The sequence below is a fragment of the Halolactibacillus sp. JCM 19043 genome (assembly GCF_001310395.1).
In the GTDB taxonomy this organism is placed as follows: domain Bacteria; phylum Bacillota; class Bacilli; order Bacillales; family Amphibacillaceae; genus Halolactibacillus; species Halolactibacillus miurensis.
In genome coordinates, this window is record NZ_BAXD01000018.1 from 1 (window position 1) to 57265 (window position 57265).

The following is a 57265-nucleotide window of genomic DNA, read 5'->3' on the forward strand; positions in this document are numbered from 1 at the left end:
ATTCTATTGATATCGTTTGTCTTGGCGTTGGTTGTTGGATTTATTTGTAAAAAGAAAAGTTCACGACTGACGTTTCTAGCTGTTGTTCTTGTCTACATCGTCATTATTGGCCTTTATCTAGGTATTTTACCTATAATTAATAAGGAAGTGCGTGTCTTTGGCTATACAGATACGTCTGTGCCGGTGATGCTTGGACTTATACCCATCAGCATCTGGTTAAATATTGTGTTGATTCGAATAAAATATAAGCGTTAAAAAATAATCAATAGTGTCTTTGAAATCTTTTTTCATGTACACTGATTCCAAACGATATTTGATTCCAAAAAAATAAAGCAAGGAGTATGTTATATGACACAAACAAGCGTATATTTGGAGATTGTGATGGAAAAGGAGGATGTAACAAACTAATCCTTACACCCTCCTTCCCTCGAAGTGAATAAGAGGAGGCTATCACTTAACATGAATAAATTAACGATGTATGGTTTAACCGAACAATTTACGCAGGAAGCACGTTTATATGAAGATTTGGCTTTAGCACGCGTGATTTCCCAGTATCAAGGTATGTATAAAGTTGCTACAGCGATGGGAGAGAGAATGGCAGAAGTATCAGGCAAGTTTCGTTATGCCGTGACTGACCGCGCCGAATACCCAGCTGTTGGTGACTTTGTCATGGTCGATCATGAGAGTCAGGCATCAGATATTGTGAGGATTCATCATATTTTAACACGGAAAAGTCTGTTGCTGCGCCGAGCCGTCGGTGTCAGTCATCAAGCACAAGTCATCGCAAGTAACCTTGATTACTTATTTATCGCGATGTCTTTAAATGAAAATTATAATTTAAACCGGCTTGAACGCTATTTAACGGTTGGATGGGATAGTGGCGCAACTCCGGTGATTGTACTCACAAAAGCAGATTTATCGAACCGTGTCGAAGAGGCTCTCGGTGAGGTAGAAGCTATGTCATTCTATTCCGATGTTATTGTGACGTCGAGTAAGGAAGATAATAGAGAAAAGTTTCACCCGTATTTAACAACGGGTAAAACCGCTGCTTTCATTGGTTCTTCTGGTGTTGGGAAAACAACATTGATCAATATGTTGCTTCGTGACCGTCGATTAGAAACGAAAGCGGTCGGTAAAGAAGCGAAGGGACGTCATACAACAACTAGTCGTGATAGCTACCCGACTATCTTTGGTGGTGTGGTGATAGATACTCCTGGTATGCGGGAGCTTGGTATTGATCAAGCAGACCTAGCAACGTCCTTTCAAGATATTGATATGTTAAGTAAGATGTGTAAATTTAAGGATTGTTCCCATACAAATGAGCCTGGTTGTGCCGTCCAACAAGCGATACAATCAGGTGAGCTTGATGAAAGACGGCTAGACAGTTATGTCAAGCTTAAACACGAAGCAGACTATGCCGGTTTAACAAGTAAAGCGATTGAACAAAAGAAAACGGAACGCATGTTTAAAGACGTCGGTGGCATGAAGCAGGCGCGCAAATTCGCAAAACAAAAACGAAAACAATGATGAGGGGGATACGCTTGAAGGTAACTGTTAGACAAGAACAACCTGAAGATTTCGACCGAGTGGAGACCGTCTGTCGCGACGCATTTTGGAATCTTTATATACCAGGAGCAGAAGAACATGCGGTGGTGCATAAACTTCATCATCATAAAGATAGCATTCGTGACTTGACCTCTGTCATAGAAGTTGATGGTGAGATTGAAGGGGCGATATTTTATACACCGTCACAAATTGTCACACCAGCCAATCATGTGATCGAGACCATTAGTTTTGGTCCAGTATTTATCTCGCCAAAGTATCAACGCCAAGGGTTAGGAAAAGTCCTCATCACAACAACAATCAAAGAAGCACAATCCTTAGGCTACCGGGCGATTATTACGCTCGGCTATCCGCATCATTATCAACCTTATGGCTTTAAAGGTGGAGAACATTATCACCTGTCAATGCCAGATGGTCTGTATTATCAAGGCTTATTAGTTCTGCCACTATATGAAAAGGCGTTAAATGGAATAGAGGGACATGTTGTGTTTTCTGATGCGTTAGAAGTTACATCAGAGGAAGTGGATCAATTTGATCAACGTTTCCCTCAAAAAGAGAAAGAATATCAGCCGAGTCAAGATGATTATGCGGAAGCGATTATGCTGTTGGATGAGTAAAACTTTGTGTTAATGAATATATTCAAAGAAAAAAGTTGATGGAAGGATAAAACCTCCCATCAACTTTTTTACTGCGCAATTGTCTGTGATAATCCATGATAGCCCCCCATGACGTGAGTGAAAAGGACGCTACGTTTGGATCAGAACAAGTGACAAAACGACATAAGTCAGGGGAGGTACTTGAAAACATGTCAGCGTCAAAACCCTTATACTTCATGTGTTACAAGACATTATTCGCAGTTGTCATATCGGTTATTTTAATCTTGTCAACAATTAGAGTGACAAATATGCGTTTACAATGTCTTGTATATCCCTATGTAAACGCTTTATTATTAAGGTGTACTTACTATTACTTTTATAATTTGAAAGGGGAATTTTATTATGGCTAAAAAGGGAGCAAGAGCAAAGATTCAACAGTTCGGTAGTTATTTAAGCGGCATGATTATGCCGAATATTGCAGCATTTATCGCATGGGGGCTAATCACGGCCTTTTTCATTCCAGATGCTGGTGGCCAAATGAAACAATGGCCGAACTCGTTAGTCCAATGATCACGTATCTGTTACCATTACTCATTGGTTATACAGGTGGTAAGATGGTGTACGGTGCCCGTGGTGGTGTCGTTGGTGCCATTGCTACAATGGGGGTGGTTGTCGGTGCGGGAGGCACGCCAATGTTCTTAGGTGCGATGCTTATGGGACCACTTGCGGCATTCCTACTGAAAACAATTGACAAACCATTTTTACCAAAAATCCGTTCCGGATTTGAAATGCTTTACAACAATTTCTCAGCGGGTATTTTAGCCGCTATTCTAGCTGGTGTTGGTGTTGTCGGTATGGGACCAATCGTCAGTGCTTTAAACGAAGCGTTAGGTTCAGGTGTAGAGGCGATTGTTGATGCTGGGTTATTACCACTTGCAAGTTTACTCGTAGAACCAGCTAAGATTTTATTCTTAAATAACGTTATTAACCACGGGGTGTTTACGCCACTTGGTACAGAAGCAGCACTTGAAGCAGGTAAGTCTATTCTCTTCTTAATTGAAACAAACCCTGGACCAGGTTTAGGTATTCTGTTAGCCTTTGCGGTATTTGGTAAAGGGGCATCTAAATCTTCTTCATATGGTGCGATGTTGATTCACTTTGTCGGTGGTATTCATGAAATTTACTTCCCGTATGTGTTAATGAAGCCAAGCTTAATTATTGCAGCGATCGCCGGTGGTATGAGTGGTGTATTCACCTTCTCATTACTTGATGCAGGTCTGGTTGCTTCTCCATCACCAGGTAGTATCATTGCCTTACTTACAATGACACCACGTGGTAACTATATTGGCGTTCTTGCCGGTGTGCTTGTTGCTACAGCGGTATCGTTCTTAGTTGCGTCAGTTATCTTGAAGCGTGATAAGAGTGAAGATGACGGTGATCTTTCAGGTGCGGCAGAACAAATGCAAGCAATGAAAGGTAAAAAGAGTAGTGTATCTGACTCATTTACACCATCTGCTTCAAAAGAAATTAACCAAAACAATGTACAAAAGATTGTCTTTGCGTGTGATGCTGGGATGGGATCAAGCGCTATGGGAGCGTCTCTATTAAGAGATAAATTCAAAAAAGCGAATGTCGATGTCGAAGTAACGAATACAGCCATCAACCAATTACCGGAAGATGCTGATTTAATCATTACACATAAAGATCTAACGGATCGTGCGAAGAATAAACGACCAGATGCGATTCATGTATCGGTTGAAAACTTCCTAAACAGTCCGAAATATCAAGAATTAATTGATCAGCTTTCTAAATAGATAACACGTTCAACCTTACCTTCTGGTGATAAAGCTAAAGTATCAAGATACTGATAGCGCCAGAAGGTAAGGTTTCTTTTGACGTTTGAGGGGAATAAGGAAGTAGCGTATATATGTAGGCGGTCGGTAGAAACATTTAAACTTTGTCACAAAATATGTTTATAAAGGTAAGTCTTCATCACGTTTGTGACAAAACTTATTAAATCTTGTCATCTTGTCGCGCGACAAAATTGAAACTTCAATACATTGTAATCGCTTTATTTCTGTCTTATCATAAAAGTAAGGTAAGACTAAAAGCAAACAATGACTTGAGGTGAGGAGGTACACGGTGTATATATCAGGCAGAGAAAGAAGAATACTAGAAGAGTTATTAGCACATCCAGACGGTTTAACGGTTGAATCGATGGCGCAAACGTTAGATGTTAGTACACGTACGATTCACCGAGATTTAAAAATTGTCGAAGACATTTTGACGAGTTATGACTTAGCGCTAGATAAAAAATCAGGCGTAGGCATTCATATTACTGGAGCAAAAGAAGCGAAAGCTAAGTTGGATTTAGCCCTTACTCAAGTCGCCTTTACGGATTATACACCAGAGGAGCGACAAGCAATTATTTTAACGACGTTACTCGAAACGAATGGATCGACAAAATTAATCGTTCTGGCGAACGAATTGAATGTAACCGTCGCAACCGTTAGTAATGATTTAGACAAAGTCGAAGACGTGTTAACGGAACATAATCTGGAACTCGTAAGAAAAAGAGGCTACGGGGTTGAATTGATTGGAAAAGAGTCAGATAAACGTGCCACATTGAGTTATCTTATCTTTAAATATGTTGATGAACTTGATTTTCTCACCCATATTAAAAGCAAGATGAAAACACAATCGTCAACGATTGATACGGTATCTGAACGCTTGTTAGGTCTTGTGGATCAATCGAAACTGATCACGATTGAAAAAAGTATCAATTATATTAAAAGTGATTTACCTTATGAATTCGCGGATAGTTCTTATATTGGCTTAGTGGTTCACTTAGCCTGGCGATTGAACGCCTTCAAAAGGGTGAACAAATTTATTTTGATCATGCTTATTTAGAAGAACTTAAACGGTCTAAAGAATACGCTGTTGCAGAAAAAATCATCTTGAGCTTAAGTGAAGCTTTTGAACTAGAGATACCAAAAGATGAAATCGGCTATATCACGATGCATTTATTAGGGGCGAAACTTCGTTCTGATAAAGGCATTATTATTGAAGAGTCCGCTGTCAATGTGTTGTATTTAACAAAACAACTAATCGTAGCGGTAGGAGAAAAAATAAATGCGACATTTGTCAGCGAAGACCGTTTATTAAAAGATCTTTTAACGCACTTGAAACCAACATTGTACCGGATTCAAAAAGGGATGTATATCGGAAATCCATTAAAGGATGATATTAAACGGGATTATCCAGATATATTTGAAGCGATTAAAGACAGCTGTGCTGCGATTTTCGATGCGGATTTCCCGGACGAAGAGATCGCCTATCTTGTTTTACATTTCGCCGCCGCAACAATTGAACGAGCTTCACCGCAGCACTTAAGTGTTCTCGTGATTTGTTCGAGTGGCCTTGGGACATCGAAAATGGTGTCATCCCAATTGACAAATAAAATAAGTGGCATTAGTCGCATTGATCAAGCGTCGTTATTTGAATTAGAATCAAGAGATTTAGCAGACTATGACTTGATTTTATCAACCATCCCGTTAAAAGATTATGTAGAAAAGTATACGTTGATTTCGACGATTTTAACTGAAGAGGATATTGAAAAAATCAATGTCTTAATCAAAGGGAAACAGTTAAGGCAAGATTTGTTGAAGCGGAATTATATTGAACCGAAAAAAGATGACGCGTTTAGTCTTGATCGTCTAGAGAAAATGCAGCTGTATTCAAATATTATCTTGAACATATTAGGTACGTTTTATATTGGAAAGATTGAAGTCACGGATAAAAAAGCGATACTAAGTAGGATTAGTCAGCGACTAAAGATGGAGCAACTGATTCATGATGACGCGGCGCTGACGCACGCGTTACTGGAAAGGGAAAAGCATGGAGGACTTGGCATACCAGGCACGTCACTTGCCCTTTATCATACCCGGTTAGCGAGTATTCAAAAACCATTGTTTCAACTATATGACTTGAGACACCCGTTAACACTCACATCAATGAATCAAGAAGAGATGACCGTCACGCGTCTAGTGATGATGCTCTCACCCATTGAGGTCAGTGATCATGTCTTAGAAGTGTTGAGCTTCTTAAGTACATTGATTATTCGAGATGAAGCGAGTAGTCGAGCATTCGAAATACTAGATGAGCAGGGGCTCAAACGCTATTTATCGCAAGAACTAAACAGTTTTATTAATGACAAACTATCATAAATACAAAAAATAAGAAAATGGAGTGATTCACATGGAAAAAGAAATTTTAACAACAGCCAACATTGAAATTGGTGTAAGTTTAAACACAAAAGAAGAAGCGATTCGTTATGCGGGGAAAGTCTTATTAGATAATGGCTATATTGAGGCAGCGTATATTGACAAGATGATTGAACGCGATAAAGTATCAACAACTTATATCGCAACAAAGTTGCCATTCCTCACGGAACAGAAGATGCGAAAGAATCAGTAGAAGACACAGGCTTATCTATTGTGATCACAAAAGATAGTGTCTCGTTCGATGGTAATGATGTAAATATCTTAATTGGTATTGCGGCCAAGGGAAATGAACACTTAGAAATTTTATCTAAGATCGCGATTGTGTGTTCAGAAGATGAAAACATTGAAAGAATCATTCATGCGCAGAGTAAACAGGAAATTATTGATATTTTCGGAGAGGTGAATTAAATGAAAGCTGTCCATTTTGGTGCTGGTAACATTGGTCGCGGATTTATTGGCTTACTTCTATCACAAGCGGGTTATCATGTCAGTTTTGTTGATGTAAATGAACAAGTGATTGATGCAATTAACGATAAACAACAGTACAACGTCTTACTAGCTGATGAATCACAAGAAAAAATTCCTGTGTCAAATATCTCGGGAATCAACAGTATGAAAGAACCGGAAGCTGTTATAGAAGTCATCGTAGAAGCCGATATTATTACAACAGCAGTGGGGGCATCTATTTTACCAATCATTGCGGATCTTCTCGCAAAAGGTTTAACGAAGCGATTAGAAACAGCTAATGCTCCTTTAAATGTCATTGCTTGTGAGAACATGATTGGTGGTAGTGCATTATTAAAAGACGAAGTGATGAAAAAAGTGACAACTGAGGCCGCGAATGTATTACTGACGCATGTAGGTTTCCCTAATGCAGCCGTTGACAGAATTGTGCCTAATCAATCACACGAAGATATCTTAACCGTCTCAGTAGAACCGTACTCTGAATGGGTTGTCGATCAATCGATGATGGTGGGAGACTTGCCTGACATTAATGGATGACACGTGTCCCATCACTTGATCCCTTTATTGAACGCAAACTATTTACGGTTAATACCGGTCATGCCGTCACCGCTTATTTTGGCTATCACTTCGGTTATCACACTATTAAAGAAACATTAGAAGATGAAGCTGTATTAGCTTTAGTAAAAGGTGCACTCAAAGAATCAGGTCAAGTGATTACTTCTAAATTTGATTTCTCTGAAGCAGAACATGAGAAATATATTGATAAAATTTTAGGGCGTTTCTTAAATCCGTATCTATCAGATGAAGTGACGCGTGTAGCGCGAGGACCGCTTCGTAAATTAGGGCAACATGATCGTCTCGTTCGTCCGGCTCGTCTTTATTATGAGTTAGTTCATGAAGAGCCAACACATTTAGCGAAAGCTATCGCAGCGGCTTTGTTGTATGATTACAAGGAAGATGAAGAGGCGGTTAAACTTCAAGCAATGATTGAAGCAGACGGTTATGAAAAGACACTTGAAGTGGTCAGTCACTTACATGATTCTGATTCACTGACCAAAAGCGTATTAAGTCAAGTGGACGCTTTAAAAAAATAAAAGTTAGTAACGCTCTATCACTTACAGTAATCTCTAATGTTGAGTATAAACACCCTGCCCGGTGTGAACCGTCTAATGCTTGTTATGGTTAGGCGGTTCTTTTTATTATTTTCTTTATGCTATACTAAAAAAGTCATCAACAGAGGAGGCTTAATATGAATCCAGTAGTAGATATGGTCATAACAGTTGTTTTAGGGTTTATTTTCTTTATCGTCATCTCTTCTATTTTCGGAGGAGAACCTCAAGCGGAGTCGTTTTTCTTAGCCGTTATCGTGGGGCATCTTTTTAATGATAAGTATCAACTAGCGACACGTTTCACAAACTTTTGGACGTGATTTACATTGATTTAAAACAGAACGGTGTGACATGAAGCATGTTGCGTTGTTCGGTTTTTTTTCACCTAAAATTAAACAGTAAGAAAAGAATAACCGTGATGAATGGTGAAATAATAAGGAGATGATAGAATGGATGTATTAAAAACAAGCCAGTGGATGAAACGACACGCCAGACCCTTAGAGTATGCACGGTGGAAGTATCTCTTTGAAGGTGGGGAAAGAGAATCGGTGAGAGACTGTTTACAAGCTTATCAAAATGATGATGGTGGATTTGGACATGGCTTAGAGCCTGATTATACGATGCCGTACTCTTCGGCGATTCAAACATGGTCGGCGTGTCGTATTATCAACGAATTAAACTTACCAAAAGAAGATCCGGTTGTTGAAGCGGTCGTTCAATATTTGATCAATACATTTGATGAAAAAACAGGTCTGTATCAAACAGTGGTACCTGATATGAATCAGTATCCACATGCGATGCATTGGCATTATGAAGACGGTGTTCAGGCGAACTGGGGGTATAATCCGACCGTTGAATTGGCAGCTTATCTAAAGCTATGGTCCGCTGATGAGCGCAGTGACATAATTGTTGACCAAATCCTCACAGGTGCTATTGAGCACTTATTGACTATTGAAACAATGAATTTTCACGAGTTAAACAATTACCAACAGCTGCTTATGTTATTAAAAGGACAGTTACCTAAAGAACAACAGCTACATGAGAAGGTAACGCATTTGAAAGAATCAGCCTTCAGCAAAGATCCATCGACTTTTGGTAAAACCTATCAAGGCCTACCAATGGATGTGATTGAAGACCAAAAAGATGAGCTTTATCCGAAATATGAAAGCCTCATTCAAGCCCATTGTGACTACTTAAGCGAGAGCATCACAGAAGAAGGGATATGCCTATCACATGGGAGTGGGGAAGGGATCAAGAAGCTTTTTTAATCGCTAAAAGATACTGGCAAGGCATTCTTGCGATTAAGCATGTTCAGTATCTAAAGCGATTTAAGTGAAAGAAGGACAAGAAAGAACAAGGCAATCGCTTGACAGTTTAAGATTACAGTTGTAAACTAAAGGTATTGAAAAAAGATTACAACTGTAAACAGTCAGAGGTATAGGCTATTCTTGTTCCTAAGATGAATAGATTGCCTGATGCTGTTTAACACTTAACATAGGGGTGAGAAGGATGGAAAAAACATTACCAGTGGAAGGCATGACGTGTGCATCTTGTTCGCAAACAGTAGAAAAAGTCATCAGTCAATTAGATGGTGTAAGTGAGGCGTCGGTTAACTTAGCGACAGAAAAATTAACCGTTCATTATAATGAAGCTAAAGTCACGCTAGAAGATTTAGCTGATACAGTAAAGGATGCTGGTTATGAACTGAAATTACCACGTGATGAGACGACGTTTATTGTCAGTGGGATGACGTGTGCGTCCTGTTCACAGACGGTTGAAAAAGCGGTGAATCAGCTAGCTGGTGTCGAAAAAGCACAGGTTAATCTTCCGACCGAAAAGCTTAACGTCGCATTTAATCAACAAGTACTGACAGAAGCAGATATTATCAAGACAGTCCAAGAAGCGGGTTATGATGCCAAAGTAGCTTCAGGCGCTTTAGAGCGAGAAGATACAAAAGTAAAAAAACAAGCCGAAATGACACGGATGTGGCAGCGGTTCTTTTATTCAACTATTTTTACCGTGCCACTGTTATATGTATCGATGGGCCATATGGTCGGTTTACCGTTACCATCCATTATTGACCCAATGATGCATCCGGTTATCTTTTCATTTCTGCAACTTATCTTAACCATACCTGTTATGGTACTCGGCTGGCCATTCTTCCATGTTGGGTTTAAAACGCTCGTGAAACGCCATCCCAATATGGATTCTTTAGTGGCACTTGGGACAAGTGCAGCCTTTCTTTATAGTTTAGGAGCAACTGTTGCGGTCGCATTAGGTGAGAGTCACTATGCGATGGACCTTTACTATGAATCAGCAGCGGTCATTTTAACGCTCATTACGTTAGGTAAATATCTTGAAGCACGTTCCAAAGGAAAGACATCTGAAGCCATTGAAAAGTTGATGGGTCTCCAGCCGAAAACGGCTAGAGTGACACGTGATGGCGAAGAAATGAAAATTCCGATTGAATCCGTTCGAGTAGGAGATACGATTATTGTTAAACCAGGTGAAAAGTTACCGGTTGACGGGATTGTCACTGAAGGAAAAACATCGATTGATGAAGCGATGCTAACAGGTGAAAGTATTCCGGTTGAAAAAACAGCGGGAGATCCTGTGATTGGTGCGAGTATGAACAAAAACGGCACGATACAATATGAGGCAACAAAAGTCGGTGAAGATACCGCCTTATCACAAATCATTAAGCTTGTGGAAGATGCGCAAGGGTCAAAAGCACCGATTGCAAAGCTGGCTGACATTATTTCAGGATACTTTGTGCCAATTGTGATTGTGATTAGTATTCTCTCAGGCCTAAGTTGGTTTATTGCCGGTGAGACAGGACTATTTAGTTTAACGATTGCGATTTCTGTCTTAGTCATCGCTTGTCCATGTGCGCTAGGCCTCGCAACACCAACGGCGATTATGGTAGGTACGGGTAAAGGCGCAGAAAATGGTGTGCTCATTAAGAGTGGTGTCGCACTTGAAACAACGCATAAACTCGACACACTCGTCTTTGATAAAACAGGTACCATCACAGAAGGTAAGCCTGTCGTCACCGATATTTTAACGGTAAATAGTACGGCAGAAGAAGAACTGTTACAACTAACAGCGTCAAGTGAGAAGGGCTCAGAACACCCACTTGGTGAAGCTATTGTGCGTGCCGCAGAAGATAGACAGCTGACGTTTTTAACAGTGGATCAATTTGAAGCGATACCAGGTCGTGGTATTGACGTCTCGATTAATCAGCGTACATTACTAGCAGGGAACAAAAAGCTCATGACAGAGCGCGGCATATCATTAACAGCTGTCGAAGAAGCTTCCGATCGCCTAGCAGGTGAAGGTAAGACACCGATGTATATTGCGATTGATGGTGAAATGGCCGGTATTATTGCGGTGGCAGATACGGTGAAGCAACATAGTAAACAAGCGATTGAAAAACTCCACCAGATGGGTATTGAAGTCGTGATGATCACCGGGGATAATTTACGCACCGCCGAAGCAATTGCTAAAAGTGTTGGCATTGACCGGGTGCTAAGTGAAGTCTTACCTGAGGACAAAGCTAATGAAGTAAAAAAACTGCAAGCCGAAGGCAAGAAGGTCGGGATGGTTGGTGATGGCATTAATGATGCGCCGGCACTTGCCCAGTCTGATATTGGTCTTGCGATTGGTTCTGGTACGGATGTCGCGATGGAGTCAGCGGATATTGTCTTGATGCGTAGTGACTTAATGGACGTGCCGACGGCACTTGAACTGAGTCATGCGACGATTAGAAATATTAAACAAAATCTTTTCTGGGCTTTTGCCTATAACGTGATTGGTATTCCGATAGCGATGGGACTCCTTCACATCTTTGGTGGCCCTTTGCTTAACCCGATGCTCGCAGGGGCCGCGATGAGTTTTAGTTCAGTCTCTGTTTTAGTCAATGCGTTAAGACTGAAACGGTTTAAACCAACCCGCACAAAGGCGGTGTAACGATGAGTAAAGCAGATAAACTCGTTCTCTACACCCGTCCTCTGTGCGGGGACTGTCAACAAGCGAAAGCTTATCTCAATGATCAACGCATCGTTTATGAGCATAAAAATGTTGAAGACAATCCAACGGTTGAAGCTGAATTGGTTAGCCTGACCGGCTCAAAGATTGTCCCAGCGTTTATCTTCTTAAAGCGGAATCTTTTGGGTAAGCAAAAAGTCGAAAAGACTTTTATCGGCTTTGAAAACAAAAGACAAGCCATTGAATCTTTACTTTTACAATTTAAATAATGGTAACAAACATATATTAACACCAGTTATTCTTACGTATAAGGAGCTGGTGTTATTTTTTAGGTTTACAAATCAATGGATGTCCGCTATACTATCGTTAACTAATTAATAACGGAGGTTAACAATGAATTTAAAAAAATTGATGTACATATCGATCTTTGTTGCTGTGATGGGCGTGCTCGGTTTACTTCCGCCGATTCCTCTTGCTTTTTCACCTGTTCCGATGACACTGCAAACACTTGGAGTTATGCTGTCTGGTAGTATTTTAGGGTATCACCTTGGGAGTAAATATGCAGGTATGAGTCTCGTTGTATTCTTACTTCTCGTCGCTATTGGGCTGCCACTTCTTGCGGGAGGGCGTGGTGGATTAGGGGTGTTTGTTGTTCCATCTTCGGGTTATCTCATTGGCTATCTGTTTGGTAGTTACTTTATCGGCCTGATCGTTGAACGGTTTAAAGGCCCTTCGTTTTTCAAGTTTTTTATGGCTAACTTTATTGGTGGCGTATTGGGCGTGTACCTTTTCGGTATCCCGGTACAAGCCTTTATGATGGAGATATCACTATTTGAGGCGCTTGTATTAAGCGTGGTTTATTTACCAGGTGATATCTTAAAAGTTATCATTGCCTCACTTGTCGCTTTGAAAATGTCGAAAGTACCGCTAGTGAGTAAAGAGAAGACCCGAAGCCTCTAAGTGCACAGCACGTTATGACGATTCACTTTTCGGAGTTTCAAAGACTTAATCATGAAGACAAGAAAAAGTCCCAAGTAAGCGATAGTTACTTGGGACGTGATTTAGTCATGTTAGCGAAAGTTAAAGGTTATAGCGCTTTTTTCACTCGGAATAGGATCATGATGAGCGTCACTGCTAACACGATGTGCCCGATGCCTGATATGCCAGAAATCGACGCGTTTAGTGCACTTGACATAGTCGTGCCCAGTACCTCGGTTACACCACGGATCAAAAATCCGATAATACTAATGTTCAGTCCTATGTGATAACCAATCACAAGGCCTTTGGTCTTTGGAAAACGTGACCAAGCGAATTGCTTTTCTAGAATCAATAGAAACAAGAAGAAAAATAGACCTAAGCTGATATAATGCCCATGGATTAAAGATAGGCGAGTACTTTCTGTATAGCCCGATAACTTAGTAAACTCACGATAAAAAACACCTGATGTGAGTCCTAAAATAGTATAAACGATAGCGGCATTAAGATAATGTTTCATTGGATGGTATCCTCCTTAAATGAATGGTTATTTTTAGTCCGCCAAGCGGACTTTTTTCTGCTTTTATACGCCCTTCATGAGCCTCCACAATGTCTTTTGCAATGGCCATTCCCAGTCCACTGCCCTCACTTTTGGCCTGTGTATGTGTTCCTCTGTAATAGCGTGTGAATATATGGTCTAGTTCCTGATCACTTACCCCTACGCCATTGTCATCAATATGAATGGTTACCCAATGCTCATCACGACTGTCCACATGGACATTCACCGAAACAGGCGCTTCATTGTGTACAAAACTATTGTAAACTAAATTGAGCAACGCGCGTTTAAATAGTGACTTATCTAGTTTAACTGAGACGACATCATGCGTGTGTGTAAAGGCCACTGTATGGTCTTGGTTTAAAAGACGCGGACTGTTGAGTACGTCAATTAAATCACGCTTAATCTCCTGTATAAGATTAACGGGTTCGCACTGCAAAAAATGATCAGAGTGTTTCAAGCGCGTCGTTAAATTTAAGTCTGCAAGCAATGTTTCAATATACGTGCCTTTTTTTACTATCACTTCTTTATAATGTTGCCGTTCTTCTTCGCTCATGTCATCACAAGCTTCACCTAACAGTTCTCCGTACCCCATCATAGATGTTAACGGCGTCTTGATATCATGAGACAGGTTTGAAATCCATTCCTCACGCATGGCATCAGCTTCTTCACTTGCTTTTCTAGACGCAGCGAGTTGTATGCTCAGCTGATTCATTGCCTTCTCAACAACGGCATAAATGCCACGTCCTGGCTCTTTGGTTTGATAATCGCCTTCTGAAAGCAGGACAATTCGGTTGGTGATTCTATGAATAGGTCGGCTTATGCTATACGTATAAATATAACTGATCATCAACAAGACCATGACATTCATCCCTAACAGCCAATACATATTGTAAGCTGCGCTAACTTTTTTTGTATCTGAGGTGTACAGTGTTCGCTTAACTTGATCAGGATGGTAAAATAGCAGCGCCGTGTAGGGCGTTTCTACGATTGAAATCGTTTCAACAAACGTTGTAACAGCATCATTCTCATAAAGTTCAATAATGGTATTAGGACTGTACACAGTTGCGGTGTCTGTAGGAACATTATAACGAAGCACTTCTTTAAACTGAGGATTTAGCAATTGTAAACCTACAGTTGTTTGATCTAAATGCTCAGCCAGTTCGGGAGTGAGGCTAAACGTGTGTCCTTCTTCATGCAAAATACCTTGATCAATCTGAGTCAGCGTTGTCGATGGGGTAAAGTGGTATAAATCAGCTTCTTTATAGACATAGCTCCGCATGTAAAAAATATTGATGATGACGATAAACAAGCAAGCGATAAAAAAAGAACCGGCATAATGCATCATAATTCTAACCCTCATGCATCCCCACCTCTTAAGACAAACTTGTAGCCAAGCCCTATCACCGTTTGAATCCATTTAGGACGAGAAGGTTCCTCTTCTATTTTGAGTCGCAATTTTCTCATATGCACAGAGATGGTGTTATCAAATCCAATGAAGTCTTCGCCCCATACGGCATCACAGATCATTTCTTTGCTTAGAATTCGATTGGGATTCTGTACGAGATAAAGGAGTAACGTGAGCTCTTTTGCCGTAAAATCTAATATTTCGCCATTCTTATACACTATTCGCGCTTTAGAATCGACGGTTATGTTGCCAAAGGTGATGTTTGAATGCGGGTCTTCTTTTTTTTCATTAGGTGTGACCCTCAACCGAGCTTTCACCCGAAAGGCGACTTCTTTTGCGCTGAAAGGTTTGGTGATGTAATCGTCTGCCCCCATAGCAAATCCAAGTAGACGATCCATTTCCTCGTCTTTTGCGGAAATAAATAAAATAGATACGGGTTTGATTGCTTGCAGTTTTGAAAACAAATCATAGCCGTTGCCATCAGGCAACATGATATCTAGTAGCACCAAGTCAGGCATGATGCTCTTAAAACTTTCTAGTCCATCTTTTGCGGTATGAGCAGTATGAATATGACTAAACCCCTCACGCGTTAGCACTGTTTTAAGCAAATCGGCAATGTCTTGTTCGTCATCTATGATGAGAATGGTCGAACGATACGTTTTTTCATTCATGACATCGACCTCCAATTTTTTTCATTATACCATAGCCAGTCATTTTAAATGGTGAACCTTAACCGATTTAAGATGAAATTAAGATGCGCTTAAAGCAGGTTTTAATCGGCTTCTCTATACTAAGATTATCACTACACTTACCTCAAAAAGGAGCGTTTTTATGCAAGCAATTATGGAACCAATTTTTCATGTCCCGTATCTTACCACTGTCGTCCTTATCGGACTCACAATGATAAGAACATCTAATGGCAACAACTATTTTAAATGGTTTGGCATTATGTCTGTCACATTGGGTTTAGGTGATGCTTTTCATCTGATTCCTAGAATCATTGCCTTAGTAACGACAGGTTTTGAAGATCATGCTGTCTCGCTTGGTTTTGGCAAGTTTGTTACGTCAATAACCATGACCATTTTTTATTTAATCCTCTATACGCTTTGGAAAAAACGTTACGCTATTTCAAACGTTCCAAAACTGGATAGTGCAATGTGGCTTCTTGCCACAATCCGCATTGCTCTTTGCTTCTTTCCGCAAAATCAATGGTTTATTCATGAACCAGCTGTCACATGGGCGATTCACCGCAATATCCCTTTTGCGATTATGGGTCTTATCATCATCGTTCTTTTTTATAAAAGTGGGGTCCGACACAACGATAAAAACGTTAAAAAAATAGCGCTTGCTGTCGTTTTATCTTTTGGTTTTTACATACCTGTTGTCCTTTGGGCGCACGTTCATATGCTCATTGGTATGCTGATGATTCCAAAGACGCTCGCCTATGTATGGATCATATTCATTGGATTTGGAGAGTTTCGACAATCGCGTCAATAAACATATGCTGAATTTTAAATGTGACCCGTTCATTTAAAGCAAACAGATGGAATTAAAAAGATTGGGTCTATCAAAAAAATCTTAGACAATATGAATAGCGTCACATCAAAGGGAAAGTTTTGATGTGACGCTATTATGTTTGCGCCTCTATTTCGAGTGTTCTTCAGAAGATTAGTTATGTGGAAAAGCAATTAAATCATACGTTATCGCAATAGCCGCCCCGCCAACAGCGCCGTTAAAAGAGTTATAGGGTTCTACCAGAACGTCTTGTCGTTGTTCAAATCCTTTTAGTAAAGGTTTAAAAGATAATTGTTCATGCAGTAGGTCAATTAAAGGTGCATATTTAAACAATTTCCCATGAACATATACTTTTTCTGCATCAATCATCATATTTAAATTTGTTAACGATACAGCTAAGTATTTAATCGCTTGATGCAGTAAAGTCGTCATTGTTCGGTCACCGAGCTTAGCCGCCGTAAGCAAATCATCCATTGTTAAAGCTTCTTTATTATTACTTAACTCTCTAAGAAAGGTTGTTTGGTTAGCGTCATAAACGAGTCGCGCTTTTCTCATTAACCACGTTTCACTCGCGTAAGTTTGGAGACAACCGTATTTACCGCATTCACATAATTCACCTTCTGGATTTACGATCGTGTGTCCCATCTCTCCAATTAAAAAATTATCTTTTCGATATAACTTATTTTCAAACATATAAGAATAATGCATGCCATGTCCAACATGGAAATAAATAAAGTTTTCTGATTGTATGTCTGTTGTAAATAATCTCTTAGCTATAGTCATCGCGTTTACATTATTATCAAAATACATCGGTTGTGAAAAAGCCGCCTGTAACGTCTTTAAATTAAAGTGTTCCCAGCGCTTATTATTCGTGAGGATCTCATCCGGCTTTTGTTGATTATAATGTCCAGGTAAACTAACACCTATGGCTCTGACTTGTTGATTAAATGGAGATAAGAACGCCTTTAATGTCTGAATGTAATCAGTCACGGAGTGCATAGATAACTGATCAGAAGGATAGTGTTTTTCTCTTGTTATAACGTCACCTGTATTATCCGTTAGCACAAAACTAAATCGAGATTCTGATATTTCTGATCCAACAAAATAAAAACGTTCTTTAGGAATATCTAATAGAATCTTTTTTCTTCCAGCTGTTGGTTGATTATTCATTTGTCCTGTTTCTACAATGCTTTCTTCTTCTAATAGATCAGCTGTTATTGTACTGACTGTTGCTGGAGTGATGCCAGTATCTTTAGCGATATCTATTCGAGATATCGGTCGCTCAGCATAAATCTTTTCTAATATCGTTGCGCGTATGAGTTGTTGTTTTTTTGTTAAAGACATCGTGTCCGCCCCTTTAATCGTGCTATTTCTAGATTATAGCATAAATTAATTATAAATAATAATTAATTGACCAAAAACTATTGACAACGGTTTCAGTCTAGTTCTATAATAACAAGGTAATTAATTATAAAAAGTAATTAATTATATCTTTAATATTAATAAAGTCATTTATTTGATTATAAAAAATAAATAAATGACAAGAAGAGGAGGATTTTGATGAAAAATATTAATCAGGTGTTACAAGAAAAATTAATGCCGTTTGCGGGTAAGTTAGGAAACAACAAATTTTTAATTGCGATCCGCGATGGGATTACCATGGCTATGCCACTCATCATCATTGGTTCGCTATTAATGGTCATTGCCAGTTTTCCTGTTCCCGGTTGGGAAGATTTCTTAGGTACGATCGGCGTGTCTGGTTACTTATGGAAAGGTGTAGACAGTAGTTTTGGGTTGATTGGTTTAATTGCTAGTTTTGGTATTGCTTATAGTCTTACTAAACAGTATAAAGTTGATGGTGTCGCCTCAGGTATTATCTCACTGGCAGCCTTTATAACGGTTACCCCCTTTGTTACATCAGATATGGGCGCAGGGATGCCAACGACGTTTATGGCTGCGCGTGGGTTGTTTGTTGCTATTATTTTAGGTCTTACCAATGGTTATGTCTATCAATGGTTTATAAATAAAAACATACGAATTAAATTACCGGACAGTGTGCCACCAGCTGTCGCAAAAAGCTTTAGTGCCATTATTCCAGGCGCCGTCATTATAGTTTTTTGGTTATTTGTCTACGGTCTAATTGATACCTTTAACTGGCCACATATACACGAGCTAGCCCAAGTCGTGTTAGGTAAACCGTTAGGTCTACTCGGTAATAATGTATTTGGCGTCTCCATTTTAGTCGGTTTAAATAGTTTGTTTTGGTTTGTAGGTATTCACGGTGGAAATATTGTGAACTCGGTTATGCAACCCCTTTGGTTGTCCAACCTTGATCAAAACCGTGCGGCATACCAAGCGGGAGAAGAACTCCAACATATTTTCACAACGGTTTTCATGGACAATTTTGTTTACATTGGTGGTGGAGGAGCAACGATTGGTTTAGTTTTAGCTTTAGCCTATTTAGCAAAGAAAAAGAATGCCAGCCGTCAATCTCGTGTCTTAACCCCGTTAACAGTTGTCCCGGGCTTGTTTAATATTAATGAGCCAACAATGTTTGGTGTACCGGTTGTCCTCAATGTGCTATTGATTGTGCCGTTTATTTTAGCGCCTATCTTTAACTTAGTGATCGCTTATATAACGATGTTATCAGGGTTGGTACCACTTACGTATACCGCACCATCATGGACGATGCCGCCAATTATCAGTGGTGTTTTAGCAACGGGTAGTGTGAGTGCATCCATCTTACAATTGGTGTTAATTGTTATCGATATTTTACTATATTTACCGTTTGTGTTAGCGGTTGAAAAAAGGTTTAAAGCGGATGAATTATCTAGTAACTAAAAGTATATTTTAAGGAGAGAACAACATGGTTAAGCGTCTCATAAGTGCAAATGCTTCTGACATTTTAGCATTATCGAAAGAAGAACTAAAGTTAAGTATAAAAGCAAGTGAGGGTCGGGTTATTTGTTCAGAAAATGTCGCCCCAAGGGAATCGTTCATTGGTGATATAACAAATGCAGAAATGGCGCGTGCTTTCGGGGCAGATCTTATATTATTAAATGGTGTCGATGTATTTGAACCTGTTATTTTTGGTTTAGAGCATAGTGCATGTGACTTTGTTGAAAAGCTTCATCACTTAACAGGAGCACCAATCGGTGTGAACTTAGAGCCCGTTGATACAGAGGCAGAAATGAACGAAGACACGCTAGTGATTTCTAAAGGTCGACAGGCTTCAAAAGCATCTTTTGAACAAATTGAAACATTAGGGATGGATTTTGTCTGTCTAACAGGGAATCCGGGAACAGGTGTCAGTAACAAAGAAATTGAAAAAGCGATTGAATTAGCCAAAGAACATTTTTCAGGATTAATTATTGCTGGAAAAATGCATGGTGCTGGTGTGAATGAGCCGGTTGTTTCAACAGCACAAGTTAAAAGCTTTATCGATAAAGGTGCAGACATTATTTTAGTCCCAGCCGTTGGGACGGTACCCGGTTTTGATGCGGCAACATTAACAGAAATTGTTCAACATGTTCATGCGCATGATGGTTTAGTGATGACGGCAATAGGCACCAGTCAGGAAAGTTCTGATGAAGATACGATTAAACAGATAGCGATTCAGAATAAAATTTGTGGGGTTGATATTCAACATATCGGTGATGCGGGTTATGGCGGTCTCGCGCCCGTTGAAAATATCTTTGCTATGAGTAAAGCCATTAGAGGTATGCGTCATACGGTCTCTCGTGTAGCAAGATCAATCAATAGATAAGGGGTGTTAAATGTGGAAAATAAACAGATCATGTTAGTGTGTGCAGCAGGAATGAGTACAAGCTTGTTGGTCGGAAAAATGCAAACTTTTTCTAAAGAAACGGCACGTCATCATAATATCTTTGCGCTATCTTCTTCAGAAGCCGATAGTTATATTAAAGAGTCTGCGGTTGATGTGATTTTACTGGGACCACAAGTGCGTTTTATGTTAGATGACTTTAAGAAAAAAGTCGCAGGTTTAGATATACCGGTTGATGTTATTCCGATGTCAGACTACGGTATGATGCACGGGGAAAATGTGTTATTGTTAGCAGAAAAATTAATGAAGTAAGGGTGTAAAATATGGATAACAAAAAAATTATGGCAGTCATTATGGGGATCATTACACATAGTGGGGATGCAAAGAGTCATGCGATGGAAGCGATTAAAGCGGCACGTGAGGGTGATTTTGAAAAGGCAGATGATTCAATTAAGCAAGCAGAAAGAGCGTTTGTAGAGGCCCACCATAGCCAAACCGCCTTACTGACAAAAGAAGCGCAAGGGCAGAAAACAGAGGTGTCATTACTTATGGTACACGCACAAGATCATCTTATGACTAGTATGACATTTACGGACCTAGCAAAAGAAATCATTTTCCTACATCAAAAGTGAAAGAGATAAGAGAGAACTAAAAAGTAAAAAAACAAAAAGCATAAAAGTAATGAAACGACGGTCTTATATCAATAATAAAAGAAGAGCCGATAGCTTAGCTATTTGCTCTTCTTTTATGTTTAAATCGTGATAAAGGCTATTGGTAATTTCTTTAAATGTGACGGATACGTTTAAGTTGTCAAATGGTGATGCATTCGGTACGCTTATAGTAATCATGACAGATAAGTAAAAGAGGTTAACGATAATGAAACGTCCATTAATTATATTTTTGATACTTACTAGCTTAAGCTTAGTCGTGTTAGGTTTCCAGTCATTGATCAGAGAACCAATGGTGGCTGTTGATATTAATAAGCATGTCACATCGGTTGTCGAATCAGATGAAGAGATTGCTATCATGCTGGCAACGGATTTGCATTATTTAACGGATGCGTTAATTGAACAAGGACCCGTGTATGATGATTTATTTCAAGCTGGTGATGGGAAAATGTTATATGATTTAGAGCTCATTGTCGATAGCTTTGTTAGAGAAGTTCTTAAAGTAAAACCTGATGCCGTCGTAATCAGCGGTGATTTAACGCTTAACGGTGAAAAGTTAAGTCATGAACATTTATCAAATAAACTTGAAGTATTAAGAGAGAAAGGTATCGCGGTGCTTGTTATTCCAGGTAACCATGACATTAATAATTATCATGCTTCACGCTTTACAAAAGATAAGGTGTTCCGGGTAGAAAAAACATCGCCTGACGATTTTGACCAAATTTATCAACAAGATATCACGCAGGTTGTTTCAAAAGATGAGTCCTCACTTAGTTATGTCGCAGCATTACGTGACGATCTATGGCTTGTGATGCTTGATACCGTAAAATACGAAGATAACAGTAAACAAACCCCGTCACAACCGTCAGGTAGGGTAAGACAAGAAACAGAGCTGTGGTTAGAAAATGTACTAGAAGAAGCAAGCATACAAGGTGTCCAGCCGATTGTTGCCTCGCATCATAATTTACTTGAACATCACCCTCACATGAATCGCAACTTTACGATTGAACATAACCACCGCATAAAAGAACTATTTCAAACGTTTGGGGTAAAAACACATTTTAGTGGGCATATCCATGTACAACATACAGCGGTGGAAGATGATTTGTATGATATTGCCACCGGTGCCTTAAGTGTTTATCCGCATTTGTATGGTTTAGTAACGATTGATGAAGATCAAACATTACGGTACGAAGCGGTCTCGTTAGAGGTGCCGGGTGAATTTTCATTAGCAAATGAGGATCATCAAGATACGGATGAAACAGTTAATTTTCATATGTATAGCCAGGCTACGTTTGAATCTATTAGTTATGATAAAGCAATGAGCCGTGTCTTATTGTATGATTTACCACTGGATGAGACAAGACAAATGGCGACGGTTTTCACTAAGTTTAATACGAGCTTTTTTAGTGGAACTTTAAAAGATGATCACGAAGCAATCAAAGCCTTACCAGGTTATCCATTATGGGATCAAACGGGTGATACATCACTGAAGTGGTATATGTTTAGTGAGTTAGAAGGTCCTTTTTTTGATCATCAGACGATAGATATATTACATGAAAAATAGTTATGAGGTTTTTGGTGTGAGCTTAGATATTCGTGGAGTAGATGTGTCAATGTTAGCAGCAGTTGAAAATGGAGGTGGGAATTTTGCAAAAAGGGTCAAGCAACGGATATATTTACTATTCTGAAGTCCTCTGGTGTTAATTTGATTCGCTTAAGATTATGGGTGGATCCTTACAATGAGACTGGTCAACCGTATGGCGGGGGCACGAATGATTTACAGACAACGATTGCCTTAGCAAAGCGTTTAAAAGCAGAGCGTCTCGCCTTTATGTTAGATCTTCATTATTCAGACTTTTGGGCAGACCCTGGAAAACAAATGAAACCGAAGGCTTGGGAAAAATTAAGCTTTGATGACTTACAAAAGCAAGTCTATAGTTATACAAAACATGTTCTTCGTCAATTAGAAGAAGAAAACGTTTTGCCAGAGTATGTTCAAGTGGGCAATGAAGTGACGAACGGGATGTTGTGGCTGATGGAAAGACGCCAATTTTTTCACCAGAAGCTAACCAGTTTGAAGATGAACAAACCGGTGCGTTACAAAAGGGGCAGCAAGCATTTGATCGTTTAAGTATATTGTTGAAAGCAGGCGTTAAAGCGGTGCGTGAATATCCAAATATGAAGGTACTCCTTCACTTGGATTTTGGTGGGGCTAGTTATTTATATGAACGCTGGTTTAAAGAAATCATCGCCCGTGGGGTTGATTTTGATATTATTGGCCTATCGTATTACCCGTTTTGGCATGGGACATTAGCGGATCTAACAAAAACAATGACACTAGCGGGTAAGCTGTTTGAAAAGGATCTCATGATCGTTGAAACGTCCTTTGGTTTTACTGATCAGTCACCTAATGGAGAAGTGAATATTTTTTCAGATACACTGGCAAAAATCGCTGGATATCCCGCCAGTACCGAAGGTCAAACGGCTTTTTTAACAGACTTAATTGCCACGATTGATGAGGTGAAAGGTGAGGGTTATAAAGGTTTAGGCTTCGTTTACTGGGAGCCTAGTTGGTTACCTGTTAAAGGGGCGACATGGGCAACAAAAGCCGGCATGGCCTATATTAATGAAAATGCGGAAGAAGGCAATCACTGGCTAATCAGGGTTTATTTGATTTTAAAGGTGATGCTCTACCAGGATTAGATGTATTTAAGCAATAATTAATTAATAAAAAAGCATCCTCGTTACGCGAGAAGTCTCTCTAACGCCGACGCATGCTTTCTATATCTTAGTATAGCTGATGAAACCCGTTTCATATCAAGGGATTATTAGTAATTATTTACGGATATCAGAAACGTCATAACAATAAAAGTGATATTGAGAGGGAAATCAAAGACAATGAAAGGGGTGAACTATGCATAATGACGAATATAAAAGATTTAGCTAAACGAGCAGGTGTATCAGTTACAACGGTCTCACGGGTATTAAACCATCACCCCTATGTCAGTGAAGCGAAGCGAATAAAGGTTGAGCGGGCTATTGATGAAACAGGGTACTTACAAAATATGAATGCGGTTCATTTGAGTAAGGGGAAGACGAACGTCATTGGTGTTATTTTACCTTTTCTTGATCACCCGTATTTTGCTCAAGTGCTGATTGGGATAAGTGAAAAGGCACAAGCAAAAGGACAAACACTCATGCTATTTCCGACAAACTATGATGCAGAAAAAGAACAAGAAGCGCTACTCATGTTGCGGCAAAAACAATTGGACGGGGTGATTGTTTGTTCGAGAGTGACGCCGCTTCATGTGTTAGAAGATTACGTTCAGTACGGTCCGATTGTCTTGTTAGAACAACGAAAGTCCGATCAGTTTTCGTCTGTCTTTGTGGACCACCAAGATGTTTTTAACCAAGCTTTAGAATATTTATATCAAAAAGGTCATCGTAACATTGGCTATACAATCTACCGCCGAAACGGCACGCATTCAAAAGTACGAGAAGAAACTTATCGTGCATTTTTAGCCCGCCATGATCTCCCCTTTAACAAAGACTATTGTTTGATGGTGCCTTGTATTTGGAAGATAGTATCGATGTGTTAACAAAGCTGATGAAGCTAGAGCCCTCACCAACTGCATTACTTATCACAAGTGATCAAGTCGCAGCGGGATTTTTAATTCATGCTAAAGCATTTGGTCTAACTATACCAGAGGAGTGTGCAGTTATCGGACTGAATGATGAGCCTATCGCAAAAGCATTAAAGTTAACAACCATCCATATCCCGCTAAAAGCGATGGGAGAAGCTTTGTTAGACCAAGTGTTATCACCACATCGAGAGAATAGGCCATTTGATATTACTCTGATTGAACGGCAAACCGTTTGACTTGTTATAGCACACACAAATCATTCTACAAGGTGACAGAACGGAGTAGAAACAAGAAAGCTTCTTTTACACTATAATTATTTGTCATAATCTAATATCGCTTTTATCTACTGCATTTTTCGGGTAATGTACAGTATACAGATAGTCTAATGATGAAACAATTGTATATACTACATTAGTTGAGTGATAACATCTTTAGATAGGAGTGAGGAAAATGAGAATTGATCATGTTGCTTTATGGGTCAAAGACCTAGAAAAAATGGTGTTTTTCTACACAAAACATTTTGGTGCAACGGCGGGTAATCGCTATACGAATAAAGAGAAAGGTTTCCAGTCATATTTTCTAACGTTTGAATCCGGAGCACGCTTGGAACTAATGTCGCGGACAGATGTGACCGAAAAAGATGATGAACAGGTGTTAGGTTGGGCGCATATAGCGATTAGTTTAGGTTCAAAAGAAAAAGTTGATCAATTAACCGATGAACTATGTCGGAAAGGTTACTGCCATATGGACGGTCCAAGAACGACCGGGGATGGTTATTATGAAAGTGTCGTTTTAGATCCAGAAGGGAATCATTTAGAATTAACGATTTGATGTGCGGAATATAAGAATTAAAAGCTCAATCTTATTGGTTGGGCTTTTTGTTGTATAACAGATTTTATTGCTGTTGATAATGAAATGGTGATGAAAAATTGTCTTCACTTTATGATTCTGTGTTAGGATAAAATTAATATTTACTTGTCAGAATGAATAAACTATGATAGAAAATAATTGACCTTAAGTTTTAAAATGACAGACTGTGACATGAGCGATAGGGATGTAGAAAAAATCCAACAGGGGTGAGAAAGTGGAGATTTTGAAAGTATTGAACAACAATGTCGTCACCACTTTGAATGAGAATGGTCAGGAAATGGTTGTGATGGGGAGAGGTCTTGCGTTTCAAAAGAAACCTGGTCAGACGATTGATCCATCAGCTATTGAAAAACAATTTATCTTAAAAGATAAAGAGACATCAGGAAAACTTGACCAACTGTTAAAGTACACATCAGAAGAGTATTTAGATTTAGCATCAGAAATTCTCATTTATGCACAAAAGCACGTGCCGTATGAACTGAATGAATATTTATATGTCGCCTTAACTGATCACTTGAGTTTTGCGATTGCGCGGTTCAAACAAGGCATTGAGTTAAAGAACAATTTGTTGTATGAAGTGAGAAAGTATTATAAGCGTGAATATCAAATCGCTAAACGTTGTTTAGATATTATCGAAAATAGAACCGGTATTCGTCTTAATGAAGATGAGGCAGGCTCGATTGCCCTGCACTTAGTCAACAGTCAGTTGACGGGTGAAAACATGCAGGCGGCGGTTCAAGTAACCGAGATGGTTGATAATATTTTAAATATCGTCAAGTACTTTTACCAAATGGAACTCGATGAAACAACGATCAACTATGAGCGCTTTGTCACACATTTACGTTATTTCGCCGTGCGCTTTATTCGCAAAGAAGTACCAGAAGACACCGTGGATGACTTTATGCATGAACAAGTGATGCGAAAATATAGTCAAGCGTATCAATGTACTGAGCGGATTAATCTGTATTTAGAAAAGAATGTTGATTGGCCACTCTCACAAGATGAACGTGTCTATTTAACCGTTCATATTCACCGAGTAACGTACCGTGAATATAAAGAAAATCAACAAAAGCAACAGTAATCATCATTTAATTGTAAATATATTCAATTTAAATAGTTCTTAATGATTAAAAGTAAATAAATTATGAAAACGCTTTAAATATTTGTTGACAGATGTTTTTCCTCATGATAAATTGAAGTTGTTAATTAATTAACACGACAAACTGAATATTAAACATTTAGGAATGTTACCTTTTTGGGCATAACCTGGATCAATCTTACGGACACGACACGTGTGTGTCTCTGTGATTGATTCAGGTTTTTTTATTACCCAAATACAAACAACCAAAACGAAAGGGTGTTAAACATGAAACATGAACAATTAGCAAAAGACATTATTGAACGTGTCGGCGGTAAAAGCAATGTAAAAAGTGTGGTCCACTGTATTACGCGGTTACGTTTTAAATTAAAAGATGAGAAGAAAGCGGATACAGAGGCGCTAAAAAATATGGACGGCGTTGTGACCGTCATGCAGAGCGGGGGCCAGTATCAAGTCGTTATTGGTAATCACGTGTCTGACGTATACAAAGCGGTTGTTAGTGTCGGTGGATTTAAAGATGGAAGTGCAACGGATGACGAGGCAACCGATGAGCCGAGTGGTAGTTTATTTGATCGGTTTATTGATTTAATTGCTGGGATCTTCACACCAATTCTTGGCGTGTTAGCGGCATCTGGTATGATCAAAGGTCTCAATGCCCTGTTTGTAGCACTAGAATTTTTAACAGACACAAGTGGGACTTATCAAATTTTAAATGCAACAGGTGACGGACTCTTCTACTTCTTACCAATTTTACTTGGATATACAGCCATGAAGAAATTTGGTGGCACACCGTTTCTTGGTATGACCATTGCGATGGCGCTTGTCTATCCAGCACTTGAAGGTATTCCAGGTGCGACAGAGCCACTTTATACGTTGTTTAGTGGCACGATGTTTGAGTCACCCGTCTATATTGAATTTTTAGGTATTCCGGTTATTTTAATGACGTATTCTATGTCGGTTATTCCGATTATTATTTCAACGTTCTTTGCGGCTAAACTTGAAAAATTCTTCGCAAAAGTTGTACCATCTGTTGTTAAAATGTTCTTAGTGCCGATGTTAACTTTACTCATTATTGTACCCATCACCTTTATTGTCATTGGTCCAATTGCCACATGGGCAAGTCAGTTACTCGGTCAATTTACGGTTTGGGCGTATGATTTAAGTCCAGTGATTGCCGGAGCCATCTTAGGTGGTTTCTGGTTAGTGTTTGTTATGTTTGGTCTCCACTGGGGACTTGTGCCAATTGCGATTAATAACTTCGCAACACAAGGGTATGATGCGATTTTAGCGCTAGTTTTTTCACACTCTTGGGCACTTGCGGGTGCGATATTAGCTGTGTGGTTAAAATCTAGAGATAAGAAGATTAAAACATTAAGTGCACCAGCGTTTATTTCGTCGATCTTTGGTGTAACAGAACCTGGTATGTACGGTATTGCCTTACCTTTAAAGAGACCATTTATTATTACGTTGATTGCATCCGCGATTGGTGGAGCCATCTTAGGTTTCTTTAGAACAACAGGTTATGTCATGGGTGGACTTGGTGCCTTCCAGTTCCCAAGCTTTATTTCACCAGAAGGTTTTGATATGGGATTCTATGCCGCTGTGATTGCTGCTGTGTTAGGTTTTATTTTGGCTTTCGCCCTAACATGGGTATTCGGTGATATTAATAAAAAAGAAGCTGAATCACCTGTGACAGGTGTTAACACAGGAAAAAAGTAACGACGCCTGAAGCAGGTTTGGTTGAAACAACCGTTGTAACAAGTCCAATCAAAGGTCAGTTTGTAAAATTAGAAGATATTGATGACCAAGCGTTTAATTCAGGCGCACTCGGTTTAGGTATTGCGATTGAACCGACTGAAGGATTAGTTGTTGCACCTGTTTCAGGTAGTGTCACATCGCTTTTCCCAACGCATCATGCGATTGGGATCACATCAGATGAAGGCGCAGAAATTTTAATTCACGTTGGAATGGATACGGTTAGGTTAGAAGGTGAGCATTTTACCGCACACATTAAGCAAGGCGATCGCATTGAACGTGGTCAAAAACTCCTTTCGTTTGATATTGAAAAAATTAAAGCAGCTGGTTACCCGCTGACAACACCAGTGGTCGTAACAAATGCATCAAACTACCACGTCGAAGTAACCGTACCAGCAACAGTATCGACAGATGATTTAATTTTAGAACTTATTAGTAAAGGCTAAAGTAAGTCACGTTTTATTTATAGGGAAAAACTTCAGGTCAAAGAGCAAGTGAAAAAACGTGAAAACAGAGGGATTAAAAGTATGTGTAAGCAATAAAAAGGAGGACAATAATTATGAGTTATCCATTTAAAGAAGATTTTTTATGGGGCGGGGCAACTGCCGCCAATCAATTTGAAGGTGGTTTTAACGAAGGTGGCAAGGGCTTAAACTTAGCTGATGTGTTACCAGGTGGGAAAGCGCGTTTAAAATTACTCGCAAGTCCTGGATTTGATTTTGAAATTGATGAAGCAAACTATTCTTATCCAAACCATGAAGGTATTGATTTTTATCACCGTTATAAAGAAGATATTGCGTTATTTGCTGAGATGGGCTTTAAAGTGTTCCGCATGAGTATTGCGTGGAGTCGGATTTTTCCGAATGGTGATGAGTTAGAGCCAAGCGAAGAAGGGCTTGCCTTTTATGACCGCGTCTTTGATGAGTTAGCAAAATATGATATTGAGCCACTCGTGACGATCGCCCATTATGAAACGCCCCTGCACTTAATTAAAGCATACGGCGGTTGGAAGAACCGCCAGTTAATTGACTTCTTTGATCGTTATGTCGAGACAATCTTTACGCGCTATAAAGATAAAGTGACATACTGGCTGACCTTTAATGAGATTAACGGGGCGACCCATATGCCGCTCTTTGGTCTAGGTTTCTCACCGTCAAGTGAAGAAGCAAGATTGCAGGAGAGCTTCCAAGGCTTGCATCACCAGTTTGTCGCGAGTGCACGTGCGGTACAAAAAGGGCATGAAATTATTCCTGCTCACAAATTGGTTGTATGTTAATTTATGCGCCTGTCTATAGCTATGACTCAAATCCTGACAACGTCATGCATACGAGACGTGAAACGGATCTCTTTAACTTCTTCTGTGGTGATGTGCAAGTGCGCGGAGAATACCCGTACTTTATCGATCGCTACTTTGAAGAAAATGATATTAAGGTTGAAATGGAAGAAGGCGATCTCGATACCATTAAAAACGGGACCGTTGACTTTATTTCATTCAGTTACTATATGTCACGGACTGATAAAAAAGAAAAGACACCAGAAGAACTTGGTCAAGGGAATCTTATTGGCGGGGTGAAGAATCCATTCCTAAAAGCAAGTGACTGGGGCTGGGAAATTGATCCGGTTGGCTTACGTATCAGCTTAAATGAACTGTATGGTCGTTACCGTAAACCACTGATGGTCGTAGAGAATGGTTTAGGTGCGTATGATGAAGTCGAAGCTGATGGCTCTATTAATGATGATTACCGGATTGACTATTTACGTGAACATATTAAACAAATGGGTGAAGCAGTGAAAGACGGTGTTGACTTAATCGGTTACACGTCTTGGGGTTGTATTGACCTTGTCAGTGCGTCAACAGGGGAATATTCTAAACGTTACGGCTTCATCTATGTGGATAAGCATGATGACGGGTCTGGTACGTTAGAACGGAAGAAGAAAAAATCATTTGATTGGTATAAGAACGTCATCAAATCAAATGGTGCGCAGTTATAATTTTTAAACAAAGAGTTGCTATAAAAATGAGAAGTCCGCACTTATAAAGTGGACTTCTCATTTTTATTTTAAAGGTATTTATATTGTACCTATTAATCAAAACAACCAGTTATAAAGAAGGCTACCTAGAATAATAACTAAAATAACAAAAAACATAACAGTAGGATTACCGAAAAACGTCCGATCAAAAGTGTCTTTATGTTTATCATGGTCTTTAGGTGGAATGGTGTGTCGCATATTTTTCCGCCTTTCTATGTTTTTTTATCTGCTCTTCTTTTTATCTATATAGATAATTTTAACATATCTATTATTCATTTAACATAATTTTCTGAAAAAATATAGTGAGCGACTGCATTTTGGTAGAGATGGAAGAGTGTCAATTAAATTTGAGTGATGGGAGGTCATCGGCAGTGTCTAATACATGCGGATGTGCTATAATTGAAAAGCGCTTACTAGTTCGTAAGTCATCATTCATTAACGGTTAAATATAACTAATCCGTGTAGCGTTTACATGAAGTAAACATAGAATCTAATATAGATAGAAAAGCCATAAGACGTATAGATTATATAGGGGGATGGCGCATGAAAAACAATTATCGATTTTTAACATTAATGATTGCGATCATTATTAGTGCCATTGTATTGATATTCCAAATCGTATCGCACAATGAAACAGAAAAAGTATATGTCAGTCAAATTGAAGACGTCGCACTTGAACTTAAAAAAGATTTTTTAAAAGATACTGTCAATAACATGATTAGTCAAATTGAGCGCTTACGCGCATCGAAACAAACCGTTTATCAATTGAATACAAATAAACGATTAGAACGACTATCGACTTTAGCTGAAAATATGTCAGAAACCGACTTTGTTGAACTTTATCAACAGGAGTTTCAGGTAAGTGAAGATCATTTATGGACCGCCTACTTATTTGACCATAAGACAGACACACTCGTTTTTTCAACCGAAAGTGGTGGGCAAGTAATGTCTAAAGAAGAGATTGAATCAGCCTAGCAACAGAAGTGACGCTTGAAAAGGGGTCATTAACCGGTGTTTTTGGTGTGAATCATCAGTATATTGACGCAATCGTTCAGTCAGATATTAGAGATATTATATATCATCAAAGATTTGAAAATGATGCGTATATTTGGGTGAACGAAGTCATTAACTATGAAGGTGGAGAGGATTATGCGATACGTCGTATTCATCCGAACTTGATTGAATCAGAAGATGAATTCCTCTCAACAGATACGACAGATACAGTCGGCAACACACCTTATTTAACAGAACTGAATGGGATAAATAATGACGGAGAATTATTTTTTACGTACTATTTTAATAAATTACATTCAGACAAATCCTCGAAGAAAGTAACTTATGCCAAACTCTATGAGCCTTACGATTGGATTGTAGCCATGGGGGTTCATTTAGATGATTTAGACGGTTATGTGAGTGAAGTGCGTGAAGAAAGCGAAAAATTATTAACGCAAACTGTGCTGAATATTTTACTGTATTTAATACTGGTGCTTGTGGTAGGTTTCTTTTTAGTCTATTTCGTTATGGAAAGAAACTTACGTAAGTCAACGAAAAGATTAAGAGAAGAAGCAAGTACAGATCCACTGACAGGGGCTGAGAGTCGACGTTATGGCGAGCGCATTCTTGCGCATCAATTTGAGATGTATCATCTGAAGAAAAAACAAGCATACTTAGCGATGTTTGATATCGATGATTTCAAACAAATCAATGACCAATACGGCCATGAAGCAGGAGATAACGTATTAAAACACGTGACAGCTATTGTTCAAGAGATTGTAGGAGAAGACGGTCACTTGATTCGCTGGGGTGGGGATGAGTTTGTTATCGTGCTCGATCAGTTAACAAAAGAAGAGACGGTTATGCGATTAGATCACATCCTGTATTATTTTGACACGCATCCCTTTGCATTAGAATCCAATCAGATCACGATATCACTATCGATTGGATTGTCAGCTTTTTCGCCAAAAGATCGTGACTATCAAGCAGCTATTAAACGAACCGATGAAGCAATGTATGAATCGAAACAGCACGGGAAATGTCAACTCACTGTGCGTGATTAATTATCTACTTTGAGCATATCATGCCTCTCCCTTTGTATAACTAATGTATAATGACAATGATACTATTTATTACAGAGGAGAGAATATGATGACAACAATATATGATTATGAAGCACTAACAATTGAAGGTGATCTTGTATCTTTAGAACGATATAAGGGTGACGTATTACTGGTGGTAAATACTGCCAGTAAGTGTGGGTTTACCCCGCAGTTTGAAGATCTGCAGAAGCTATATAGTAAATATAAAGATCAAGGCCTGACTATTTTAGGTTTTCCATGTAACCAATTTAACGCACAAGAACCAGGCACAAATGAAGAAGCGGCTGAATTTTGTCAAATGAACTACGGGTAGAATTCCCTATTTTCAGTAAGATTGATGTCAATGGCGCGAAGGCTCATCCATTGTTTCAATTCTTAAAACAAACCCAACCCTTCCTTGGGTTTGATGAGACAACGATGAATGGGAAACTCATTAAAAAAATTATTGAAGATAAGTATCCAGAGTGGGTTGTTGGGAACGATATTAAATGGAACTTTACTAAATTCCTTGTAGGTCGTGATGGTGAGATACTAAAGCGTTTTGAACCAACAGACGAACCGATGGATTTTGAGAAGGATATTCAAGCTGTTTTAGCTTAGTAGATGACACGTGTAGCATAGTTGCTGCGCGTGTTTATTTTTTTTTTAAAAAGGTATAGATCTGTCAGTATAGCTAGTATCAATGAGTTAAAATATGGTATAGTGGTAAGATAACTAACGACATAAAAAAGAAATGAGGCAAAACGATGTCACTCAGTCAAAAACGTATCATGGGGATGTTATTTGGGAATCTATTATTAGGAATGGCGATTGGTGTGTTACGAATCGCCGAATTAGGAACAGATCCTTTTGCGACAATGAATTTAGGTGTCAGTGCAACACTTGGATTATCTTTCGGATTTTATTCTGTTTTGTTTAACTTATTATTGTTTGTCTTTCTATTTATAAATAGCCGGGAGCTTATTGGGTTCGGGACCTTTATTAATATGTTTCTTCTAGGTTACACGGCTGACTTTATCGTTTATTTCTTTCAGACGATGGATGTAGGGGAAATCGGGTTAGGGATTCGCTTTATTTTGCTGTTTGTTGGTGTATTCATCTCATCAACAGGTCTATCATTATATGTCACAGCGAACTTAGGTGTTTCACCTTATGATGCTTTGCCACTTATGATGCAAGAAATGACGAATAACCGTATTCCTTTTGGGATAGCGCGCTTAATTGTCGATGCAACGGCTGTATTAATTGGGTTTTTCTTCGGTGCGGTTGTTGGTGTAGGGACACTTGTCGTGGCTGTCTCGTTAGGACCGTTAGTCTCTGTCTTTAATAAATATTGGTTTGAGCCGATATTAAAGCCAGAAACGCTTAAAAAATAGCCGATAAGCGTTAAATGAGGTGACAACATGAGACTAGCTTTTATAGTAAATCCGACATCAGGTAAAGGTGTGAAGGCCTTTAAGACATTCAAACAAAAATTAACGATTCCGTACCGTACATATATGACCGCCTACCCTGGTCATGCGACAAAAATTGTCAAGCATTTAATAAAAGAAGAGAAAATATCGTTAATTATTGTTGTCGGTGGGGACGGGACCATACATGAGGTGTTAAATGGCATTGGCCTTCACCCAATCACGCTAGGTGTGATTAAAAACGGATCAGGTAATGATTTTGGTAGGTATTTCAAAACATTTGAAGACCCAAAAGAAATCGAGCGATTCATCCGTCATCCGAAGAAATCACACGTAGATGTTATAAAGGTAAAACACGGAAATTTTAGTCGATTGATTGTGAATAACAGTGGCATCGGTTTTGATGCGTTAGTCTGTGAGTACGTCAATCAATCACGACTAAAAAAGGTATTGAATAGGTTCAAGCTTGGTCATCTCGTCTATCCTTATTACGTCATCAAAGCTTTAAGGACGTTCAAGCCATTTTCTATGATGGTGTCTATGAATGGTGAGGACACCTTGTATGAGCGCGTATGGTTTTTAACGGTGAGTAATCAACCTTATTTTGGAGGAGGCATGCAAATCGCCCCGTTAGCTAAGGCTGATGATCAATGGCTTGATGTCACGATTGTGCACGGTTTAGATGCGAATACTTTCTTTAAAATGTTTTGGCTCGTTTACCGCGGAAAGCATCTTGATTTACCCTACGTTAGTCAGGAACGAGCGCCAGCTGTTTCTGTCGCCTTAGCCGACCGAATCGTCTGTCATAGTGATGGTGAATCATATTATATGAATGGGCATTTTCCGATTGATTACACCGTCTTACCAGCTCAATTGCGATTAGCTGAACCAATGCGAAGGAAATAGTAATCACATATAAAACACGAAGCTAAAGATAAAGTTAGCTTCGTGTTTTGCGTTCAATTTTATTCTGGTACATTAACTGGTCAACATGATGATAGAATGGGGTATAACTTGGCCACTCATCTTTGTTGAAAACGTCACTTCCAACGGCAACATCAATAGTATAAGGCAGACTATGTGAGTGTTCGTTTAGCTGTTTTCGTAAAGTAATCAGTTGGCGCTGATGAAGGTGTTTGTCCAATCGATCGCTTAACACAACAAATTCATCCCCACCGATGCGATAACAATGTTCGTCTTCGAAAGAATCAAGTAAAGCTTGATAGACGGTCTTAATCGCATGGTCACCGCTTGTATGTCCGAAGTTATCGTTAATATATTTGAGGTGATTTAAATCGATCAGCACTAACCGGAAAAACTTCTCTTCCTCAAGTCTTTTCTTTAGATCACGTTCATAAGCGGTTCGATTTAATCCGTCTGTGAGTAAGTCTTGATAGGCGAGTGTTTCAAGCAATTGATTTTTACGCGTTTGTTCAGCACTTTGTTTGATATACTTATATGTGTCGATAAATAAGAGAATAAAAAATATCAAAACTCCTATCAGTAACATGCTAGAGATCGATTGAAAAGTTTTAGTGTAAAATAAAACGGCTTCAAGTATAAATGAGATGATTAAAAGTGCCACGTAACGCGCGACTTTTTTAATTTCTTCGTTTTTATCGTAGTGATATTCGTATAGTAGAGCGGTTACTTGAATAATGGCAGCTATTAAAATGACACTTAATAAGATCGCCATTAATTCAATGAAATTTAACAGATTGAATTGTTGGAGTACTAACATTAATAAGGCAATCATCCAAAAAGTAACCGCTACTCCACGAAATAAATGGATAAAGCGTTTCGTAATAACTTCTTTAATGTATAAGGCAATAAAACTGACAATGAGCGGAACCATTAAGTAACTGATGCTACCAATAATAAATGGATTGCCCGTCATAAATTGAAGAAGTTTTGATTCCCCAATAATCCATAGACTCGTTGTTAAACTAAGTAAACCTAGGTATAATAGCCGGTTATCGCCAAATTTTCGTTGGGATAAAGCAATCATTAAACAAGTAAGAGCGAGAATAAATAAAACTAATCCAACGGTAAAGTTTAAGCTTTGATTTTTAATCATATCAAACAACATGGCATCCGCTGAACCAATATGAATGGGATTAATGGTTCCGGCAAACGCCTTTGTTTCAGAGCGAATTTCCAACGCGAGCGATTTACCTTGATAATTATGAGGTAAATAGACGAGCTCCCAAGAACTGGTCAAAGGTGTTCGAAACAAACCGTTGCGGTTATTAATTTTTTCATGGATCTTCTCGCCATCTAAATAAACAACAAGGTCCTGAAGTGATGCCCGTATCAGAAGATGATCATAACTATTAGGTGTATCAGGTAGAGTAGTTGTCGCAAAGTAGGTCGTGTTTTCTCCTACGTTAATCTCTGCGGGTAAATCAACAGTCTGAACATACATCTCCCCAAAGTAGATATCCCAGTTATCATTTAGTGTCGTGAAGCGATCAGGTAAAAGCTTTAGTGTATCTGAGCGGTGAATATATGAAAACATAATAAATATTAATAAAAAGGCTAAACTAAAGCTTAAAACAATCCGCCGATTTCTTAAGTAATTTTGCATATCCTCACCCCGCCTTTTTTCACATTAGGTCTTTAGGTTTATTTTATCATAAAAACAGTGATTTGTATGCTATCGCACTGTCGAGTCATGTTGGTGCATCGAAAATTAACAGCGAAAGTTTTCGTAAAAGCATAAAGAAGGCTTGACTTTAGTTATAAATGGTATTTATAATAGAGACGAAAACGCTTTCGTTTTCTAAGGGAGGTGTAAACAATGGCTGTCACAATTTATGATATCGCCAAAGCAACAGGATTCTCTATTACGACTGTGTCAAAAGTATTGAATAATTATCCTGATGTAGGTAAAAAAACAAGGGAAAAAATACTTAAAACCGTTGATGAAATGGGATATTATCCGAGTTCTTATGCAAGAACATTGACAACGAAAAAATCTTATACACTAGGTGTTATTTATATGGAGTCATTAGGCATAGGACTTAAACACTCTTTCTTCAGTGCCATTATTCAATCGTTTAAACAAGTGGTTGAATTAGAAGGGTATGATTTATTATTTATTGCCAATAAAATTGGTGATGAGAAGAAGAGTTATCTTGATCACTTCAAATACCGCGGGGTTGATGGTGTCGTTGTCTTTAGTTCTGAAAATGATGATGATGAACTTGAAAAAGTGATAGAATCTGATTTACCATCGGTTATTGTCGACTTAGACAGCGCGAATACTAATGTTATTTATAGTGATAATTATCAAGGGACAGAAATGGCACTGAAATATTTAATGGCATTAGGCCACAAGAAAATTGCACATATTGCGGGACATCAAAATACCTTTTCGGGGATTGAACGTATGAAAGGCTTCTTAAAAGCTACAAAACAGTTAGGTATCCAAATTCCGCCATCCTATATCGTCAATGGAGGTTTCTTCTCCGTTGAAGGTGGAAAGGAAGCGATGCAACAGTTGCTTGTTTTAAGTGAGCGGCCAACAGCAGTCTTTGCAAGCTCAGATACGATGGCGCTTGGTGCGATGGAAGCAATTAAAGAAGCAGGCCTTCGGGTACCTGAAGATATATCCATTATCGGATATGACAATGTCGAATGGTCAGATTACATTACCCCGAAATTAACGACAGTAAAACAAAATGTCGATAAGATTGGTGCGGATGCGGCAAAAATATTGTTAAATAGTATTAATGGCAAAAATGCTTCATATATTAAAGAAGTTGTACCTGTCTCATTAATTAAACGAGATTCATGTAGCGAATTATAACTCGCTACATATTTTTTAACAAATACAGAAAGCGCTTTAGGTGGTGAATGTATGTTATGGAAAAATAGAAGTATTGGGTGGAAATACTCGCTCGTCTACGTCATTACGATTGCCTTGTTTTTAGCTTCTGCTGGTCTTATAACGTATTATTTAATTGATGTTGAAACAAAAGTGAATGAGATGAATGAAGAAGTCCATCAAATGGATAAATTAAACGAAATGGACATCCTTATTCAAGAGCGATTTGTCTTACTGAGCCGTTATATGGTTGCTCCGGATACCACTCAGGTCAATCAATTTAATGATACAGTAAAAACGTTTGATCAATTAGCAGAAGAAGTAAATCAACACATCACAAAACAAGAAGAAAGACAGTTGTTTGATGTCGTGATCGCCCAAGATCAACAGATTAGAACGTTGTATCAAGATTATATTCAAATTAGAGATCGTGATAAAACCGAACAGCTTGATTTTCTTACTTTAAGAGATGCAGGACGTAATTATTCACAAGCAAGTTTTGCTTTGACTGAATTAAAAAATATCGTAGATGAAGATTTAGCGCAAGATACACGTATCATTTTCACAAGGTTTACGGATACGCGGCTGATCTTTTTAATTGCGATTGCTATCTCGCTTGTTATAGGGACAGTGATTCTCGTAATCGTAAACCGTGATGTAACGAAAAAAATGAACAGCATCACGACGTTTGGTGACGCATTAATGCAAGGGGATTTAACTTCAGAACCTATTGAAATCAACGGGACAGATGAATTCTCAAAACTCGGTTCAATTTTAAATAATGTTCAAACAACCTTCAAAGGTATGATTGAGCGTTTATCTTCTGTAAGTAACCATTTAAATGAAGAAAGTACCCAACTGGAAGAAGGTGCCCGCACATTACAAGCGAAAAATAAAGATGTAAAGTCGCACGTAGGTGAGCTCAAGATGGCGGTCCGTCATCAGTCAGATTTAACACAAGATATCGTGAGTTATTCAGAAACATTTAATGAACGAATCGGTGTCATCGAAGAAGAAAGTAACGAGATGCGCTACAAATCTAAAGGTGTTTCTGTTCAAACCGAACAAGGTATTAAAGTGATGAATGCATCGGTGAATCAAATCAACACGATGTACGAATTAATTGATCAATCAACTAAAGAAATTATGAAACTAAAAGAAAATATTGGACAAGTATCGGATTTATCAGCGCTCGTAAATGATATCGCCAAGCGAACGAATCTATTATCATTAAATGCTTCAATAGAAGCGGCGCGTGCCGGTGAAAAAGGCAAAGGATTTGCGGTTGTTGCCAGTGAAATTCGTCAACTATCCCAAGATGTGAATGCATCAATCACAGATATGAACAATATTTTATCGACCATTCAAACCGGTGCTGAAGAAGTCAGTGAGGGTCTTATTCAGTCAAGTGAGGGAATTGCCACTGAAAAAGAAAATATGGATAAGAACATCAGTGTCTTAGAAAAAATGCAACAGTTCATTGATGAATTAACCGATCATGTGGACACAAACTACGATAGTTTACAGATTATGATTAACGAAAATCAACAACTTTCACAAGCCATTCGAGAGATGCAAGTCTCATCTAAACAAACTTTCGAACAACTGAATTTATCTGATCAAGCGATTAAAGAACAGCGACATGGTGTGGCAGCAATTGCCTCGCAATCAGAGGCTTTGAAAGCGGAATCAATGCAGTTAAATGAGTTAATAGAGACGCTCAAAGAAAAAAACGAAAAAACATCAAATAACGGTTGACAAATGTTCATTATGTCTTTATTATAGTAATTACTAAAGCGGTTTCGCAAGCGCTTTCAAATGTATTATTATACTAAATCATAAACGTGGCGTTGAGTCATCGATCGTGCGTTTATTGATTGAAGAGACAATGTTAATCAAGCTTTCCGCAACGTATCTGCTGCCAATAAAGATACTGAAATCAGGATCGTTGAGAAGGCATTATCTTTTGGATTAGTTATAAAGCGCTTTCGGATAATTGGCGTGATCAATGTTTCCTAAAGGGATGACAATGTCGTTTGACTGTAAAGGAAAGAGGGAACTTAAGGGGGTGAGTCAATAATCACAACATGTTAATGATTGAAAATGCTTAAAACTTTGAATTGCTAATAAGAGTAGGGGGAAATGAATATGTCAAAATTATTAAAAGTATTTTTAGTAGGGTTACTGAGTGTGTTATTGATGACAGCGTGTGGAGGAGACGATGATACGTCAAGTGACGATACATCAAATGACGATACAACAGAAGATACATCAGGTGATACTGGTGATGAAAAAGAGGATGTCACATTATCTTTTTGGGAGTTTGGTAACACAGGTTACGATGTATTGATTGAAGAATACATGGAAGCAAATCCACATGTGACGATTGAACTTCAAAACATGGACCAAAACGATTTACACGATAACTTATTTACATCATTATCAGCTGGTTCAGGTGCGCCTGACGTTGCGATGGTTGAGGTAAACCAATTAGAGCGTTACCGTGATGCAGAAGACAGATTCCATAATTTAAAAGATTACGGTGCAGCTGACGTTGAAGGAAACTTCTTAGATTGGGTATGGCAAACAGGTGAAAATGCCGACGGTTCATTCATGTTTGGTTTACCAACAGATATCGGTCCAACGGTTATGTACTACCGTACCGACGTATTTGAAGAAGCTGGTTTAGAATCATCACCAGAAGCTGTTGGTGAAATGATTCAAACGTGGGAAGATTTTGAAAGTGTCGCACAAGAAATCTATGAAAAAACAGGTAAGCAAATGACCGATGGTGCGGAACTTGTCTTTAACGCACGCCGTGACCAAGCGCCGGAACATTTCTTTAACACAGAAGATGAATTAATTGTTGAAGAGCATGACTATATCCGCAACGCTTATGATTACACTGTTAGCTTAATTGAACAAGATCTTATTGGTGATATTCAGCTATGGACGCCAGAATGGTTCGCAGGTATGGGTGAAGGTACTTATGCAACACTATTAGGCCCAGCTTGGATGCAAGGGGTTATTAAAGACAACGCTGAACCAGGTGTATGGTCAATTACAACACTTCCTGAAGGTGCCGGTAACTGGGGTGGTTCTTACTTAACAGTACCTGCAGAATCTGAACATCCAGAAGAAGCATATGCTTTTGTTGAGTGGATGACAGCACCAGAACAACAATTAAAATCATTCTTAGATTACGGTCTTTTCCCATCAGCGCCATCTGTATATGAAGATCCTGAATTCTTAGATTACTCAGATGAGTTCTTTGGTGGCATTAAAACAGCGCAAGTATTCTCTGAAGCAGCCGAAGCCGTTGTGCCTGTATACAAAGGTAAAGGTTACTATACTGTAAACGATGTATTACAAGAAGCCGTTTCTAACGTAAACGCGGGTGCTGATCCTGATGAAGAATGGAACGCAGCAATCGAACAAGCGAAAAGTGCATTAGCACGTCAATAAAAACAAAACTGGTTAAAGAATATGGTTTGGGCCATATTCTTTAACCCATATTAAGGAGGGACACTCATGAAAAAAAGCCTCGAAGAAAAAAAGAAGACTGCACGGACGGCCTACTTATTTATCTCCCCGTTTTTTTTACTTTATGCTGTATTCGGGTTATTCCCGATGCTATTTAGTTTCTACTTAGCCTTCTTCAAATGGAACGGTTTAAGTGAGATGACCTTTGTCGGAATGGAAAACTTTAATTTTATTTTTACTGATCCAATCTTTTATGAAGCGATTAAGAACACCTTTATTATTGGGTTATTAGGGACAGCACCACAGATTATTGTCGGTATTTTACTAGCTTTTGCCTTAAACTCAACCTTGATTAAGTTTAGAAATACGTTCCGTACGATGATTTTCCTACCGTATGTAACCTCTATTGTAGCCGTCGCTATTATCTTTGGTGTTATCTTTAGTAACCAAGAAGCTGGTTTCATTAACTATATTTTAAGTTTCTTTGATATTGAACCAATCAACTGGAATATTCAGACTGGCCAGTTAAAATCACGATTTCCATCATGGTATTCTGGCGTTGGGTTGGTTATAATACCATCATCTTCTTAGCTGGAATGCAAAGTATTCCAAATGCTTTATATGAAGCAGCTAAAATTGATGGGGCCACAGTTTGGCAACAAATCCGTCTGATTACGATTCCGATGCTAAAACCAACAATCACGTTCGTGGTCTTCACTGCAACCATCGGGGCACTACAACTCTTCACTGAACCACTTGTCTTCTTAGGTCGCAACTTGAGACAAGAAGGTATTACGATGGTAGCCTACCTTTGGAAAGATGCCTTTGTCTATAATGCCTTTGGTACAGCGTCAGCTGCGGCGATTGTCTTGTTCTTTATCATTATCATTTTCACAGGCGTCAACTTACTGTTAACCAACCGTATCGGTCGGACAAAGAAAGCACGATAGGAGGGGAAAAGAATGAACAATACAGAAAATCATACAAAAAAAAGAAACATTCAAAAAGCATTTGTGTATCTCTTTTTAACATTCGGCTCGCTCTTGTCACTGTTTCCGTTTTACTGGATGTTTACGATGGCAACGCGTACCAACAGGGAAATAAATTCGTTCCCACCGCCATTTACACCAGGTGCCGACTTAGTTAATAACTTTCAAAATGTTTTAGCTAATATGGACTTTTTCGGCTCAATGGCTAACTCGTTATTTGTCTCAACAAGTATTACTGTTGGTGTGTTATTCTTATGCTCACTCGCAGGTTATGCTTTTGCAAAATTAGAATTTAAAGGTAAGAAACTATTATTCTCAGTAATCTTAATTACGATGATGATTCCACCGCAATTAGGATTAATCCCGCAATACTATATCATGACGCAGTTAGAATGGATCAACACATTCCAAGCGGTCATTGTACCAGGCTTATCAATGCGTTCGGTATTTTCTGGATGCGCCAATACATTCAAGACGCTGTACCTGATGAATTAATTGAAGCAGCTAAGATGGACGGTTGTTCAACATTTAGAATCTATTGGAATATTGTTGCGCCAACGGTCTTACCAGCTTTTGCGACACTTGGTATTATCGTCTTTATGCAAGCATGGAACGACTTCTTATGGCCATTAACTGTTTTAAGAGAGCCTTCCATGCATACACTACAAGTCGCGTTACGTACATTAAATGATGCGCGTCAGATGGACTACGGTATGATTATGTCTGGGACATTCTGGGCGACAGTACCACTGATTGTCATCTTCTTAATGTTCAACAAACTCTTTATTCAAAGTCTTTCTGAAGGTGCTGTAAAGAGCTAACTTTTAAAATTTATGGGAGGAAATAAACATGTCAAATAAAATTCAAATGGTTGCTGGATGGTTATCACAATTTATTATTTTAAATGTTTTATGGTTTATTTTTACTGTCCTTGGCCTTGGAGTTTTAGGTTCATGCCTGCGACTGTTGCGGTATTTAGTGTCTCGCGTGACTTAATTAATCGCAAAGAAGGTGTGTCAATCCCAGTTTATTTCTTCCGCTATTATAAAAAGATGTTCCTATTATCAAATGGTTTTGGAGTCTTGTTTGCTTTACTCGGCTATATCGGCTATGTCAACTTTAAATTTATTCCATTCTTTTATCCTGAAAACATTCAAGTATACTTGATGGGTATCTTTATCGCAGGAGCTGTTGTTTTGACACTAACATTTATTAACTTATTTTCAGTGATGGCTCATTATGATTTAAAAGGATTTCAATACGTGAAAAATGCCTTTAGTCTCGTGTTCGCTGAACCAGGATTAATGCTGATGCAGTTATTTTGGATCGTTGCTTATGCACTTATTCTTATTTTCTTACCTAAAGTAACAATATTTATTGGTGTTAGTATGTTTAGTTATTTAATTATGTCGATTCATCTATCTCGCTTTGAGCGAATTAAACGAAAAAATGAAGCAAAAGCTATGCTTCTGAATGCATAATAGCATAAAGAAAGTGAGGGATCTATTTGTATCAACTCGATCAACACCACCATTTTAATATAGAAAATTATTCACATCAGCCAACCTTCTCCAGTTTTTTGCCGGGAGTGGCAGGCAAAAGTGGCTTACCGATCTGGGCCTTTTACGTTAACCGCGGTCAAGGGATTGCGAGTTTTGGTGTCCAAGATAAAGATCACGCCATTATGGAGTTTTTACCGGCAGATAAATCATACCAACTTGTTCAAACGCAAGGTTTCAGAACATTTATCAAAATTTTAAATGATGACGACACTATTGTCATTGAACCATTCGCCGCGCATGACACAACCGGGCATACACGGATGGAGATTGCTGAGAACATGTTAACTCTGCATTACCACCACCCCATTCATCAGTTTAAACTAACCATTAACTACTTTGCATTACCGAATACACCGGTGGCCGGTCTCGTGCGTGATGTGGCATTTACTAACCTCGCAGAAAATACTCGTCAATTCGAAATCTTAGATGGTTTACCAAGTATCTTCCCAAGCGGTGTTGAAAATGCGGCTTATAAAGAATTAGGTAATACACTAAAAAGTTGGTTTGATGTTAAAAACTTAGAGAATCATATGCCCTTTTATTTCTTACGTGGCAGTACAGAAGACTCTGCTGAAGTAAAAAGTATTACCCAAGGAAACTTCTATTACAGTACCGTTTATCAAGATGGTAAGGAAACAATCGCAAAACCAATCATTGATAAAAACCTCGTATTTGGTATGGATACAACATTACAAACGACCGTACCATTTAACACAAAACCACTTCAAACGCTCACAAAAGAAACAGAACAAACAACGAATCGTGTCTCTGGTGGGTTTACGCCAATTGAGACAAGTTTAACGTCTAAAGGAAGCATTCAGTGGTCGACGGTTGTGGGTTATGCGACGGGTTTAGACCATGTCAATCAGTACGTAAAAGAAGAACTAAACTTTGCTATGCTTCAAGAGAAAAAAGCAGAAGCCCTTACGATTACGGATGATATTACGGCCCCAATTACGAGTTCAACAAATGAACCGTTATTTGATGCATACAGTCGTCAGAGCTATTTAGATAATGGCTTGCGTGGTGGTTTCCCTCATGTGTTGACACACGATAATAAAGAAACGATATATTATCTTTATTCACGTAAACACGGCGACCTTGAAAGAGACTATAACTTCTTCTCGCTAAGCCCGACGTATTATTCTCAAGGGAACGGTAATTACCGAGATATTAACCAAAATAGACGATGTGATGTGTTTTTCGAACCACGTGTAAAAGATTATAACTTGAAAATGTTTATGAATTTGATTCAGTTGGATGGGTATAACCCACTCGGTGTTAAAGGGGTTAGATTCACGTTAGATACCCAAGCGTTTGACCTTAGTGCTTATGTTGATGAAGAAGATAAACAGGTGCTAAATACGTACTTTAAGTCAAGCTACACGCCAGGTGAGTTAAAACACTTTATTGAAGACGAGCGTATCTCGTTAAAGACAGATTTTGACGTGTTCTTAGCACACGTGCTAAGTGAATCAAAAGAGAACTTTGAAGCGGCCTTCCATGAAGGGTTCTGGGTTGACCACTGGACTTATAACCTAGATCTGATTGAAAGTTATCTAGCGATTTATCCAGATAAAACGGAAGAACTATACTTTACTAAGGATTATATTTTCTTCAATAGCCCAGCTGAAGTGAAAAAACGTGAAGATAAATATGTGTTAGTGAACGGACAATTAAGACAATACCATGCGCTTCACATGAATAAAGATAAGCCAGAAGCGGATTGGGTTAAAGTAATGAAAGACCCAAGTAGTATCTATCAGACAACGTTATATAGTAAATTGTTAACGCTTGGTCTTGTAAAGACGGCGACACTTGCGCCATTTGGACTAGGCATTGAAATGGAAGCGGATAAGCCAGGTTGGAATGACTCATTAAATGGCTACCAGGATGATTGGGGCTTCAACGTCAGAGTTATATGAAGTGAAACGCCTATTTGATCTGATGCTTGCAATTGATGAGGCAGAAGACATTTCGTTACCGATAGAAGTGAGTGATTTATTAAGACAAGTGCTTCAATCCATCCAAGCATTTAATAACGGTGAATTAACTGAACAAGCGTATTGGCATGAAGTATCGACGCATCGTGAGAACTATCGCGAGCGTATTTACGAAGGACTTTCAGGTGAAGAAGTCACTTATACAACCGCAAGCTTACGTGAAAACATGGCGTTACTTAATAATCGTATTAAACAAGCGATTATGGCAGTAGAAGCATTTGACGCTGAACTGATTCCAACATACTTCTATTTTGAAGCGAAAGATGGAAAAGTCAGCTATACCGAAGCGGATAAAATTGATGTGAGTGCACTTGAATTTGAGGCGAAAGCTGTGACGCCTTTCTTAGAAGGCTTAGTTAAAGCACTGAAGTTAAAAGATAATCAAGAAGAAGCAAAAGCTTTATATGATCAAGTGAAACAATCAGCGGTTTACGATGACAAATTAGGTATGTATAAAACATCGATGTCAATTAAGAACGAACCAGATGAGCTCGGTCGGGCTGGCGCCTTTACGCCGGGTTGGTTAGAGAATGAATCTGTTTTCCTTCATATGGAGTACAAGTATTTACTTGCGACTTTAAAATCTGGTCTAACGAAAGAATTCTTTACTGATATGAAACAAGCGTTAATTCCGTTCTTAGACCCAGCGAAGTATGGACGCTCGACTCTCGAGAACAGTTCATTTATCGCCAGTTCAGCCAATCCAGATCCAAGTCTTCATGGACGGGGATTTGTCGCTAGACTGAGTGGGTCAACGATTGAATTTATGAATATGTGGTTTGTGATGATGACAGGTGGAAAGCCGTTTGAAGTAGAAGACGACACACTTGCCCTTAGACTTAACCCGCAGCTAGCAGGTTGGATGTTTAAAGAAAATGGCGAGCTAACCGCTACGTTCTTAGGACAGACGGAGATTACTTATGTGAATCCAACGCGTCAAGATACGTTTGGTGAAGCGGCAGTTAAGCCTGAGCGTTACGTTGTTACATTTACCGATGGTTCAACAGAAACAGTAGACAGTGCGATAGTTAAAGGTGATATCGCTTACTGGGTACGTCAAGGAGAAGCGACGAGAATTCGTTGTGAGTTATCTTAGTGATAGGGAAAAGAGATCGAAAGGTCTCTTTTCTTATGACACAAAAAGAAAGCGCTTTCGTAACTTTCGTTGAAAAAAGACGGAATTTTCGTAAAATTAAAGGAGGTGATACGAAAATAGCATACATGCCGGAAGGGTACACTGTTTTAAACACAAATCAAGGAGGAACGTAGATGAAAAAACCTTTAAGTAGCCTGATTGTTTTAGCATTTATCACATTATTATTTATTGGGCCGCCAAATTTGATGGCGGAAGGAAACACCTCTGATTGGGAATTAACGTTTGAAGATAACTTTGAAGGTGACATATTAGATACTGACATCTGGTCATATGATATTGGTAACGGTTTTTACGAACCTGACGGTACCTTTGTGCCTGGCTGGGGAAACCAAGAATTACAATCGTATCAAGAAGATAATGTACGTGTGGAAAATGGTCAATTAATCATTGAAGCGAAAAAACAAGTCGTTGAAGATGGTGAAGGTACATACAACTACACATCAGGCAAAATCCACACGAAAGGCAACTTTAGTCAAACCTACGGTCGCTTTGAGGCGAGAATGTCCTTACCAGAAGGTCAAGGATTTTGGCCAGCTTTTTGGATGATGCCAGAAGATGATGTGTATGGTGCTTGGGCGGCATCAGGTGAGATTGATATTATGGAGAATGCCGGTGCGACACCTAATAAAGTTGGTGGGGCGATTCACTACGGCTCGCAGTGGCCAAATAATACGTATACAGCCAGTGACTATCATTTTGAAGATGGTTTTGACACGACAGACATGAACACCTATGCGGTGGAATGGGAACCAGGCGAAATTCGCTGGTACGTCAACGATGTCTTGTATCAAACTTTAAACAACTGGAGTGCTAAAGATAGTACGAATGCAACAAAGTTTAGCTACCCAGCGCCATTTGATCAAGACTTTTATATGATTTTAAACTTAGCTATCGGTGGTTGGTACGGCGGCGGTCCTAATGAGGAGACGGCTTTCCCTAACCAAGTAAAAGTAGACTATGTACGCGCATATGAAAAAGCCAGTTATGACGCGCCAATGGAACCTTCTTTTGAGGCCGAAGAGCTACCGGCAGATGCCAAAGTAGCTGTTGATGGTAACTATGTCTATGACACAGATTACAATGAAGGCTTTACGACGCTTCAGACAAATGATGACGTCGCAAATAACTGGGACGCCACTTACTGGAACTTCTTAAAGCTTGATGAGTTCGGTGGCGATGGTTCTGTTAGTACAGAGACAATAAATGATGATACCTTCGCAAAAATCGATGTGACGAATGGCGGCAGTCAAACGTATTCATTGCAACTTATTCAAAATGTGACCGTAGGTAAAGGTCGCTATTACAAGTTAAGTTTTGATGCGAAAGCGGATGCCAATCGTCCAATCAATGTCAAAATTGGTGGCGGTGCTAATCGTGGTTGGACGGCTTATTCACCAAGTGAAGATTATGATTTAACGACGGACGTTCAAACGTATGAGATGGTCTTCCAAATGCAGCATGATACAGACCCATTAGCTCGACTTGAGTTTAATGTTGGTAACAATACACAAGGTGTCTCAATTGGTCACGTTGTATTGGAAGAAATAGATCCAGTAGACCCATACAATGAGAGTAATCCAAAGAAGCCATTACCGAATGGTAACTATATTTATAACGGAACATTCGATCAAGGGGCGATGGACCGGTTAACTTACTGGGATATTGCGGCACCATCTGCAGAGGCAAATGCGTATGTACCTGAATATACACGCGTATTTACTGCCATAATCACGGATGGTGGAGATAGTGCGGAGGCGTTAAGATTAGCGCAAACAGGCCTTCAATTCACACCAACCGATGACTATCAGTTGACATTTAACGCAAAAACAGACGCAGCGCGTGATATTGAGATTGGTTTTGTGAGCGCTGATGGTAGTACCGTTTACGCAAAAGAAACGGTCGCTTTAACGGAAGTGTTTGAAACAAAAACAATCACACTAACGATGACGGATGTAGAAGACTTAAATGGTCAATTCGTCTTCTTCTTAGGCGGAAGCGATGCGGATGTGATGTTAGATGATGTCGAATTAATTCGTCTAACAAACAACAATACAAGTCTGACATTAGGAGAGCGTTTCCCATTACGTAATGGACGATTCAATCAAGGTTTAGAATACTTTGGTGTCCATAATCAGGGCGAACATGAACCGACGTCTGTCGCAACGCTTGGTGTAGAAGAGGGTACTTTTGTCGCAAATATTGAAAACACTGGTTGGGAACCATGCCACTTAATGTTAATGCAGAATGCGATGACTTTAAAAGCAGGAGAAACCTATACCGTTTCATTTGATGCATCGTCAACAGTTGAGCGTCAAGTAGATGTCGTTGTAGAAAATGCTGGTTATCATCGTTACTTCTCAGATATTGTGACACTAACGGAAGATACACAAACATTTGAGTACACATTTGAGATGACAGAAGACGATACCGTTGATTTTAAATTCTTACTTGGTGCTATTGAAAGTGTTGCTGACTTACCCGCGCATGAAGTGACAATTGATAATATCGTTTTAGAGGTTGAGGGTTCAAGTGAAGCTGCCTTCTTATTAGACAATGCCGATTTCAGTCAAGGTTTTGAAGGGTGGATTACGCATTACCAAGGTCAATACGATGGTCCATCACAAGCTGATTTTACTGTAGAAGATGAGATGGCGAAAATTTCTATTGATCATGTTGGCACAAATCCATGGGATATTTCCCTTTCTCAAGAAGGGAAATCAGTCACAGCTGATCAAACCTACATCGTCTCATTTGATGCTTATGCAACTACTGCTCGTGATATTGAAGCGGTGATTGATAATGGCGAAGCAGGCGGTTATGTACGCTCTTTAAATGAAACAGTATCATTAACAGAGGAAGTACAAAACTACAGCTACGAAGTAACGATGCCACAAGATGATATTGTCGGTCTTAAATTCCTTCTAGGTGCTTTAGAAGGCGCACCAGCTGATTCTCATGATATATTCATTGATAATGTAAGATTTGAATTAGCTGGTGTACGTGATTACCTATATGGCACTGAAATCAGTACACCAGACGAGGACCAAGATCAAGTTGAGGACCAAGACGAAGATGAAGACCAAGATCAAGATGTTAATGGCGATACGATTATCGTGAATGATAAGGCAATTGAAGCCATTCAGAAAAATCAACCCTTTAAGATTGAAATAACAGATGGGAAAGTCACAAAGGTAATAATTTCGAAAAAACAACTAGATATGTTGAAAGATAAAGGTGCGATAATCCAGATTGAAAAAGCAGGCGTTCAAATGATTATGCCAGCAAGCAACTTAAATGGCGATATTACCTTTGATGTCGCACCGAGTAATGAAGAAGGTCTGACACATCAAAGCGATGCTTTAAGTGACGTTTATAGCTTCAACGTTAGTGAAAACGGCGTCGTTAAAAAAATATTTGAAACACCCGTTACTTTGAGTTTTAAAGTTAAAGACACAGATGCTGATACATCAACTTTAAAAGTGTACTACTTTAATCCAGAAACAAAGACTTGGGAACTCGTTGGCGGAGAATTTGTTGACGGTGAAGTTGTTGACGGTGAAGTTGTTGTAGATGTTGATCACTTTAGTACGTATGCTGTATTTAGTACAGATACCTTTGTGGTAACTGATGCGAATGAGGACTCTGAAGAGGTAGTAAACACACCACCAACTGATGAGTCAACAGATGAAACAACAAATGAGACACCTACGGATGAAGAAAATGTTACCGAAGATACAACGAATACTGATGAAGTAGTGGGCTCAGAGAGTGAAACAGCTGAGACAGATGAAAGTGGGGACCGTTTACCTAAAACAGCAACTAACCTTTACTTATTGATGCTTGTAGGGATGATGTTGTTACTAATGGGTGGGACCACACTCATCTTTAAAGAACGACGCGTAAGAAATTAATTTATCCCTCCTTAATATGTATAGAGTAACAGGCGTATGTCTTAGGCATACGCCTGTTACGTGTTTACAAGCCAAGTTTGAGATAAGGGGGAGAATGAACATATTAACGATCATTGACAAACATTCAAACGATGATTAAAATGAAGTTAATCAAATGAACGTTTGAATGAAAGGGTGTTAAGATGACAAACCAAGCAAAAGAAACATGTGATGTGGCGGTTTTTAATGAAGATAAAGTCTATCGCGTCAAGGAAATGGTTGAGAGTGAAAACATTTTAGCCGTGAGCGAGATGTTTAAAGCGTTATGTGATGAAACAAGGTTAAAGATTGCTTATGCCTTAACGCAAGAAAATAAACTCTGTGTCTGTGATGTTGCGCATATCATTGGTTCCTCGACAGCAACAGCGTCTCACCATTTACGTCACTTAAAGAAGTTAGGTCTAGCGAAAAGCTACAAAGAAGGAAAACAAGTGTATTATCAATTAGATGATGATCATGTGAAGACGTTGATCACGATTGGATTGGTACACCAGAAAGAGGTGGAACGACGTGACAACCTCATCTGATTTTGACGCACAAACCTATCGGGTCAAAGGATTTTCTTGTGCGAACTGTGCCAAGACCTTTGAAAATAACGTGAAAGACTTACCTGGTGTTTATGATGCCAAAGTTAATTTCGGTGCATCAAAAATTACTGTCAGTGGTGAAGTATCGATTGATGCGCTCGAAAAAGCAGGCGCGTTTGAGGGATTAAAACTATCGGTAGATGGTATAAAAAAAGCAAGTCAAACTACTGAAACACCAGAAGTATTGCCGTGGTACCAACAATATGAAACAGAATTATTTGGTGTGTTATTTTTGGTGTTAGGCATTGTCTCAAGTGTCATGAGTGGTCATAGTCATCCAATGACAGCGATGCTTATTCTTGTCTCAAGTGCGACATTAGGTTTACAACTCTTTAAAAGCGGGATGAAGAATCTGACCCGTTTCACCTTTGATATGCGAACATTAATGACGGTAGCTGTCATAGGTGGTGTCCTCATTGGTGAATGGTTAGAAGTAGGGATTGTCGTCATGTTATTTAGAGTAAGTGAGTTACTTGAGGCTTATTCGATGGACCGCGCGCGACAGTCGATAGCGTCACTCGTGAATATGGCACCAACACAAGCGCAAATCAGACGCCCATCGGGTGATGAGATGGTGGATGTTGACGAGATTCAGATTGGGGACGTTATGGTCGTGAAGCCAGGTGAAAAATTGGCGATGGACGGCGTAATTATAGAAGGAACCTCACTGATTAACCAAGCGGCTATTACCGGAGAGAGTATGCCAGAAGAAAAAGTCCCTGGTGACGATGTCTATGCTGGAACGCTCAATACCGATGCCCTATTACTCGTTCAAGTAACCAAACGTGTTGAAGATACAACGTTACAAAAAATCATTCATTTAGTTGAAGAAGCGCAAGGAGAAAAAGCCCCAGCCGAGCGTTTTATCGATGCGTTTGCGAAAGTGTACACGCCGATGATTATGCTGATCAGTGTAGTCGTCATGAGTGTCCCTCCGCTTGTTTTCAATCAGGACTTCTCAACGTGGTTCTATCAAGGGTTGGCGATCTTAATTGTCGGTTGCCCATGTGCCCTTGTTGTCTCTACCCCTATTTCGATTGTGTCAGCGATTGGGAACGCGGCTAAGCGCGGTGTCTTGATTAAAGGTGGTGTTCACTTAGAGACACTGGGTCGCATACGTGCGATCGCTTTTGATAAAACAGGTACGCTAACCAAAGGCGAACCCTTTGTCACGGACACTGTCATGATGGATGGAGTGAATGAAATAGATGTCTTTCGTATTGTCTACAGCTTAGAAAAGGATACGACGCATCCACTCGCAAAGGCATTAACTTCAAAGGCAGAAGCGTTGATTGATCCAACGATGGCTTTTCCGCTAAAAGCCATCACTTCTTTACCTGGTCGTGGTATAAAAGGTGAAGACCAAGGGGTCATCTATACCGTTGAAAGTCCGAAAAGATTTATGGATAGTCTCTCACCATCAGTCAGTGAGGCCATTCAAGCGTTAGAAACAAAGGGTCAAACTGTTGTTGTCGTAACAAAAGACACACAAATCCTTGCCTACATGGCCATTGCTGATGAGGTACACGAGAATGCACGCGAGACATTACGTCAGCTTCATGACTTAGGTGTAAAGAAAACTGTTATGTTAACGGGAGATAATCACCGTGCCGCAACAGATATCGCCAACAGACTGGGAATAGATGATGTCATGTCGGAACTCTTACCTGAAGATAAGTTAGCTGTCATTGAACAACTGACAACTGAGTATCAATACGTGGCCATGGTCGGTGATGGTGTCAATGATGCGCCTGCGATGGCTAAAGCAAGTGTGGGTATTGCGATGGGAGCTAAAGGCACAGACACAGCCCTTGAGACAGCGGATATGGCTTTAATGACCGATGATTTAACGCTATTATCTTTTGCTGTTCGTTTAAGTAGACAATCCCTACGGATTATAAAAGCAAACGTCACTTTCTCACTCCTCATTAAGTTAGTCGCGCTATTATTAGTCATCCCTGGCTGGTTAACGCTTTGGATCGCGATTGTGTCAGATATCGGAGCGACTTTACTTGTGTCGCTTAATAGTATGCGTCTAATGAAAGTTAAACCATAACGATAATTAACCCGCCCAGAAACAGCTGTTTCTGGGCGGGTTGTCTATGCGCTTTAAATTAAATATTGTTCCGATGTCTTTTTATGATTCAAGTATTCATGATAGAAATGCGTGACGGTCGCTTTAGTGACGGCATACATAGGTACGGCTAAGATAAACCCGATAAAACCAATCGTCGCTCCAGCGGCAATCATAATGACAACAACAGTGAGAGGATGAACATTTAACACTTTACCCATCACGTTTGGTTCAATCAGGTTGCCTTCAATTTGCTGGACGACAATCATCACAACAGCCGTCCAAACGCCTGTCATCGGGTCTTGAAAAAAGCCAATCAGAACAGCAGGAATGGCAGAAAGCCAAGGACCAAGGTAGGGAATCACATTCATAAACAAAGCAAAAATCGCCAGGATAAGTGCATATTCAAGCCCAACGATTAAGTAACCAATCAGTAACATTGTTCCGACGCTAAAGCTGATGATCATTTGCCCTTGAATGAACGAGCCTAATGAATTATTAATGGAGGCAAACAAACGTTCTAAACTATCTTTTTTCTTTGGACTAAAGAATTGTGTGACAAACGGGATGAATTTCTTTGAGTCCTTTAACATAAAGAATAAGAAAAAAGGGATGAGGACAAACGATACAACAAAGTTAAAAATCGCCCCAATCGCATTAAAAATCGAGCCAACGGCTTCTTGCGCATAACCACTTAGTTGATCAATGATATCATCAACCGAGGTGTTAAATTCATCAGGGATATATTGTTGATTTGTTTCAACCCAACGGAGGGCTTCCTCGAGCCACGAACGAAAAGCAGGTGCGTTATCTGATAGTCTGTTTAATTGTTCTTGAACCATTGGGATGAGGAAATAAACGCTAAAGGCAACGACAAGCATAATCACCACAAACACAAGTATAACCGCGAAAATTCGCTTTATATTAAAGCGTTCAAACAACCGAATCAATGGCTCGGTCACATAGAACAAAAATCCCGCCCCAATAATCGGTAGCGCGATGGACGTTATGACAGTCCCAATCGGTTGAAGAATAAAATCAATTAATGATAGAAAATACAAGATCGCTAGAATAAGTAACGTATATACAAGAAAACGAAAAACCTTCGTCTGTGTCAACAGTCTCACATTCCTTTCTGCTATTTTTTTGTCTTTACATCTATTCCCTTTAAGCGGTGGGTTTTAAACAAAAAATGCATCAATAGACCAGTGTATGACCCGACATAAACGGGAACAGTACAAGTAGAGAGGTGCGAGAAGAAAAAGGGGGAAAACAATGAAAAAACTATTGGCTTTATTGTTAGTGATTCTACTCACCGTTGTTGCGTGTAATACGTCAGAAGAACCAGAGGACCAAGGGGCTGAAACACCATCTGAGACAGAGACAGAACAACCAACAGATGAAGACACAGAGGGTGATACAGAAACGGAGTCTGATGATGAACCATCTGATGAAGAAGACGATGGTTACACAGAGGTAGACTATGAGGCAGTAGTCCCGGTAGTCACGCATGTGTTTGATGAAAATGAGGAAATGATGTTGATTCATATGGAGACATCAGCCGATCCGTTAAACCAAGATGAGGCGTTGATGATGAGTTTACAATTGAGTGATCAAACAACGAATGAGGCATTTACGGGACTCATGTCTGTGGAGATAGCTGATAAAGAGGCGACACTGAACTTTGAAGGTGGACAACCGTTTGTGTCTCTGGCCTCTGCTGAACATATGATGCTCGATCAGATGTTTTATCAACTCGGTGCATTTTATAATATCGATACCTTTATCTTTACGGTAGATGGTGAAGCGGGTGTCGATTACGGTCAGGTAGGTTTCATTGAAGCATTACCAGTAGAGGATATGGCTGTGACAGGTGTTGTCGAGGTCACGAATGAGACCTTGTTAGAAGGTTATCAGGCACCTGTATATCGCTCGATTCGTGACATGGTACCACTACAATTAGACTCATTTGAAGAAACGCTTAATAAGACAGCAACCTTTGTCGCACCAGAAGGGTATAAACGCGTTTTTGAGGGTGTAACGATCGTTGATGTAAAAGAAACCGGTGCTCAGATAACGTTGACCGTGACTGGTGAAATAGAAGAGGATACCGCTCTGGTGCATGCTTTAGCTATTATGGCGACCGCATTTGATTTTGATACACTCACCGTGGTCAACGAATCAATGATGACACGAACAAAAGTCACCTTGTACTAACACAATTATAGCCACAAGTAAGATACTATGTACTAGTCTGATTTGTGGCTATTTTTTACAAAAAAGATATGTTACAGTGGAGGTGGAGTTATTTAGAAAGGAGTTTTTATATGGTTGATTACATACCTATGATCGTTTCGATTAGTATCGTACTTATTGTTAATCTCGGCTTCTGGTTGTTTTATCGAAAACGGCATAAGAAGGATAAAGGCTTTGTGTTCGCTTACTATCACCTAGCTATCGCCGACGTTTTAAGCGTAACCTCTGGACAATGCCAGTCATTATTCTCAGCATCGTAGTTGTTATATAGTAGACTTTTTACCGCCATGGTTTAAGCACGGTTTTCTAGTCGCTGCCAGTATTATAACAGTTGTTGAATTAGTATATAATTATAGAAAAGCAAAACAAGAAGAGCACAATACGTCTGAATAACAGGACGACGACAAAAACGCGCGAAAAAAGAGTGCTCTCTTTCTCGCGCCTAAATATCTATGAATTAAATAAAGCGGTAATGTCTCCTGTTTCAGGGTCAACAAAATACCAATCAAAAGTGGAGGTATGCGTTTCACCATTACCATGATCAACCACTTCAAAAACTTGGATGCGGTAATGGCCATTATCATCTTTACCATCATATAGGTAAGTCATGTCCATATAAAGACCTTCTGCTTTTAGGTAGTCTTTTACTAAGCGAATAGCATCATCTGAACTATAACGTCCACCCGATTCACTATTGTCAGTCTCGTGTGATGACTCGGTGTCATCTGTCGTGTCGTCCGGATGTGTGTCCTCTGCTGTTTGGTCGCCATTATTTGCCGACTCATCCGATGCCTCAGGATCTTCATCTGTTTCATCGTCCGCCTCTGTTGCGTCATCATTTTCTTGGTTATTTTCTGTTGTGTCTGTGCCATTATCCTCATCTTGTTGGTTTATATCCGAATCATCAACAGGTTCTGTATCTTCGTTACGACAAGCCGTCAAAATCAAGCCAAAAGCAAGGATGATATAGACTGATTTTTTCATTTTCTAAAGCCTCATTTCTCTATGATTACTTGTAGTTTTTCTTCTCATAATAGTAAGGGGAATAAGTGGTAAAGTCAATCGGCCTTCTGGTTGATTTTCATGGTAGTTTATCGCTTTAGGGCGAGAAGACACCTTCCTCAAGTGCGTCAGCACTAGGCGGGTGATGAATCGATTTTTTGAATATTTTTGAAGTGACAAACATATATTCCGCGTGGTATAATTAAAACATTAACAGTGACCGTCACAAAACAAAGAGAGGATGGGTATCATGGGCATGAAGGCCATTTTTTCAAATCGCTTATATAGGTATAAGATCGACCCTGACTTTGTTATGTCCATGGATCACACCCTTCGGGTGTTTAATCAAGCCAAACATTTTCGTTATCAAGCGGAGGTCCGGGAGCTTAGGGGCGTGAAAGAGAAAAGTTCCGTCTCCATCCATCAACAGTTGAAACAACGTTACGGATTAAATGATTATTATGCGACCAGTGCTGTTCAACAAGGACGGGCGCTTCTATCCGCGCAAAAAGAATTGAAGAAGGTGTACATACGTAATAAAAAAGAACAAATCAG

At 39.3% G+C, this 57265-nt stretch carries 48 protein-coding genes and 8 pseudogenes; 48 read left to right on the top strand and 8 right to left on the bottom strand.

Translation table 11 applies throughout. The features are described 5' to 3' along the window. The 14 genes and pseudogenes from JCM19043_RS16885 to JCM19043_RS09590 form a co-directional block, all read left to right on the top strand. On the top strand, positions 1–255 hold a 255-nt coding region (locus JCM19043_RS16885; protein WP_186808961.1), incomplete at its 5' end, for a hypothetical protein. A 204-nt stretch (positions 256–459) separates the two neighbouring features. Further along, on the top strand, positions 460–1527 hold the full coding sequence (gene rsgA, locus JCM19043_RS09540; RefSeq protein WP_062322043.1) for a ribosome small subunit-dependent GTPase A: 1068 nt from the start codon (positions 460–462) through the stop codon (positions 1525–1527). A gap of 14 nt (positions 1528–1541) precedes the next feature. Beyond that, positions 1542–2180: a GNAT family N-acetyltransferase gene (locus JCM19043_RS09545; RefSeq protein WP_062322045.1), complete on the top strand. Its 639-nt coding sequence runs from the start codon at positions 1542–1544 to the stop codon at positions 2178–2180. A 381-nt stretch (positions 2181–2561) separates the two neighbouring features. After that, positions 2562–3973, top strand: a pseudogene (locus tag JCM19043_RS09550) (PTS mannitol transporter subunit IICB). A gap of 328 nt (positions 3974–4301) precedes the next feature. Further along, positions 4302–5069: an HTH domain-containing protein gene (locus JCM19043_RS16055; RefSeq protein WP_197274791.1), complete on the top strand. Its 768-nt coding sequence runs from the start codon at positions 4302–4304 to the stop codon at positions 5067–5069. Beyond that, positions 5045–6385: a BglG family transcription antiterminator gene (locus JCM19043_RS16060; protein WP_231631491.1), complete on the top strand. Its 1341-nt coding sequence runs from the start codon at positions 5045–5047 to the stop codon at positions 6383–6385. The genes JCM19043_RS16055 and JCM19043_RS16060 overlap by 25 nt, the downstream gene beginning before the upstream one ends. A 31-nt stretch (positions 6386–6416) precedes the next feature. After that, positions 6417–6850: pseudogene (locus JCM19043_RS09560) on the top strand (PTS sugar transporter subunit IIA). Next, positions 6851–7444, top strand: coding sequence for a hypothetical protein (locus JCM19043_RS18840; protein ID WP_369813838.1), 594 nt, complete (start codon positions 6851–6853; stop codon positions 7442–7444). Further along, entirely contained in the window at positions 7441–8001 is a 561-nt protein-coding gene (locus tag JCM19043_RS18845; RefSeq protein ID WP_369813839.1) for a hypothetical protein, read from the top strand. The genes JCM19043_RS18840 and JCM19043_RS18845 overlap by 4 nt, the downstream gene beginning before the upstream one ends. 155 nt (positions 8002–8156) lie before the next feature. Then, positions 8157–8336: a hypothetical protein gene (locus tag JCM19043_RS09570; RefSeq protein WP_062322047.1), complete on the top strand. Its 180-nt coding sequence runs from the start codon at positions 8157–8159 to the stop codon at positions 8334–8336. A gap of 129 nt (positions 8337–8465) precedes the next feature. Continuing rightward, a complete protein-coding gene (locus tag JCM19043_RS09575; RefSeq protein WP_062322049.1) occupies positions 8466–9284 on the top strand; it encodes a hypothetical protein in 819 nt (272 codons plus the stop codon). A gap of 241 nt (positions 9285–9525) precedes the next feature. Then, positions 9526–11985, top strand: coding sequence for a heavy metal translocating P-type ATPase (locus JCM19043_RS09580; RefSeq protein ID WP_062322051.1), 2460 nt, complete (start codon positions 9526–9528; stop codon positions 11983–11985). Between the two features lie 2 nt (positions 11986–11987). Continuing rightward, positions 11988–12272, top strand: a complete 285-nt coding sequence (locus tag JCM19043_RS09585; protein WP_082394515.1) for a glutaredoxin family protein — start codon at positions 11988–11990, stop codon at positions 12270–12272. Positions 12273–12396: 124 nt separating this feature from the next. After that, a complete protein-coding gene (locus JCM19043_RS09590; protein WP_062322053.1) occupies positions 12397–12963 on the top strand; it encodes a biotin transporter BioY in 567 nt (188 codons plus the stop codon). A gap of 127 nt (positions 12964–13090) precedes the next feature. On the opposite strand, the gene JCM19043_RS09595 is transcribed toward JCM19043_RS09590, so the two are convergent. Genes JCM19043_RS09595 through JCM19043_RS09605 form a run of 3 tightly spaced genes read right to left on the bottom strand, consistent with a single transcriptional unit; the run spans position 13091 to position 15613 of the window. After that, a complete protein-coding gene (locus JCM19043_RS09595) occupies positions 13091–13498 on the bottom strand; it encodes a DUF2871 family protein (RefSeq protein WP_062322056.1) in 408 nt (135 codons plus the stop codon). Further along, the gene (locus JCM19043_RS09600; RefSeq protein ID WP_062322058.1) at positions 13482–14897 is read right to left on the bottom strand and encodes a sensor histidine kinase KdpD; all 1416 of its coding nucleotides are present in this window, start codon (positions 14895–14897) and stop codon (positions 13482–13484) included. Before JCM19043_RS09600 ends, JCM19043_RS09595 begins: the two co-directional genes overlap by 17 nt. Further along, entirely contained in the window at positions 14894–15613 is a 720-nt protein-coding gene (locus tag JCM19043_RS09605) for a response regulator transcription factor (RefSeq protein ID WP_062322060.1), read from the bottom strand. The genes JCM19043_RS09600 and JCM19043_RS09605 overlap by 4 nt, the downstream gene beginning before the upstream one ends. Positions 15614–15773: 160 nt before the next feature. On the opposite strand from JCM19043_RS09605, the gene JCM19043_RS09610 reads away from it, so the two are divergent. Continuing rightward, positions 15774–16439, top strand: a complete 666-nt coding sequence (locus tag JCM19043_RS09610) for a hypothetical protein (protein WP_062322062.1) — start codon at positions 15774–15776, stop codon at positions 16437–16439. 171 nt (positions 16440–16610) lie between these two features. Here JCM19043_RS09610 and JCM19043_RS09615 read toward each other — a convergent pair whose 3' ends face one another. Further along, positions 16611–17801, bottom strand: a complete 1191-nt coding sequence (locus JCM19043_RS09615) for an ROK family transcriptional regulator (RefSeq protein ID WP_062322064.1) — start codon at positions 17799–17801, stop codon at positions 16611–16613. Positions 17802–18017: 216 nt separating this feature from the next. Between JCM19043_RS09615 and JCM19043_RS09620 the strand changes: the two genes are divergently transcribed. From JCM19043_RS09620 to JCM19043_RS09670, 13 genes and pseudogenes are all read left to right on the top strand, one after another. Continuing rightward, a complete protein-coding gene (locus tag JCM19043_RS09620; RefSeq protein ID WP_062322066.1) occupies positions 18018–19298 on the top strand; it encodes a PTS sugar transporter subunit IIC in 1281 nt (426 codons plus the stop codon). Positions 19299–19323: 25 nt separating this feature from the next. Next, positions 19324–20223 carry a hypothetical protein gene (locus JCM19043_RS09625; RefSeq protein ID WP_062322068.1) on the top strand — a complete coding sequence of 300 codons (900 nt, stop codon included), beginning with the start codon at positions 19324–19326 and terminating at the stop codon, positions 20221–20223. 12 nt (positions 20224–20235) lie between these two features. Further along, complete coding sequence (locus tag JCM19043_RS09630) at positions 20236–20553, top strand: PTS sugar transporter subunit IIB (protein ID WP_089854835.1); 318 nt, start codon at positions 20236–20238, stop codon at positions 20551–20553. Positions 20554–20564: 11 nt separating this feature from the next. Next, positions 20565–20873, top strand: a complete 309-nt coding sequence (locus JCM19043_RS09635) for a PTS lactose/cellobiose transporter subunit IIA (protein WP_062322070.1) — start codon at positions 20565–20567, stop codon at positions 20871–20873. Positions 20874–21117: 244 nt separating this feature from the next. Further along, positions 21118–22476 (top strand): metallophosphoesterase, encoded by a 1359-nt coding sequence (locus tag JCM19043_RS09640; protein ID WP_062322072.1) that lies wholly within the window; start codon positions 21118–21120, stop codon positions 22474–22476. Positions 22477–22617: 141 nt separating this feature from the next. Beyond that, positions 22618–23043 (top strand): glycosyl hydrolase 53 family protein, encoded by a 426-nt coding sequence (locus tag JCM19043_RS17630; RefSeq protein WP_255349956.1) that lies wholly within the window; start codon positions 22618–22620, stop codon positions 23041–23043. Next, the gene (locus tag JCM19043_RS17635) at positions 22941–23615 is read left to right on the top strand and encodes a glycosyl hydrolase 53 family protein (protein ID WP_231631485.1); all 675 of its coding nucleotides are present in this window, start codon (positions 22941–22943) and stop codon (positions 23613–23615) included. Before JCM19043_RS17630 ends, JCM19043_RS17635 begins: the two co-directional genes overlap by 103 nt. Positions 23616–23833: 218 nt before the next feature. After that, the gene (locus JCM19043_RS09650; RefSeq protein ID WP_231631486.1) at positions 23834–24511 is read left to right on the top strand and encodes a LacI family DNA-binding transcriptional regulator; all 678 of its coding nucleotides are present in this window, start codon (positions 23834–23836) and stop codon (positions 24509–24511) included. Positions 24512–24519: 8 nt separating this feature from the next. Next, the gene (locus JCM19043_RS17640) at positions 24520–24792 is read left to right on the top strand and encodes a substrate-binding domain-containing protein (RefSeq protein WP_231631487.1); all 273 of its coding nucleotides are present in this window, start codon (positions 24520–24522) and stop codon (positions 24790–24792) included. 214 nt (positions 24793–25006) lie between these two features. Then, positions 25007–25387, top strand: coding sequence for a VOC family protein (locus JCM19043_RS09655; RefSeq protein WP_062322074.1), 381 nt, complete (start codon positions 25007–25009; stop codon positions 25385–25387). A gap of 253 nt (positions 25388–25640) precedes the next feature. Then, entirely contained in the window at positions 25641–26507 is an 867-nt protein-coding gene (gene licT / locus JCM19043_RS09660; protein ID WP_062322075.1) for a BglG family transcription antiterminator LicT, read from the top strand. Positions 26508–26792: 285 nt separating this feature from the next. Continuing rightward, a pseudogene (locus tag JCM19043_RS09665) lies at positions 26793–28726 on the top strand (beta-glucoside-specific PTS transporter subunit IIABC). Between the two features lie 113 nt (positions 28727–28839). Continuing rightward, positions 28840–30272: pseudogene (locus JCM19043_RS09670) on the top strand (glycoside hydrolase family 1 protein). Between the two features lie 96 nt (positions 30273–30368). Here the strand turns inward: JCM19043_RS09670 and JCM19043_RS16460 are convergent. Continuing rightward, positions 30369–30509, bottom strand: coding sequence for a hypothetical protein (locus JCM19043_RS16460; RefSeq protein WP_156321384.1), 141 nt, complete (start codon positions 30507–30509; stop codon positions 30369–30371). 345 nt (positions 30510–30854) lie between these two features. Between JCM19043_RS16460 and JCM19043_RS09675 the strand changes: the two genes are divergently transcribed. From JCM19043_RS09675 to JCM19043_RS09695, 5 genes and pseudogenes are all read left to right on the top strand, one after another. Continuing rightward, positions 30855–31286, top strand: a complete 432-nt coding sequence (locus tag JCM19043_RS09675) for a hypothetical protein (RefSeq protein ID WP_062322077.1) — start codon at positions 30855–30857, stop codon at positions 31284–31286. Between the two features lie 8 nt (positions 31287–31294). Beyond that, positions 31295–32368, top strand: a complete 1074-nt coding sequence (locus JCM19043_RS09680; RefSeq protein WP_062322079.1) for a sensor domain-containing diguanylate cyclase — start codon at positions 31295–31297, stop codon at positions 32366–32368. 88 nt (positions 32369–32456) lie between these two features. Further along, a pseudogene (locus JCM19043_RS09685) lies at positions 32457–33007 on the top strand (glutathione peroxidase). 146 nt (positions 33008–33153) lie between these two features. Continuing rightward, the gene (locus JCM19043_RS09690) at positions 33154–33783 is read left to right on the top strand and encodes a YitT family protein (RefSeq protein WP_062322081.1); all 630 of its coding nucleotides are present in this window, start codon (positions 33154–33156) and stop codon (positions 33781–33783) included. Positions 33784–33810: 27 nt separating this feature from the next. Next, a complete protein-coding gene (locus tag JCM19043_RS09695) occupies positions 33811–34725 on the top strand; it encodes a diacylglycerol kinase family protein (RefSeq protein WP_062322083.1) in 915 nt (304 codons plus the stop codon). 34 nt (positions 34726–34759) lie between these two features. On the opposite strand, the gene JCM19043_RS09700 is transcribed toward JCM19043_RS09695, so the two are convergent. After that, a complete protein-coding gene (locus tag JCM19043_RS09700) occupies positions 34760–36406 on the bottom strand; it encodes a GGDEF domain-containing protein (protein ID WP_062322084.1) in 1647 nt (548 codons plus the stop codon). A 213-nt stretch (positions 36407–36619) separates the two neighbouring features. Between JCM19043_RS09700 and JCM19043_RS09705 the strand changes: the two genes are divergently transcribed. The 12 genes and pseudogenes from JCM19043_RS09705 (at position 36620) to JCM19043_RS09750 (ending at position 53434) form a co-directional block, all read left to right on the top strand. Continuing rightward, on the top strand, positions 36620–37630 hold the full coding sequence (locus tag JCM19043_RS09705; protein WP_062322086.1) for a LacI family DNA-binding transcriptional regulator: 1011 nt from the start codon (positions 36620–36622) through the stop codon (positions 37628–37630). A gap of 51 nt (positions 37631–37681) precedes the next feature. Further along, the gene (locus JCM19043_RS09710) at positions 37682–39406 is read left to right on the top strand and encodes a methyl-accepting chemotaxis protein (protein ID WP_062322088.1); all 1725 of its coding nucleotides are present in this window, start codon (positions 37682–37684) and stop codon (positions 39404–39406) included. Positions 39407–39796: 390 nt separating this feature from the next. After that, on the top strand, positions 39797–41113 hold the full coding sequence (locus JCM19043_RS09715; RefSeq protein WP_062322091.1) for an extracellular solute-binding protein: 1317 nt from the start codon (positions 39797–39799) through the stop codon (positions 41111–41113). A gap of 66 nt (positions 41114–41179) precedes the next feature. After that, a pseudogene (locus JCM19043_RS09720) lies at positions 41180–42081 on the top strand (carbohydrate ABC transporter permease). A gap of 12 nt (positions 42082–42093) precedes the next feature. After that, positions 42094–42941 (top strand): annotated as a pseudogene (locus tag JCM19043_RS09725) (carbohydrate ABC transporter permease). Positions 42942–42969: 28 nt separating this feature from the next. Then, positions 42970–43116, top strand: coding sequence for a hypothetical protein (locus JCM19043_RS16890; RefSeq protein ID WP_197274792.1), 147 nt, complete (start codon positions 42970–42972; stop codon positions 43114–43116). Continuing rightward, positions 43074–43601, top strand: a complete 528-nt coding sequence (locus JCM19043_RS09730) for a YesL family protein (protein WP_062322093.1) — start codon at positions 43074–43076, stop codon at positions 43599–43601. Before JCM19043_RS16890 ends, JCM19043_RS09730 begins: the two co-directional genes overlap by 43 nt. 26 nt (positions 43602–43627) lie before the next feature. Further along, positions 43628–45607 (top strand): hypothetical protein, encoded by a 1980-nt coding sequence (locus JCM19043_RS17645; protein WP_231631488.1) that lies wholly within the window; start codon positions 43628–43630, stop codon positions 45605–45607. After that, a complete protein-coding gene (locus tag JCM19043_RS17650; protein ID WP_231631489.1) occupies positions 45564–46781 on the top strand; it encodes a hypothetical protein in 1218 nt (405 codons plus the stop codon). Before JCM19043_RS17645 ends, JCM19043_RS17650 begins: the two co-directional genes overlap by 44 nt. A gap of 173 nt (positions 46782–46954) precedes the next feature. Beyond that, a complete protein-coding gene (locus JCM19043_RS09740) occupies positions 46955–50752 on the top strand; it encodes a carbohydrate binding domain-containing protein (RefSeq protein WP_062322095.1) in 3798 nt (1265 codons plus the stop codon). A gap of 182 nt (positions 50753–50934) precedes the next feature. Next, positions 50935–51318, top strand: a complete 384-nt coding sequence (locus JCM19043_RS09745) for a metalloregulator ArsR/SmtB family transcription factor (RefSeq protein WP_062322097.1) — start codon at positions 50935–50937, stop codon at positions 51316–51318. Further along, entirely contained in the window at positions 51302–53434 is a 2133-nt protein-coding gene (locus tag JCM19043_RS09750; RefSeq protein WP_062322099.1) for a heavy metal translocating P-type ATPase, read from the top strand. Before JCM19043_RS09745 ends, JCM19043_RS09750 begins: the two co-directional genes overlap by 17 nt. Before the next feature lie 53 nt (positions 53435–53487). Here JCM19043_RS09750 and JCM19043_RS09755 read toward each other — a convergent pair whose 3' ends face one another. Further along, entirely contained in the window at positions 53488–54579 is a 1092-nt protein-coding gene (locus tag JCM19043_RS09755; protein ID WP_231631490.1) for an AI-2E family transporter, read from the bottom strand. A 148-nt stretch (positions 54580–54727) separates the two neighbouring features. Here JCM19043_RS09755 and JCM19043_RS09760 point away from each other — a divergent pair, with 148 nt between their 5' ends. Together JCM19043_RS09760 and JCM19043_RS09765 are read left to right on the top strand one after the other, a co-directional pair. Further along, positions 54728–55669: a hypothetical protein gene (locus JCM19043_RS09760; RefSeq protein WP_062322104.1), complete on the top strand. Its 942-nt coding sequence runs from the start codon at positions 54728–54730 to the stop codon at positions 55667–55669. Positions 55670–55779: 110 nt separating this feature from the next. After that, positions 55780–55968, top strand: coding sequence for a hypothetical protein (locus JCM19043_RS09765; protein ID WP_062322106.1), 189 nt, complete (start codon positions 55780–55782; stop codon positions 55966–55968). Positions 55969–56158: 190 nt separating this feature from the next. Here JCM19043_RS09765 and JCM19043_RS09770 read toward each other — a convergent pair whose 3' ends face one another. After that, positions 56159–56692: a hypothetical protein gene (locus JCM19043_RS09770; protein ID WP_062322108.1), complete on the bottom strand. Its 534-nt coding sequence runs from the start codon at positions 56690–56692 to the stop codon at positions 56159–56161. A gap of 268 nt (positions 56693–56960) precedes the next feature. On the opposite strand from JCM19043_RS09770, the pseudogene JCM19043_RS09775 reads away from it, so the two are divergent. Then, positions 56961–57265, top strand: a pseudogene (locus JCM19043_RS09775) (hypothetical protein); the annotation flags it as partial.

Coding starts and splice junctions, on each gene's coding strand:
- rsgA (WP_062322043.1), top strand. CDS start 460: ATGAATAAATTAACGATGTATGGTTTAACCGAACAATTTACGCAGGAA.
- JCM19043_RS18840 (WP_369813838.1), top strand. CDS start 6,851: ATGAAAGCTGTCCATTTTGGTGCTGGTAACATTGGTCGCGGATTTATT.
- JCM19043_RS18845 (WP_369813839.1), top strand. CDS start 7,441: ATGACACGTGTCCCATCACTTGATCCCTTTATTGAACGCAAACTATTT.
- JCM19043_RS09570 (WP_062322047.1), top strand. CDS start 8,157: ATGAATCCAGTAGTAGATATGGTCATAACAGTTGTTTTAGGGTTTATT.
- JCM19043_RS09575 (WP_062322049.1), top strand. CDS start 8,466: ATGGATGTATTAAAAACAAGCCAGTGGATGAAACGACACGCCAGACCC.
- JCM19043_RS09580 (WP_062322051.1), top strand. CDS start 9,526: ATGGAAAAAACATTACCAGTGGAAGGCATGACGTGTGCATCTTGTTCG.
- JCM19043_RS09585 (WP_082394515.1), top strand. CDS start 11,988: ATGAGTAAAGCAGATAAACTCGTTCTCTACACCCGTCCTCTGTGCGGG.
- JCM19043_RS09590 (WP_062322053.1), top strand. CDS start 12,397: ATGAATTTAAAAAAATTGATGTACATATCGATCTTTGTTGCTGTGATG.
- JCM19043_RS09595 (WP_062322056.1), bottom strand. CDS start 13,498: ATGAAACATTATCTTAATGCCGCTATCGTTTATACTATTTTAGGACTC.
- JCM19043_RS09600 (WP_062322058.1), bottom strand. CDS start 14,897: ATGAGGGTTAGAATTATGATGCATTATGCCGGTTCTTTTTTTATCGCT.
- JCM19043_RS09605 (WP_062322060.1), bottom strand. CDS start 15,613: ATGAATGAAAAAACGTATCGTTCGACCATTCTCATCATAGATGACGAA.
- JCM19043_RS09610 (WP_062322062.1), top strand. CDS start 15,774: ATGCAAGCAATTATGGAACCAATTTTTCATGTCCCGTATCTTACCACT.
- JCM19043_RS09615 (WP_062322064.1), bottom strand. CDS start 17,801: ATGTCTTTAACAAAAAAACAACAACTCATACGCGCAACGATATTAGAA.
- JCM19043_RS09620 (WP_062322066.1), top strand. CDS start 18,018: ATGAAAAATATTAATCAGGTGTTACAAGAAAAATTAATGCCGTTTGCG.
- JCM19043_RS09625 (WP_062322068.1), top strand. CDS start 19,324: ATGGTTAAGCGTCTCATAAGTGCAAATGCTTCTGACATTTTAGCATTA.
- JCM19043_RS09635 (WP_062322070.1), top strand. CDS start 20,565: ATGGATAACAAAAAAATTATGGCAGTCATTATGGGGATCATTACACAT.
- JCM19043_RS09640 (WP_062322072.1), top strand. CDS start 21,118: ATGAAACGTCCATTAATTATATTTTTGATACTTACTAGCTTAAGCTTA.
- JCM19043_RS09650 (WP_231631486.1), top strand. CDS start 23,834: ATGACGAATATAAAAGATTTAGCTAAACGAGCAGGTGTATCAGTTACA.
- JCM19043_RS17640 (WP_231631487.1), top strand. CDS start 24,520: ATGAAGCTAGAGCCCTCACCAACTGCATTACTTATCACAAGTGATCAA.
- JCM19043_RS09655 (WP_062322074.1), top strand. CDS start 25,007: ATGAGAATTGATCATGTTGCTTTATGGGTCAAAGACCTAGAAAAAATG.
- JCM19043_RS16460 (WP_156321384.1), bottom strand. CDS start 30,509: ATGCGACACACCATTCCACCTAAAGACCATGATAAACATAAAGACACT.
- JCM19043_RS09675 (WP_062322077.1), top strand. CDS start 30,855: ATGAAAAACAATTATCGATTTTTAACATTAATGATTGCGATCATTATT.
- JCM19043_RS09690 (WP_062322081.1), top strand. CDS start 33,154: ATGTCACTCAGTCAAAAACGTATCATGGGGATGTTATTTGGGAATCTA.
- JCM19043_RS09695 (WP_062322083.1), top strand. CDS start 33,811: ATGAGACTAGCTTTTATAGTAAATCCGACATCAGGTAAAGGTGTGAAG.
- JCM19043_RS09700 (WP_062322084.1), bottom strand. CDS start 36,406: ATGCAAAATTACTTAAGAAATCGGCGGATTGTTTTAAGCTTTAGTTTA.
- JCM19043_RS09705 (WP_062322086.1), top strand. CDS start 36,620: ATGGCTGTCACAATTTATGATATCGCCAAAGCAACAGGATTCTCTATT.
- JCM19043_RS09710 (WP_062322088.1), top strand. CDS start 37,682: ATGTTATGGAAAAATAGAAGTATTGGGTGGAAATACTCGCTCGTCTAC.
- JCM19043_RS09715 (WP_062322091.1), top strand. CDS start 39,797: ATGTCAAAATTATTAAAAGTATTTTTAGTAGGGTTACTGAGTGTGTTA.
- JCM19043_RS16890 (WP_197274792.1), top strand. CDS start 42,970: ATGTCAAATAAAATTCAAATGGTTGCTGGATGGTTATCACAATTTATT.
- JCM19043_RS09730 (WP_062322093.1), top strand. CDS start 43,074: ATGCCTGCGACTGTTGCGGTATTTAGTGTCTCGCGTGACTTAATTAAT.
- JCM19043_RS17650 (WP_231631489.1), top strand. CDS start 45,564: ATGGCTACCAGGATGATTGGGGCTTCAACGTCAGAGTTATATGAAGTG.
- JCM19043_RS09740 (WP_062322095.1), top strand. CDS start 46,955: ATGAAAAAACCTTTAAGTAGCCTGATTGTTTTAGCATTTATCACATTA.
- JCM19043_RS09745 (WP_062322097.1), top strand. CDS start 50,935: ATGACAAACCAAGCAAAAGAAACATGTGATGTGGCGGTTTTTAATGAA.
- JCM19043_RS09760 (WP_062322104.1), top strand. CDS start 54,728: ATGAAAAAACTATTGGCTTTATTGTTAGTGATTCTACTCACCGTTGTT.
- JCM19043_RS09765 (WP_062322106.1), top strand. CDS start 55,780: ATGGTTGATTACATACCTATGATCGTTTCGATTAGTATCGTACTTATT.
- JCM19043_RS09770 (WP_062322108.1), bottom strand. CDS start 56,692: ATGAAAAAATCAGTCTATATCATCCTTGCTTTTGGCTTGATTTTGACG.